55 protein-coding genes and 3 tRNA genes (2 of these 58 cut by a window edge) are annotated in these 56,381 nt (G+C 66.1%); 21 read left to right on the forward strand and 37 right to left on the reverse strand.

Annotated elements, in window-relative coordinates:
- Nucleotides 1–1,078, reverse strand: partial view of an anthranilate synthase component I family protein gene (locus AB0O89_RS06080; RefSeq protein ID WP_363495119.1) — the 5' portion only. 245 nt of this gene lie to the left of the window's left edge; only the first 1,078 of its 1,323 coding nucleotides appear in the window; its start codon is at nt 1,076–1,078; the stop codon falls past the left edge of the window.
- A 42-nt stretch (nt 1,079–1,120) separates the two neighbouring features.
- Here AB0O89_RS06080 and AB0O89_RS06085 point away from each other — a divergent pair, with 42 nt between their 5' ends.
- Genes AB0O89_RS06085 through AB0O89_RS06095 form a run of 3 tightly spaced genes read left to right on the forward strand, consistent with a single transcriptional unit; the run spans nt 1,121 to nt 3,599 of the window.
- The gene (locus AB0O89_RS06085; protein WP_300590453.1) at nt 1,121–1,822 is read left to right on the forward strand and encodes a DedA family protein; all 702 of its coding nucleotides are present in this window, start codon (nt 1,121–1,123) and stop codon (nt 1,820–1,822) included.
- Between the two features lie 4 nt (nt 1,823–1,826).
- A complete protein-coding gene (locus AB0O89_RS06090; RefSeq protein ID WP_300590452.1) occupies nt 1,827–2,864 on the forward strand; it encodes a phosphatase domain-containing protein in 1,038 nt (345 codons plus the stop codon).
- A gap of 9 nt (nt 2,865–2,873) precedes the next feature.
- Nucleotides 2,874–3,599 carry an SOS response-associated peptidase gene (locus AB0O89_RS06095; protein ID WP_363495122.1) on the forward strand — a complete coding sequence of 242 codons (726 nt, stop codon included), beginning with the start codon at nt 2,874–2,876 and terminating at the stop codon, nt 3,597–3,599.
- A gap of 9 nt (nt 3,600–3,608) precedes the next feature.
- Here the strand turns inward: AB0O89_RS06095 and AB0O89_RS06100 are convergent, their stop codons facing one another.
- A complete protein-coding gene (locus AB0O89_RS06100; protein WP_363495124.1) occupies nt 3,609–4,886 on the reverse strand; it encodes a glycoside hydrolase family 3 N-terminal domain-containing protein in 1,278 nt (425 codons plus the stop codon).
- Between the two features lie 42 nt (nt 4,887–4,928).
- Here AB0O89_RS06100 and AB0O89_RS06105 point away from each other — a divergent pair, with 42 nt between their 5' ends.
- Entirely contained in the window at nt 4,929–6,221 is a 1,293-nt protein-coding gene (locus tag AB0O89_RS06105; RefSeq protein WP_363495126.1) for a M15 family metallopeptidase, read from the forward strand.
- Nucleotides 6,222–6,284: 63 nt separating this feature from the next.
- Entirely contained in the window at nt 6,285–6,971 is a 687-nt protein-coding gene (locus AB0O89_RS06110) for a hypothetical protein (protein WP_363495128.1), read from the forward strand.
- Between the two features lie 65 nt (nt 6,972–7,036).
- On the opposite strand, the gene AB0O89_RS06115 is transcribed toward AB0O89_RS06110, so the two are convergent.
- The 10 genes from AB0O89_RS06115 to rplU form a co-directional block, all read right to left on the reverse strand.
- Nucleotides 7,037–7,112, reverse strand: a tRNA-Ala gene (locus tag AB0O89_RS06115).
- Between the two features lie 76 nt (nt 7,113–7,188).
- Nucleotides 7,189–7,566, reverse strand: a complete 378-nt coding sequence (gene rsfS / locus AB0O89_RS06120) for a ribosome silencing factor (protein ID WP_363495130.1) — start codon at nt 7,564–7,566, stop codon at nt 7,189–7,191.
- 46 nt (nt 7,567–7,612) lie between these two features.
- Complete coding sequence (locus AB0O89_RS06125) at nt 7,613–8,656, reverse strand: hypothetical protein (protein ID WP_363495132.1); 1,044 nt, start codon at nt 8,654–8,656, stop codon at nt 7,613–7,615.
- On the reverse strand, nt 8,653–9,252 hold the full coding sequence (gene nadD / locus AB0O89_RS06130) for a nicotinate-nucleotide adenylyltransferase (protein WP_300594278.1): 600 nt from the start codon (nt 9,250–9,252) through the stop codon (nt 8,653–8,655). Before nadD ends, AB0O89_RS06125 begins: the two co-directional genes overlap by 4 nt.
- A 7-nt stretch (nt 9,253–9,259) precedes the next feature.
- On the reverse strand, nt 9,260–9,484 hold the full coding sequence (locus AB0O89_RS06135) for a hypothetical protein (protein ID WP_228178960.1): 225 nt from the start codon (nt 9,482–9,484) through the stop codon (nt 9,260–9,262).
- Nucleotides 9,485–9,535: 51 nt separating this feature from the next.
- Nucleotides 9,536–10,816: a glutamate-5-semialdehyde dehydrogenase gene (locus AB0O89_RS06140; RefSeq protein WP_363495134.1), complete on the reverse strand. Its 1,281-nt coding sequence runs from the start codon at nt 10,814–10,816 to the stop codon at nt 9,536–9,538.
- Between the two features lie 10 nt (nt 10,817–10,826).
- Nucleotides 10,827–11,654, reverse strand: coding sequence for a glutamate 5-kinase (gene proB, locus AB0O89_RS06145; RefSeq protein WP_363495137.1), 828 nt, complete (start codon nt 11,652–11,654; stop codon nt 10,827–10,829).
- The gene (gene obgE / locus AB0O89_RS06150) at nt 11,651–13,159 is read right to left on the reverse strand and encodes a GTPase ObgE (RefSeq protein ID WP_363495140.1); all 1,509 of its coding nucleotides are present in this window, start codon (nt 13,157–13,159) and stop codon (nt 11,651–11,653) included. The genes proB and obgE overlap by 4 nt, the downstream gene beginning before the upstream one ends.
- A 97-nt stretch (nt 13,160–13,256) precedes the next feature.
- Entirely contained in the window at nt 13,257–13,514 is a 258-nt protein-coding gene (gene rpmA / locus AB0O89_RS06155) for a 50S ribosomal protein L27 (protein WP_292709323.1), read from the reverse strand.
- A 21-nt stretch (nt 13,515–13,535) separates the two neighbouring features.
- Nucleotides 13,536–13,844, reverse strand: coding sequence for a 50S ribosomal protein L21 (gene rplU / locus AB0O89_RS06160; RefSeq protein ID WP_195691534.1), 309 nt, complete (start codon nt 13,842–13,844; stop codon nt 13,536–13,538).
- Between the two features lie 217 nt (nt 13,845–14,061).
- On the opposite strand from rplU, the gene AB0O89_RS06165 reads away from it, so the two are divergent.
- Complete coding sequence (locus AB0O89_RS06165; protein ID WP_363495144.1) at nt 14,062–14,337, forward strand: DUF4031 domain-containing protein; 276 nt, start codon at nt 14,062–14,064, stop codon at nt 14,335–14,337.
- A 9-nt stretch (nt 14,338–14,346) separates the two neighbouring features.
- Here AB0O89_RS06165 and AB0O89_RS06170 read toward each other — a convergent pair whose 3' ends face one another.
- Nucleotides 14,347–16,734: an Rne/Rng family ribonuclease gene (locus AB0O89_RS06170; RefSeq protein WP_363495345.1), complete on the reverse strand. Its 2,388-nt coding sequence runs from the start codon at nt 16,732–16,734 to the stop codon at nt 14,347–14,349.
- A gap of 267 nt (nt 16,735–17,001) precedes the next feature.
- On the opposite strand from AB0O89_RS06170, the gene AB0O89_RS06175 reads away from it, so the two are divergent.
- The gene (locus AB0O89_RS06175) at nt 17,002–17,610 is read left to right on the forward strand and encodes a vitamin K epoxide reductase family protein (RefSeq protein ID WP_363495147.1); all 609 of its coding nucleotides are present in this window, start codon (nt 17,002–17,004) and stop codon (nt 17,608–17,610) included.
- Between the two features lie 53 nt (nt 17,611–17,663).
- Nucleotides 17,664–18,074, forward strand: coding sequence for a hypothetical protein (locus tag AB0O89_RS06180; protein WP_363495150.1), 411 nt, complete (start codon nt 17,664–17,666; stop codon nt 18,072–18,074).
- 38 nt (nt 18,075–18,112) lie between these two features.
- Here AB0O89_RS06180 and ndk read toward each other — a convergent pair whose 3' ends face one another.
- From ndk to ileS, 4 genes are read right to left on the reverse strand one after another with little or no spacing between them, the layout of a single operon-like run.
- Complete coding sequence (gene ndk, locus AB0O89_RS06185; protein WP_228178224.1) at nt 18,113–18,529, reverse strand: nucleoside-diphosphate kinase; 417 nt, start codon at nt 18,527–18,529, stop codon at nt 18,113–18,115.
- Nucleotides 18,530–18,531: 2 nt separating this feature from the next.
- Nucleotides 18,532–18,948: a DUF4233 domain-containing protein gene (locus tag AB0O89_RS06190; protein WP_363495153.1), complete on the reverse strand. Its 417-nt coding sequence runs from the start codon at nt 18,946–18,948 to the stop codon at nt 18,532–18,534.
- On the reverse strand, nt 18,945–20,297 hold the full coding sequence (locus AB0O89_RS06195; protein WP_363495156.1) for a folylpolyglutamate synthase/dihydrofolate synthase family protein: 1,353 nt from the start codon (nt 20,295–20,297) through the stop codon (nt 18,945–18,947). The genes AB0O89_RS06190 and AB0O89_RS06195 overlap by 4 nt, the downstream gene beginning before the upstream one ends.
- Nucleotides 20,294–23,680 carry an isoleucine--tRNA ligase gene (ileS, locus tag AB0O89_RS06200; RefSeq protein WP_363495159.1) on the reverse strand — a complete coding sequence of 1,129 codons (3,387 nt, stop codon included), beginning with the start codon at nt 23,678–23,680 and terminating at the stop codon, nt 20,294–20,296. The genes AB0O89_RS06195 and ileS overlap by 4 nt, the downstream gene beginning before the upstream one ends.
- Nucleotides 23,681–23,912: 232 nt before the next feature.
- Here ileS and AB0O89_RS06205 point away from each other — a divergent pair, with 232 nt between their 5' ends.
- The 4 genes from AB0O89_RS06205 (at nt 23,913) to AB0O89_RS06220 (ending at nt 28,168) form a co-directional block, all read left to right on the forward strand.
- On the forward strand, nt 23,913–24,575 hold the full coding sequence (locus AB0O89_RS06205; protein WP_363495162.1) for a pentapeptide repeat-containing protein: 663 nt from the start codon (nt 23,913–23,915) through the stop codon (nt 24,573–24,575).
- Entirely contained in the window at nt 24,572–25,135 is a 564-nt protein-coding gene (locus tag AB0O89_RS06210) for a GNAT family N-acetyltransferase (protein ID WP_363495165.1), read from the forward strand. The genes AB0O89_RS06205 and AB0O89_RS06210 overlap by 4 nt, the downstream gene beginning before the upstream one ends.
- 212 nt (nt 25,136–25,347) lie before the next feature.
- Nucleotides 25,348–27,915, forward strand: coding sequence for a valine--tRNA ligase (gene valS / locus AB0O89_RS06215; protein ID WP_363495168.1), 2,568 nt, complete (start codon nt 25,348–25,350; stop codon nt 27,913–27,915).
- Between the two features lies 1 nt (nt 27,916).
- A complete protein-coding gene (locus tag AB0O89_RS06220) occupies nt 27,917–28,168 on the forward strand; it encodes a hypothetical protein (protein ID WP_363495171.1) in 252 nt (83 codons plus the stop codon).
- 7 nt (nt 28,169–28,175) lie between these two features.
- Here the strand turns inward: AB0O89_RS06220 and AB0O89_RS06225 are convergent, their stop codons facing one another.
- From AB0O89_RS06225 to AB0O89_RS06235, 3 genes are read right to left on the reverse strand one after another with little or no spacing between them, the layout of a single operon-like run.
- Nucleotides 28,176–29,471 carry an MFS transporter gene (locus AB0O89_RS06225; RefSeq protein WP_363495174.1) on the reverse strand — a complete coding sequence of 432 codons (1,296 nt, stop codon included), beginning with the start codon at nt 29,469–29,471 and terminating at the stop codon, nt 28,176–28,178.
- Nucleotides 29,468–29,692 carry a hypothetical protein gene (locus AB0O89_RS06230; protein ID WP_363495177.1) on the reverse strand — a complete coding sequence of 75 codons (225 nt, stop codon included), beginning with the start codon at nt 29,690–29,692 and terminating at the stop codon, nt 29,468–29,470. Before AB0O89_RS06230 ends, AB0O89_RS06225 begins: the two co-directional genes overlap by 4 nt.
- Complete coding sequence (locus AB0O89_RS06235; protein ID WP_363495180.1) at nt 29,689–30,303, reverse strand: helix-turn-helix domain-containing protein; 615 nt, start codon at nt 30,301–30,303, stop codon at nt 29,689–29,691. The genes AB0O89_RS06230 and AB0O89_RS06235 overlap by 4 nt, the downstream gene beginning before the upstream one ends.
- Nucleotides 30,304–30,394: 91 nt before the next feature.
- On the opposite strand from AB0O89_RS06235, the gene AB0O89_RS06240 reads away from it, so the two are divergent.
- Nucleotides 30,395–32,455, forward strand: a complete 2,061-nt coding sequence (locus AB0O89_RS06240; protein ID WP_363495183.1) for a M3 family metallopeptidase — start codon at nt 30,395–30,397, stop codon at nt 32,453–32,455.
- A gap of 27 nt (nt 32,456–32,482) precedes the next feature.
- Here AB0O89_RS06240 and AB0O89_RS06245 read toward each other — a convergent pair whose 3' ends face one another.
- The 7 genes from AB0O89_RS06245 to AB0O89_RS06275 all read right to left on the reverse strand — a co-directional run bounded on the left by AB0O89_RS06245 (nt 32,483) and on the right by AB0O89_RS06275 (nt 38,021).
- Nucleotides 32,483–33,040 (reverse strand): dihydrofolate reductase family protein, encoded by a 558-nt coding sequence (locus AB0O89_RS06245; protein WP_363495186.1) that lies wholly within the window; start codon nt 33,038–33,040, stop codon nt 32,483–32,485.
- A gap of 58 nt (nt 33,041–33,098) precedes the next feature.
- Nucleotides 33,099–34,367: an ATP-dependent Clp protease ATP-binding subunit ClpX gene (gene clpX / locus AB0O89_RS06250; protein ID WP_300594370.1), complete on the reverse strand. Its 1,269-nt coding sequence runs from the start codon at nt 34,365–34,367 to the stop codon at nt 33,099–33,101.
- 146 nt (nt 34,368–34,513) lie between these two features.
- Nucleotides 34,514–35,191, reverse strand: a complete 678-nt coding sequence (locus tag AB0O89_RS06255; protein WP_300594367.1) for an ATP-dependent Clp protease proteolytic subunit — start codon at nt 35,189–35,191, stop codon at nt 34,514–34,516.
- Nucleotides 35,192–35,223: 32 nt separating this feature from the next.
- Nucleotides 35,224–35,811, reverse strand: a complete 588-nt coding sequence (locus AB0O89_RS06260; protein ID WP_363495190.1) for an ATP-dependent Clp protease proteolytic subunit — start codon at nt 35,809–35,811, stop codon at nt 35,224–35,226.
- A gap of 33 nt (nt 35,812–35,844) precedes the next feature.
- Nucleotides 35,845–36,378 (reverse strand): tetratricopeptide repeat protein, encoded by a 534-nt coding sequence (locus AB0O89_RS06265; RefSeq protein WP_363495193.1) that lies wholly within the window; start codon nt 36,376–36,378, stop codon nt 35,845–35,847.
- Nucleotides 36,379–36,446: 68 nt separating this feature from the next.
- Nucleotides 36,447–37,877 carry a trigger factor gene (gene tig, locus AB0O89_RS06270; protein ID WP_363495196.1) on the reverse strand — a complete coding sequence of 477 codons (1,431 nt, stop codon included), beginning with the start codon at nt 37,875–37,877 and terminating at the stop codon, nt 36,447–36,449.
- Nucleotides 37,878–37,947: 70 nt separating this feature from the next.
- Nucleotides 37,948–38,021, reverse strand: a tRNA-Pro gene (locus AB0O89_RS06275).
- Between the two features lie 242 nt (nt 38,022–38,263).
- Here AB0O89_RS06275 and AB0O89_RS06280 point away from each other — a divergent pair.
- Nucleotides 38,264–38,337: transfer RNA gene (locus tag AB0O89_RS06280), tRNA-Gly, on the forward strand.
- Between the two features lie 425 nt (nt 38,338–38,762).
- Here AB0O89_RS06280 and AB0O89_RS06285 read toward each other — a convergent pair.
- The 6 genes from AB0O89_RS06285 to AB0O89_RS06310 form a co-directional block, all read right to left on the reverse strand.
- Complete coding sequence (locus AB0O89_RS06285) at nt 38,763–39,809, reverse strand: DMT family transporter (RefSeq protein ID WP_363495199.1); 1,047 nt, start codon at nt 39,807–39,809, stop codon at nt 38,763–38,765.
- 118 nt (nt 39,810–39,927) lie between these two features.
- The gene (locus AB0O89_RS06290) at nt 39,928–40,467 is read right to left on the reverse strand and encodes a gamma carbonic anhydrase family protein (protein ID WP_363495202.1); all 540 of its coding nucleotides are present in this window, start codon (nt 40,465–40,467) and stop codon (nt 39,928–39,930) included.
- Nucleotides 40,468–40,500: 33 nt separating this feature from the next.
- A complete protein-coding gene (locus AB0O89_RS06295; RefSeq protein WP_363495205.1) occupies nt 40,501–41,994 on the reverse strand; it encodes an amidohydrolase family protein in 1,494 nt (497 codons plus the stop codon).
- Complete coding sequence (locus AB0O89_RS06300) at nt 41,991–42,620, reverse strand: FMN-binding negative transcriptional regulator (protein WP_363495208.1); 630 nt, start codon at nt 42,618–42,620, stop codon at nt 41,991–41,993. The genes AB0O89_RS06295 and AB0O89_RS06300 overlap by 4 nt, the downstream gene beginning before the upstream one ends.
- A 30-nt stretch (nt 42,621–42,650) precedes the next feature.
- A complete protein-coding gene (locus AB0O89_RS06305) occupies nt 42,651–43,649 on the reverse strand; it encodes a DNA-formamidopyrimidine glycosylase family protein (protein WP_363495211.1) in 999 nt (332 codons plus the stop codon).
- Complete coding sequence (locus AB0O89_RS06310) at nt 43,649–44,179, reverse strand: ribose-5-phosphate isomerase (RefSeq protein ID WP_363495214.1); 531 nt, start codon at nt 44,177–44,179, stop codon at nt 43,649–43,651. Before AB0O89_RS06310 ends, AB0O89_RS06305 begins: the two co-directional genes overlap by 1 nt.
- Before the next feature lie 67 nt (nt 44,180–44,246).
- On the opposite strand from AB0O89_RS06310, the gene AB0O89_RS06315 reads away from it, so the two are divergent.
- From AB0O89_RS06315 to AB0O89_RS06340, 6 genes are all read left to right on the forward strand, one after another.
- Nucleotides 44,247–44,615, forward strand: a complete 369-nt coding sequence (locus AB0O89_RS06315; RefSeq protein WP_300590372.1) for a metalloregulator ArsR/SmtB family transcription factor — start codon at nt 44,247–44,249, stop codon at nt 44,613–44,615.
- Nucleotides 44,612–46,285 (forward strand): SulP family inorganic anion transporter, encoded by a 1,674-nt coding sequence (locus tag AB0O89_RS06320; RefSeq protein WP_363495218.1) that lies wholly within the window; start codon nt 44,612–44,614, stop codon nt 46,283–46,285. The genes AB0O89_RS06315 and AB0O89_RS06320 overlap by 4 nt, the downstream gene beginning before the upstream one ends.
- 81 nt (nt 46,286–46,366) lie before the next feature.
- The gene (gene pepN / locus AB0O89_RS06325; RefSeq protein ID WP_363495221.1) at nt 46,367–48,910 is read left to right on the forward strand and encodes an aminopeptidase N; all 2,544 of its coding nucleotides are present in this window, start codon (nt 46,367–46,369) and stop codon (nt 48,908–48,910) included.
- A 70-nt stretch (nt 48,911–48,980) separates the two neighbouring features.
- Nucleotides 48,981–50,063 (forward strand): mechanosensitive ion channel domain-containing protein, encoded by a 1,083-nt coding sequence (locus AB0O89_RS06330; protein WP_363495224.1) that lies wholly within the window; start codon nt 48,981–48,983, stop codon nt 50,061–50,063.
- Nucleotides 50,060–50,509, forward strand: coding sequence for a globin (locus AB0O89_RS06335; protein WP_363495227.1), 450 nt, complete (start codon nt 50,060–50,062; stop codon nt 50,507–50,509). Before AB0O89_RS06330 ends, AB0O89_RS06335 begins: the two co-directional genes overlap by 4 nt.
- Before the next feature lie 37 nt (nt 50,510–50,546).
- Entirely contained in the window at nt 50,547–52,214 is a 1,668-nt protein-coding gene (locus AB0O89_RS06340; RefSeq protein ID WP_363495230.1) for an FAD-binding dehydrogenase, read from the forward strand.
- Nucleotides 52,215–52,234: 20 nt separating this feature from the next.
- Here the strand turns inward: AB0O89_RS06340 and AB0O89_RS06345 are convergent, their stop codons facing one another.
- Both AB0O89_RS06345 and AB0O89_RS06350 read right to left on the reverse strand, forming a co-directional pair.
- Nucleotides 52,235–53,800 (reverse strand): APC family permease, encoded by a 1,566-nt coding sequence (locus AB0O89_RS06345; RefSeq protein ID WP_363495233.1) that lies wholly within the window; start codon nt 53,798–53,800, stop codon nt 52,235–52,237.
- 56 nt (nt 53,801–53,856) lie between these two features.
- A complete protein-coding gene (locus tag AB0O89_RS06350) occupies nt 53,857–54,522 on the reverse strand; it encodes a hypothetical protein (protein ID WP_363495236.1) in 666 nt (221 codons plus the stop codon).
- Nucleotides 54,523–54,589: 67 nt separating this feature from the next.
- Between AB0O89_RS06350 and AB0O89_RS06355 the strand changes: the two genes are divergently transcribed.
- On the forward strand, nt 54,590–55,501 hold the full coding sequence (locus AB0O89_RS06355; RefSeq protein WP_363495239.1) for an acyl-CoA thioesterase II: 912 nt from the start codon (nt 54,590–54,592) through the stop codon (nt 55,499–55,501).
- A 5-nt stretch (nt 55,502–55,506) separates the two neighbouring features.
- On the opposite strand, the gene AB0O89_RS06360 is transcribed toward AB0O89_RS06355, so the two are convergent.
- Both AB0O89_RS06360 and ettA read right to left on the reverse strand, forming a co-directional pair.
- Complete coding sequence (locus AB0O89_RS06360; RefSeq protein ID WP_363495348.1) at nt 55,507–56,019, reverse strand: thioesterase family protein; 513 nt, start codon at nt 56,017–56,019, stop codon at nt 55,507–55,509.
- A gap of 7 nt (nt 56,020–56,026) precedes the next feature.
- A protein-coding gene (gene ettA / locus AB0O89_RS06365; protein WP_363495242.1) for an energy-dependent translational throttle protein EttA crosses the window boundary here: on the reverse strand, nt 56,027–56,381 show its final stretch. 1,325 nt of this gene lie beyond the right edge of the window; the window shows 355 of its 1,680 coding nt (coding positions 1,326–1,680); the start codon falls outside the window, past its right edge — the gene reads right to left on this strand; its stop codon occupies nt 56,027–56,029.

Consider the following 56,381-nt stretch of genomic DNA (forward strand, 5'->3'; position numbering starts at 1 on the left):
GCGCACCCTCGAGTCGGTGCAGGATCGACATCGCCGAGAGCTTCGGCGCGCCCGTCATGCTGCCGGCAGGAAATGTCGCGCCGAGAAGCTCGCCCACCTCGAGTCCGGGGAGGAGGTCGCCCGCAACCGTGCTCACGAGTTGATGCACGGCTGGATAGGACTCGACGTCGAAGAGTCGCTCGACAGTGACGGTGCCGGTCTGGCAGATGCGCGAGAGGTCGTTGCGCATCAAATCGACGATCATGACGTTCTCGGCCCGCTCTTTGACATCCGTGCGCAGATCTTCGGCGAGTTCGGCATCGACTTCCGCGTCAGCCGAGCGGGGACGGGTTCCCTTGATCGGGAGAGTCCGGATGCGGCCGCGGTCGACCTCGAGAAACTGCTCGGGACTCGCGCTCAGGAGCGCTCGGTCCGCGATCCGCACGAAGCCGCCGTGGTGAGCGCTGACGCCACGTCGCAGGCGCCGGTAGGCAGCGAGAGCATCGTCGACGCCTTCCACCTCGAATCGCGTCGTGAGACACAGCTGGTACGCGTTGCCCAGGCGGATCTGCTCGCGGCACTGCTCGATCAGGGCCGCGTAGGTTGTCGCGTCGTGTCGTGCCGACGAGACGACCGGCGTCGGCTGCGGAATCTCACCCGGATGCTGGAGGTCCAGGAGTTCGGCAGCGAGCTCTCCAGCGCCACCCGCCGCAAACACTGTCGCGATGGATGCCGCATGGTCGAACTCGACGACAACGCGCACCTGCATCCATCGGGCGTCGCCGCCCGAGTCCGGGAACGACGGCGCCCCCGCCCGCCGCGCACCGGCGTCGTAGTCGAACCAGCCAACCCATGCCCCGGGCCGCGGGCCACGCTCATCCGAGCGCGAGTCGTCCTCGGCAGCACTCCCCCGCAAGACCACCCGCTCGACAGCATCCGAAGCGACGGGCTCACCGATGCCGACCCAGCTCCGCCCGGAGGTCGCGCCGGGGCCGGCATCCAGCCAGAACGCGTTTTCGTACCGATGCGCCCATCCGCAGAAGACCTGCTCGGGTTCACGCCACGCCGCTAGCTGAACGTTCGACGGCGGCGTGGTCACGCCTCACAGGCTAAACGCTGTCGGCGGCTCTACGCTTCAAGGATGAACGAGTGGCTCACGTGGCTGCTGGATACGGTGCAAGCAGTCGATCCGGTCGTGCGCACCCTCGTCGCAGGTCTTGCCATCATGCTCGAGACCAGTGTCCTGGTCGGACTCGTGGTTCCCGGCGACACGATTGTGATCATCGCCGGCACCGCTGTCGGCAGCCCCTGGGAGGGGGTGGCACTGGGGGTCGCGGTCGTGATCGGCGCGCTTATCGGCGAAAGCATCGGTTTCTGGCTGGGACGATTCCTCGGCCCGCGCATCCGATACTCACGCCTCGGTGCCCGCATCGGTGAGCGTTCGTGGATCAGGGCCGAGCTGTACGTCAACCGGCGTGGCGGGATCGCGATCTTCCTGAGCCGATTCCTGCCGGTCTTGCATTCCCTGGTGCCGTTGACCGTCGGGATGACCGGCTTCGCGTACCGGCGGTTCCTCGCGTGGACAGCGCCTGCCTGCATCCTGTGGGCGACGATCTACGTCTCGGTTGCGTCGGCCGCAGCGGGAACCTACCGCGACCTCGCCGACAGCGCCCACTACGCCGGATACATCTTCGTCGCCGCTATCGCGCTGTTCATCCTGGCGATCTACCTAGGCAAGAAGGTGCTGCACCGCATCGAGCGGCGGCACATGGATGCCGATGACGAGCGCACTCCGTCGGAAGATGCCCCACGAAACCCGAGCCTCGATGGCATGACAGACTGAACGGGTGCCCGGACCGGAGGAAACCCCCGCGCCCCCCAAGATCCTGTGGCTCGCACGACTTGAGCGACGCTTTCACACCTGGCGGGAGCGACGCGCCCGCGCGCGCGGCCTCAAGCCCACGGTGACCCCGTTTGCGGGGTATGGCGGCGATGGCTGGATCCGGGTTCTTGGACGCGTGTTGATCGTCCCGCCACGTAAGCCGCGCGGCGGCGGGGAGTACGCATCAGTGCGCGGATGGCGGAGCTTCCTCGCCGTTCCGGTCGGCTTCGCTCGTGTGGACGTCACCGTAGCCGGCCAGACGCATACCGTGAACGCGGACCGCGGCGGTGTCGTGGATGTCGTGCTGGATGCCGCCCTGTCGCCCGGGTGGCAGACGTTCACGATGACCGTTGAAGGCAGCGCCCCCGTTGAATCACGCGTTTTCGTCGTCGCACCGGATGCGCGCTTCGGCATTGTCTCGGATGTCGACGACACCGTCATGGTGACAGCGCTCCCGCGTCCGCTGCTGGCGGCGTGGAACTCGTTTGTCGTCGACGAACACGCCAGGCAGCCGGTGCCCGGGATGGCTGTGCTTCTCGAGCGGCTTGCGCGCGAGAATCCGGGCTGTCCTGTCGTGTACTTGTCGACAGGGGCATGGAACGTCGCACCGACGCTGGTGCGGTTCATGCGACGCCACCTTTTCCCGCCCGGAGCGCTCCTGCTCACCGACTGGGGTCCCACCCATGACCGCTGGTTCCGCAGCGGACGAGCCCACAAAGAGCACAGTCTGCAACGCCTCGCCGAGGAGTTCCCCGACATCCGCTGGTTGCTCGTGGGTGATGACGGTCAGCACGACGACGCGATCTACACGGCCTTCGCCAGCGAGAACCCCGGACACGTGGCGGCTGTCGCGATCCGCCGCCTCTCCCCTGCTGAGGCCGTGCTCGCTGGCGGCCGAACCGCAGTGAACGACCACTCGGCAGCCGAAGTGCCGTGGGTGACGGCATCCGATGGCGCGGGCCTGCTCGACCGACTCCAGGCCGCTGGGGTATCCCCCGCGTAGTCTTGCCGCATGTGCGGACGGTTCGTCGTGGCAAGTGTTGGAACCGAGCTCGTGGGGATGCTTCGCGTCGACCTCGTCGGCGATGACCTGCCCGGACCGTCGTTCAATGTCGCGCCGACCGACAGGGCTGCGATCGTGCTCGATTCCGCGAAGACCGAACCCCCGGTACGGCGGCTGGAAGGCGCACGCTGGGGCCTGGTCCCCGGCTGGGCGAAAGACCTCTCGATCGGGGCACGAGCCTTCAACGCTCGCTCCGAGGAGCTCGAAGACAAGCCGATGTTCCGCGCCGCACTCGAGAAGCGGCGCGCGATCGTCCCCGTGACCGGCTACTACGAATGGCATCGCACGGATGCCGGCAAGACGCCGTATTTCATCCATCCTGCCGACGACGAACCTCTGCTCTTCGCCGGGCTCTATGAATGGTGGAAAGACCCGTCGAAGCCCGAGGATGCTGACCACCGGTGGGTGCTCTCGTTCACGATCCTCACGCGTGCGTCCTCCGGTGGACTCGGATCGCTCCACGACAGGATGCCTGTCTTCATGGATCCCGATCACGCTGACGCCTGGCTCGACCCCACTCTCGACTACCCGCGAGACATCCTGGATGCCGCCGTCGACGCTGCCGAGATGGTTGCCGACACCCTGGAGGTGTATCCGGTCAGCTCAGACGTCGGGAACGTCCGGAACAACTCACCCGCGCTGATCGAGCCCGTGCCAGGACCGCCGCTCCCCTGACGAGCGGGATCAGGCCGCAGGCGCGCAGGACGAGCAGGGCACGAGACCGCGACCGGCACCTGCAGTCTGCAGCCGCAGCGTCATTACTCGCACCGCGGCTTGGTCGAGGCGCTCCGCGGGAAGGGCGCCGGACTCAACGGCGGCGACGATGCCCGCCGTCAGCTCTGCCGCGGTCTGAGAGTTCGTTCCCAACACCGACAGCAGCATGTCGTTGCCCGCGGCGAGGGCAGCGACGGCGTTGGAAACGGGATCCTGGTATTCGCGGAGGCCCGACGCTTCGAGCATCCCGAGGTCATCGGTGATCGCGACGCCGTCGAAGCCGAGCTCCTCCCGCGCGATGCGGTGCCACTCGCTCGACAGGGTCGCGGGCTTCTCGTCGATCGATGTGTACGCGAGGTGCCCGAACATGAGTAGCGGAGCACCGGCCTCGATGCCAGCCGCGAAGGGGACGGCATCCGTTTGACGCCACTGGTCGTAGGTCTCTGTCGTTGACGGGATGCCGCGGTGCGAGTCGCCCGGGGCAGCGCCATGGCCCGGAAAATGCTTGAGGGTCGACAGGGCCTCGGGTTCCTCGCCGACCACCGCAGCAGCAACGTGTGAGGCACCATTCTCGGGCGTTGTCCCGAGCGCCCGGCGGTAGATGAACATGCTCGTGTCGTCGGTGATGTCGGCAACGATGCCGAAGTTCACCGAGATGCCCGCGCGCTGGACGAGTGCACCTCTTCCGGCGAAAGCGAGTTCGGTAGCCTCCGGCGGCTCATTCTTGAGTGTGATCGACGACGGAAAATCGTCCCACGGAAGGCGAGACACGTCGCCGCCCTCCTGGTCGATGCCCAGCAGCGGCGGAACCGCCGGGTCTACCGTGAGGGCCGCAGTGATCTCGCGCAACCGGTCTTCGGATCCCGGGATGTTCGCACCCATGAGGATGAAACCGCCGACGCCAGTACTCGACATGTAGTCGCGAAGCACGCCGGGGTCGGTTGTCGAGATGTGCCCCATGATCACGCTCGCGGCGCGCTCGCTGAGACTCATCGCCGCAACGGCCGCGGTGGCTCGAGCGGCGACGCTCTCGGCTGTGCCGGCGACGACGACAACATCACCTGCCGGCGCTTGCGTGGCACCGGAGGGCGAGCTCGTGGCGTCCGCCGCCGGTGCGAGGACGAGAGCTCCCAGCACGAAGCAGGCCACGGCTGCTGCCGCGATCCCCGCGTGCGTCACGGGCGTGAGCATGCGCGCGTCTTCTCCGCGGCGTACCGCATGGAATCGATGGCGACCTGCCGAACTCACGTGTTCACGCTACCCGTTCTCGCGCGCACTACCCTTGTCTGCATGGGGGCAAGCCGCAAAGACCGCGCGATCGCGCGCCGGACGTTCCTCGGGTTCGCGGCGGTGTTCACGACGGCCGGCGTCGTCGGGACGATCACGACCGACAACGCCAAGGCCCGCACCGCGTTCGATGACGCACTCACTGCGTGGGTAGTCTCCGGAGCTGCGGTCGACCACTCTGCCGCTGCGTTCAGCGCGGCCCAGACGGATGCCATCGCTGCGGCAGCTGAGGCGTCGACGGTTATCGAGGTCACCGACCCCGAGATGCTGCAGGATTCTGCGACCCTCGACACGCTGCGGGCGTCGTTGGATGCATTAGTTGCGGCGGGGCTGCTGACAATCGCCTCGCCGGGTGAGGTGACGGCTACGACAACCGCGCCCGACCCGCGCTCGACACCAGACGTACCCGAGGGCCGAGAGGCGCAGCTCGCGCAGGCACAATCGCTCACCGAGGATGCGGCCCACCTGACGGAGACTGCCGACACATCTGAGCAGTCGACCTCGGAGCTTGAAGCCGCCACCACCGCGGCGTTGGCCGACATCGACGCCGTCGTTGCGTCGGCAGCAGCTCACGGCGCAGCGGTCGAGGTGCCGAGTCTTGCCTCGCAGGAGACCAAGGATGCGTACGCTGCCGCGGTCGCCGCGCTCGGCGACTCCGCGGCTGGTAGCGCGTCGCAGCGGATCGGCGCGTACCAGCAATCATGGACCGCGGTCCAGGACTCGCAAGCCGCAGCTGAGGCTGCGCAGGCGCGGGGCAACAGCGGCGGTGGAGACGACGACGTCCAACCGACGTATATCAACGGCATCCTCATCGCCAACAAGACTTATCGCCTGCCCAGCTGGTACGGGAACGGACTGACTGGCGACACACTCGCCGCGTTCGAGCGGATGCGTGCCGAAGCTGCATCGCTCGGGTACAACCTCTGGATTGCGAGCGGGTTCCGCTCCTATGCGACACAGGTCAAGGTCTACAACAGCTACGCCTCCCGCGACGGTACGGCTGCTGCCGACCGGTACTCAGCGCGGCCCGGGCACAGTGAGCACCAGTCGGGCCTCGCGTTTGATCTGAACACCATCACGGAAGCGTTCGGATACACGCCCGAGGGCCAATGGGTCGCCGCAAACGCGCACCGGTTCGGTTTCATCGTGCGCTACCCGCAGGGTAAAGAGGGGGTGACCGGATACATCTGGGAGCCCTGGCACCTGCGCTACCTCGGCGTCGACACCGCTACGGCGGTGTACAACAGCGGGCTGTCGCTCGAGGAGTATTTGGGCATTACCTCGGTCTACAGCTGAGCAGGATTTCCACCGCACCGAGGGTGACATCGGCAACCTCGACGAGGCAGTACGATCTCGCTCATGCCCGAATCTTCCGACGCAGCATCGTCGCGCCGACACTCATTCTTTGAGGACCTCCAGCTCCTCATCGTCATCCTTCTTGGTGTGGTCTCTGTTGCCACCGCATACGTCTCGTTTGAGGCCGCCCTGTACGGCGGTCAGCAGGCAGCGGCGTACTCACGCGGCGGAGCGGCCCAGACCGAGGCGGAGTCCATCTACCTGGAGGCGAATCAGCAGTACGTGCAGGATGCCGAGACCCTCACGCGCCTCTCGGAGTATCAGATCGAGATGGATGGCGCCGACCCGGACGTCGCCGCCGCGGCATCCGAGAAATACGACCAGCTGTATTTCACGAGCGTCTCGGAAGACCTCGACGCCGCCATCGCGTGGGCCCAGGCCGAAAACGAGGCAGACCCGACCACTTACACCGACCCGCAGGCTTCGGAGGACTACCAGGACGCCCTGTTCGGCGCGTGGTCTGACGCGGATGCCGCGGCAAAGGCCCTGCTCGCTGAGGGTGACGAGGCTAATCAGTACAGCGATCGACTGACACTCAACACAGTGTTGATGGCAATCGCGCTCTTCCTTCTCGGTATCGCCGCAGTGATCCGAAACCGTCGCGCCCAGTGGATTCTCATCGGCGTGAGCAGCGCCATCTTCCTGCTTGCCCTCGGACTGACGGTGATCGTCCCCTTCACCTGGTTCTAGCGCAGGCGCGTAGACCTCTCCGCAGGAACGAAGAAGGGCGCCCACATGGGGCGCCCTTCTTCGTTTGGTGGACCTGAGGGGACTCGAACCCCTGACCCCCTGCATGCCATGCAGGTGCGCTACCAGCTGCGCCACAGGCCCGGATGTCGCCCCGAGAGGCAACTAGAACAGATTACTACATCGGCGGGCAGCAGCCGAACCGGTGCAGCATCCGTCCTCAGTCGCTTACCGCCCGCGCGGGGCGATCGATGGGCACAACCGGGCAGTCCTTCCAGAGCCGTTCCAGGCCGTAGAACGCCCGCTCCTGCTCGTGGAACACGTGCACGACCAGATCGCCGAAATCCAGAAGAATCCACCGGGACTCCTGGCGACCCTCGCGACGAAGACGCTTGTGCCCGGCCTCGAGCAGCTTTTCTTCGATCTCGTCAGCGATCGCCGCGACATTCCGTTCGCTGCGACCGGTCGCGAGCAAAAAGATGTCGACAAGAGGGAGCGGCTCCGAGACATCCAGCGCGACGAGATCTTCGGCACCCGTGGCCTCCGCCGCCGCAGCCGCAATCGCAAGCATCTGCTTCGATACATCCGTAGCCGTCACGCGCGCGCTCCCGCACTCGCGAGACGCGACCAACGCCGGCGGCGCGTCACGAGAACACGCCTGTCGCGAAAGCGAGAATCAGCACGCCGACCAGAGCCAGCGCGAGCACGCCCGCGGTGATGGCGAGAGTGAGCATGAGCCGCGACCCCTTCTCGGGCGCGGGGGGCTTGATGATCTCGGCTGTCGTCTTGACGGTGCTGACCGCCGCACTGGCAGCAATCGGCGTCGGTGATGAGTGCTGCGGGAGCTCTCCGTCAGCATACGTTGCGTCGATATCGAGCCCCTCGGATGCACCCGGCATCTGACCCGTCGTCGCAAAAAGGTCGGGAAGAGCCAAGCTGCCGGTGACAAGCACCTCCCCCGTCGCGTTCACCGGCGCCGTGATGCCTTGTGGCGGGGAATCTGTCATGATCAGCGCGCTGCCGGTGCCGGTCGCGCCCGCGCTCGGACGGGAGATGAGCTGGTCGAAACTCGGGCGCGGGTCGGGTTCGGTGGCCATGCCCGCAAGAAGTGCAGAACCAAGCTGCGGACTCACCGTGCCGCGTTCTACGGGCTCGTCAGAGGCCAGGCCGGCAGCGGCCTGCGAGATCGCATGCTCCTCCGGCGACGCCGGCGGAACCGAAATGAACGGCGCCCTGTGGTCACCGTCAGTACCGCTCACGGTTAAGGCGTCCGTGTTCCCCGTGCGTTCCCGCACACGTCGGCGTGTCAGCGGCGCCCCGTCGGCTGCGACCGTCGGACCGGTCGGGCTCGAACCCGGGAGCTCGTCAGCCGATGAAGATGCGTCAGCTGCCGCGGACGTGAAATCATCCGAGGAGTCGGCCGGCGCGGCGGGCTCGGCCGCGTTGTCCGTGCCACCACCCGCCGATGCCTGCTCGGCGGAGTCAGCCGAGACGGGCGCCTGCTCGGCATCCTGGTTAGCGTCAGTGTCGGCCGACGTCTGAACCGGCGCTGGAGTGGGCGAAGCGTTCTCTGACGGGGGCATGATCGGTGTGCCCTCGGGCGTCAGGATCGGGGTTGCGCCCGTGCTGCGGAGCTCCCGAAGCTGCCGACGCGTCAACGGCTGGTTCGGTTGCTGCTCATTCGTCATTCGTTGCTCCGATACAGATGGTGCTTCGCAATGTATTGGACGACTCCGTCAGGAACGAGGTACCACACGGGGTGTCCCCCACGAACCCGTTCCCGACAGTCCGTCGACGAGATCGCCAGCGCAGGGATCTCCAATTGGCTGACGTCCTCGACGGGAAGCCCGTCGGTGTTGAGAACGTGCCCGGGTCGAGAGACGGCGACAAAATGCGCCAACTCCCACAGTTCATCATGATTTCTCCAGCTGAGGATCTGCGCTATGGCGTCCGCGCCGGTAATGAAGTACAAATCCGCGTCGGGATTGAGTCGCTGAACGTCGCGCAGGGTGTCGATCGTGTAGGTCGGGCCGTCGCGATCGATGTCCACGCGGCTCACCGAGAAGCCGGGATTGGATGCCGTTGCAATCACCGTCATCAAATACCGGTGTTCAGACTCCGTGACCTCGTTCTTCTTCTGCCACGGCCGTCCGGTAGGGACGAAGACGACCTCGTCGAGTCCGAAAGAGTCGGCTACTTCGCTTGCCGCGACCAGGTGACCATGATGGATGGGGTCGAACGTCCCGCCCATCACCCCGATTCGGCGTGCTCGTGCTGCCGACATCGGATGCCTAGTGGCCGTGCCCCGATCGCTGCAGCTCAGCCGCGTGGGTCTTCGCGTACGCCTCTGCCTTGTGCGCGTGGCGGTTGGCGACGTTGCGGTATGACGCAGTCACGAGCGCCAGAAGTCCGAAGACGGCCAGGGCGATGATCCCGAAGATGACGGTCTCCAATGCCACGTTGCCGTGGTGCTCCGACTCTTCTGCGGCGAAGGCGAGAAGCGAGACGAGGGTCATTGAAACTCCGTTCGTGGCTGCGGCGACAAGTGCGCCTACCCAGCTTAGCTCTCAGCCACGCACCTGACCGGCACCGCGCACCAGCCACTTCGTGCTGGTGAGCTCAGGCAGGCCCATAGGCCCCCGCGCGTGGAGCTTCTGGGTCGAGATCCCGACCTCGGCACCGAAGCCGAACTCGCCGCCATCCGTGAAGCGCGTCGAAGAGTTGACCATCACCACCGCAGAATCGACCTCCGCGAGGAATCGCTCAGCCGCAGCAGGATCCTCGGTGATGATCGATTCGGTGTGCTGCGACGAATACGTGCGGATGTGCTCGAGCGCGGCATCCAGATCGTCGACGACACGGATGGCGACATCGAGGCTCAGGTACTCGGTTGCCCAGTCGTCGGGTGTGGCGGGGATGACGCCCTCGGCGCGAGCCGACACGTCGGCGTCACCATGCACGGTCACGCCAGCGGCCTGGAGCGCGCCGACAAGATCCGGCACGAGGCGGTCAGCGGCGCCACGGTGAACCAGCACCGTCTCGACGGCGTTACACACGCTCGGCCGTTGCGCCTTGGCGTTGACGACGATATCCAGTGCCCAGTCAGCTCGCGCGCTCTCGTCGAGAACGATGTGAACAAGACCAGCCCCGGTCTCGATCACGGGCACGGTCGACTCGGTGACAACCGTCTCGATGAGTTGGGCGCTCCCCCGGGGCACGAGCACATCGATCAGCCCACGAGCCTGCATCATCGCCCGTGCGCCATCACGACCGAAGTCATCCACGGTCTGGATCGCCTCGGCATCAACACCGACGCTCTCGAGGGCCGACCGCATGCTCGCGATGAGTGCCCGGTTGCTGTTCTCGGCGGCAGAGCCGCCGCGCAAGACCACGGCGTTGCCAGACCGCAGCGCAAGCGCAGCGATGTCGACAGTGACGTTGGGGCGCGCTTCGTAGATGGATCCGACCACACCGAACGGCACCGCTACCTTGGTGAGCGACAGGCCGTTCTCGAGCCGACGCTCCTCGAGCACTCGACCCACCGGATCCGGAAGCTCAGCGACCTCGCGCACCGCTGCCGCAAGTGCCGCGACCCGGGCGGCATCCAGCCTGAGCCGATCCTGGAGTGCCTCGGAAAGCCCGGTTTCACGACCCCGGTCCAGATCTGCCGTGTTCGCATCGATGATCAGATCAGTGTCGGCTTCCAGACGCGCAGCAACGGCGCGCAGCATGTCGCTCTTGCGCTGCGCGGAGAGCAGACCCACCGTGCGCGCAGCGCTCTTGGCGTGTTGCATCCGTTCCCGAGCGCCGGTGACGGCATCCGTCGGTGACATCAGCGTGGTTGACATGAGAGCCAGCCTACCGATCGACAGCGATGGGGCCGGTGAGAGCCGACGCCACCGGGTGCGGATTGGGCGCAAACCAGGTGCCGATGTTCCCGCCGCGCAGAGCCTCGTCAACACGGTCGGCGCTGGTGACGAGAACGCCAACCCCGGCACCGGCAGCCAGCCGCGCCGCGGAGACCTTCGTGGCAGCGCCCCCGGTCCCGACGCTGTTGACGACCACGGACCCGAACTGGAAGCCGTGCAGGTCATCACCGGGCTCCACGCGATCAATGGGGGTGGCGCCAGGCTCGTCCGGCGGCCGCGTGTAGAGAGCTTCGATGTCACTGAGAAGCACCAGCGCATCTGCTCCCACGAGTTGGGCCACCAGCGCAGCAAGTCGGTCATTGTCACCGAAGCGGATCTCGTGCGTCGCGACAGTGTCGTTCTCGTTGACGATCGGAAGGATCCGAAGTCCCAACAGTCGCTCCATGGCTCGCCGGGCGTTCGAGCGGTGGGTCGCGTTCTCGAGATCGCCGGCAGTGAGCAAGACCTGGCCGGCAAGGATGCCGAACCTGTCGAGGCTCGTCTGATACCGCCACATGAGCACGTTCTGACCCACCGCAGCCGAGGCCTGCTGGGTCGCCAAGTCATCGGGGCGGCCGTCGAGCTTCAGAAGCGGAAGAGCTGTCGCGATCGCTCCCGAAGAGACGAGAACGACTTCGGTGCCGCGCTCGTGGGCTGCGGCGATCGCCGCGACGATTGCGTCGATGCGCCAGGCATGTTCACCGCTGATCGACGATGATCCGACCTTGACGACAACTCGTCTGCAGCCGAAGAGACCTTCGCGCTCGGTCACAGTCACTGCTCGTCGTCCTCCGCCTCGCTCCGTGCTGCCAGCCGCTCAGCCTCGAGTTCCTCTCGCGCCTCGGCCTTCGCATCCATCCGCTCGTGGTAGCGCTCACGACGTTGCGCGGTCGTGCGGCGCGAGTTCTGGTCGAGCCGGGGATCCGTGCCGCGCGGTGCCGTCATCAGCTCTGCAACCGAGCTCAGCGACGGCTGCCAGTCGAAGATCACTCCGTCGTCCCCGCCGATGACGACGGTCGCACCCGGTGTGGCTCCGAGGCGGTACAGCTCGTCTTCGACACCGAGCTTCTCGAGCCGGTCGGCAAGATATCCGACCGCTTCGTCGTTCTGGAAGTCGGTCTGCTGGACCCACCGAAGGGGTTTGGCACCCAGAATGCGATAGATCGGGCCGTACGTGCCACCCTCGACGCGAACCGAGAAGTCCTGCTCAGCACCACGCGGGCGGATGACGACACGTTCGGGCTTCGGTGTGTCGGCCTGCGCGGCCCGATGCTCGGCGACGATGGACGCCAGCGCGAAGCTCAGTTCGCGCAGGCCGGACCTGCTCACCGTCGAGATCTCGAAGACGCGGTATCCGCGTCCTTCAAGCTCCGGACGGACCAGATCAGCGAGATCCCGAGCCTCGGGCACATCGACCTTGTTCAGAGCGATGACCTGGGGGCGCTCGAGCAACGGCAGTTGCCCCTCAGGAACCGGGTAGGCGGCAAGCTCCGCGAGGATCACATCGAGATCTGTGAGCGGATCGCGGCCCGGATCGAGCGTCGCGCAGTCCAAGACGTGAACGAGTGCCGTGCAGCGCTCGACGTGTCTAAGGAACTCCAGACCTAACCCGCGACCACTGCTTGCCCCCTCGATCAGTCCAGGGACATCCGCGACGGTGAAGCGCACGTCACCGGCTTCGACGACACCGAGGTTCGGGTGGAGGGTTGTGAAGGGATAATCCGCGATCTTCGGGCGTGCGGCTGAGATGGCGGCGATCAGACTGGACTTTCCCGCGGACGGAAAACCTACCAGTGCAACATCGGCCACCGTCTTCAGCTCGAGGACGACATCGCCTTCCCAGCCGGGTGTGCCGAGGAGCGCGAAACCGGGCGCCTTGCGCTTCGGCGAGGCGAGCGAGGCATTGCCGAGACCGCCGAGACCACCCGGTGCCACCACATAACGCATACCGGGTTCGATGAGATCGACAAGTACCTCGCCGGACGGGTCTTTCACGACGGTACCCAGAGGAACCGGAAGTTCGATCGACTCCCCGGCAGCACCCGACCGGTTGTCGCCCATTCCAAATCCGCCGTTGCCGCCGGACCGGTGCGGCGAATGATGGTATGACAGCAGGGTCGTCACCTGCGGGTCGGCAACGAGCACGATGTCGCCGCCGTGACCACCGTTACCTCCGTCGGGGCCGGCGAGTGGCTTGAACTTCTCGCGGCGTACCGACACGCATCCGTTTCCGCCCTTGCCCGCACGAAGGTGCAGGGTGACGCGGTCGACGAAAGTGACCATGCGCTTTCTCCTGTCTTCGGATGGTTATCAGGGCCGGATGACGGGAAGGGGCGAGCCGAAGCCCGCCCCTTCCGAAAACTGATGTGTCAGCTGCAGATCACTCTGCGGCGGCCACCACGTTGACGACCTTGCGGCCGCCCTTGGTGCCGAACTCGACAGCGCCGGCCGAGAGGGCGAAGAGCGTGTCGTCTCCGCCGCGACCAACGTTCGCGCCGGGGTGGAAGTGTGTGCCGCGCTGACGAACGAGGATCTCGCCCGCGCTCACGACCTGGCCGCCGAAACGCTTCACGCCCAGTCGTTGGGCATTGGAGTCACGACCGTTACGGGTAGAGCTTGCGCCCTTTTTGTGTGCCATTACTGCGCCTCTTCCTGGGTCTTACTTGATGCCGGTGACCTTGACGCGCGTGAGGTCCTGGCGGTGCCCCTGGCGCTTCTTGTAGCCGGTCTTGTTCTTGAACTTCTGGATGACGATCTTCGGGCCGCGCTCTTCGCCGAGAACCTCGGCGGTCACGCTCACCTTGGAAAGCTTCGCAGCGTCGGTCGTGACGGTGTCGCCGTCCACGAGCAGCACTGCCGGAAGCTCGACCTTGTCGCCGACCTTGGCGGCGAGACGGTCGAGAACGACGATCGTGCCGACCGAGACCTTCTCCTGGCGGCCGCCGGCGCGCACTACTGCGTAAACCACTTCACACCTGTTTCTTCTGGGAGCACAGCGCTCCGGTCTGTCTGAGGGGCCATCCGTGGGGATGACCGCTGCGGTGCGGAACCGAGGCCCTGACGTGCCGCCGTCCGGAACGCGGCACACGACGCACCAAAGGAATACTTTACCTGATGCGACACCGTAGTAGCAAAGCGACGCGCACCATCGCCGCGCCGCGCTGACCTCCGCCTATGATCGGCGCGTGACGATTCTGATCGACGACCCGCGCTGGCCGGCGCACGGCAGACTGTGGTCACACCTGATCAGCGATAGTGACCTCGCCGAGCTTCACGAGTTCGCCGAGCGGAACGACATCCCCCGCCGCGGTTTCGACCGTGACCACTACGACGTGCCCGCCGAGGCCCACGAGAGGCTCGTGGCGGCCGGGGCGAAGCCCGTCGACGGCCACACCCTCGTTCGCGCCCTCATCGCGTCAGGGCTGCGTGTGACGGCACGAGAGCGCCGCCACGGCGCCTAGCGACGACCGTCAGGACTCGTCGTCTGAGCCCGTCGGCGTCGCAGACACGGGGGTGCCCGTCAGCGCGGCAGTCGTCACGCGACGCCGACCCCGTCCCTGGCCCGGTGCCTTCGGCTCGGGAAGGGCGTTGAGCACCGAATCGAGGAGCAGTTCCTTCTCGGACTTGGGCTTCTCGGTTTCTGCCTTCTTCTTGCGGCGCTTGGGCTTCTCGGGTGCCGGCTCACTCGCTTCCTGCACCGCCGCCACAACGACCTCTTCAACGGTCGCCGCGTCGACCGGGGCGTGAATCGTGGATGCCGCGATCTGCGCGAGGGCTGACTTCACCCCCTCGGTGATCACATGCGTGCCGTTGCCCGCCTGAGAAGGCGACGACGAGGAGGAAGAACCGTTGCCGGAGGCCGCACCTCGGCTCCGGCGCGGCGAACCGTTGCCGGAAGCCGCGGTGCGGTGCTTCACGACGGGATCGTGGTGCACGATGACCCCGCGTCCAGCGCAAACCTCACAGGGCTCGCTGAAGGTCTCGAGCAGGCCGAGCCCGAGCTTCTTTCGGGTCATCTGAACAAGGCCGAGGGATGTGACCTCAGCCACCTGGTGCTTCGTCCGATCCCGGCTCAGACATTCCACCAGGCGACGCAGCACGAGGTCACGGTTCGATTCGAGCACCATGTCGATGAAGTCGACAACGATGATTCCACCGATGTCGCGCAGTCTCAGCTGACGAACGATCTCCTCAGCGGCCTCGAGGTTGTTCTTCGTCACTGTCTCTTCGAGGTTGCCGCCGGAGCCAACGAACTTTCCGGTGTTGACGTCGATGACCGTCATCGCCTCTGTGCGGTCGATCACGAGCGATCCGCCCGAGGGGAGCCACACCTTTCGATCCAGCGCCTTCTCGATCTGCTCCGTGATCCGGAATTCGTCGAACGGATCAGCGTCACCGTCGTACTCCGAGACGCGCTCGAGCAGGTCGGGCGCAACACCCTCGAGGTAGCGCGAGATGGTGTGCAGCGCATCCTCACCCTGAATGAGCATCCGAGAGAAGTCCTCGTTGAAGACGTCGCGGACGATCTTCACCAGCAGGTCAGGTTCGGAGTGCAGCAGCGCCGGAGCACCCGTGGTCTCAACCTGACGGTTGATGTGTTCCCACTGTGCGGTCAGACGCTGAACATCGCGCGTCAGCTGGTCTTCGGTCGCGCCCTCAGCTGCGGTGCGCACGATGACGCCGGATGACTCGGGCAGGACTTCCTTGAGGATCTTCTTGAGTCGCGCGCGCTCGGTGTCGGGGAGTTTGCGTGAGATACCGTTCATCGCGCCGCCGGGCACATACACGAGGTAGCGGCCGGGCAGGGAGATCTGGCTCGTGAGACGGGCTCCCTTGTGTCCGACGGGATCCTTCGTCACCTGAACGAGAACCTTGTCACCGGACTTCAGCGCAAGCTCGATGCGACGCGGCTGGTTGCCGGTCTCGACAGAATCCCAGTCCACCTCGCCGGAGTAGAGAACGGCGTTGCGGCCCCGACCGATGTCGACGAAGGCGGCTTCCATGCTCGGAAGCACGTTCTGCACGCGGCCAAGATAGACGTTGCCGATCAGGGAGGCATCTTGGCTGCGCGCGACATAGTGCTCCACGAGCACGTTGTCTTCGAGCACCCCGATCTGGACCCGCCCGTTCTTCGAGCGCACCACCATCACCCGATCCACGGCTTCGCGGCGCGCGAGGAACTCGGCCTCGGTCACGACGGTGCGGCGACGCCCCGCTTCGCGGCCGTCACGGCGACGCTGCTTCTTCGCTTCGAGCCGAGTCGACCCCTTGATCCGCTGGGGCTCGGTGATCACCTCGGCAGGACGCTGGCGCGACCCGCTCGACCTGTTCTCTTCGCGAGGCTCTCCCCCACCACGGCGACGGTTGCGACGCCGGGACGATCCGGAGGGCTCGGAGTCGTCGGTCTCGTCCTCAGGAAGTGCGGGAAGAGGCGTGACCTCAGGCGCATAGAACATCAGCGCGGTCGAAACCGCAGACACGAAGTTCTCGGGCAGCAGCCCGAGGCTCACAGCGGTGGGCGGACCCGTCGGCTCCTCGGTCGCCTCAGCCTCGTTGGTGCTCTCGGGTTCGACGGACTCGGGCTGCTGCGCAACGCCCTCCTCCACAGACTCGGATTCAGCAACGCCCTGCGCGTCGACGGAGTCGATCTGCTCGGTGGCAGGTGGAGCATCCTCGACCTCGGCATCCGACGCTGCGGGCTGCTCCGCGGCGACCTCCGCAGACGTAGATTCGACCGCTGGCTCTGCAGCGACCGCCTGCTCCTCGACCTCGGCGGTGACGAGGGCTTGGATCAGGTCGTCCCGCACGCCTTCCGTGTCGGCTTCGGTCGTGTTCTGTACATCGTTCTCATCGCCCATGTCGGCGTACTCCTTGTCGAGCGACCCCGCGCGTCGCCCGACGACATCTCCGCGACCGGCAGGTCGCTCATCAACTCGGTGTGCAGCAGGCTCGAAGCTCACGCTGCGACGGGCAGCCATTGCCCGGAAGTCTGTGACGACATGTTCCGCGGCGCGGCCGCGGACTCGTCCCGGCAATTATCGCACTATCGGCGCACAAACACTCCATTGGTTCGAAGACCCGCGCTTTCAGGCGACTCCTAAGCAGACGGATGCCAGAATCGACGCATGCCCGCAGCATCCGCACGTCGACCCGTCGGCCTCGCCATCTGGCTCATCATCGCCGGCATCGTCGGGTGGTACGCCGCCTTCAGTCTGACGGTCGAACGGTTCCATCTGCTCGCAGACCCGAACGCGACGGCGTCGTGCGACTTCAGCATCCTGGTGCAGTGCACGGCAAACCTGCAGTCGTGGCAGGGAAGCGTCTTCGGCTTCCCGAACCCCATCCTGGGGCTCAGCGGCTGGGTCGCGCCGATCGTCGTCGGTGCCGCACTGCTGGCCGGCGCGCGCTTTGCCCGGTGGTTCTGGCTCCTGTTCTGGGCGGGGATGCTCTTCGCGTTCGGGTTCGTGATCTGGCTCATCAGCCAGAGCCTGTTCGTACTCGGAACCCTGTGCCCGTGGTGCATGGTGACCTGGAGCGTAACCATTCCCACGTTCTACGCGGTCACCGTTCATGCCATGCGCTCGGGTGCCTTCGGGGCATCGCCCGGCCTGCTCCGGTTCTCGCAAGGACTCATGCGGTGGGTGCCACTGGCAACCATCGTCAGTTACGGCATCATCGTCATCGTCGCGCAGCTGGCGCCCACGCGCGCGCTCACCAACATCTTCGGCCTGTAAGCCTCGCTGCAATCCCTGGACGGGTTGAGGCTCACACGATTAGCGTGTGGCCCATGAATCGGTGCCTGCGGATCGTCGCGACGGTGACCCTCCTGGTGCTAGCAGGCTCGGCGCTCACAGCATGTATCGCAGAGCCGTCACGAGTCTGCGTGCCGACGCTGGCCGTTGATCCCGACAACCCGCGTCCAGGCAGAATCGTGGCCGTCTCGACGACGAATGCCTGCCCGCTGCCGGGCGGCGCGGAGTTGACCGTTCGAATCCACCCCGCCGGCGAGACGATTCCCCTCGCGCAAGCGCGGGTCACGCCAGACCCCGACGGGTCGTTTTCGGTGTCGATCACTGTGCCGCCGACGATCCGCCCGGGACAAGCCATAGCGTCGATTTCGAACTACTGGGACATCGCGACGTGTCCTGAGGGTGCGTCGTGCGCCGCTGCCGAGGTGGAGTTCACCGTCGCGCGGTAGCTATGATCTCGCAGGCCAGACCTGGCACCGCGGCGTTGTCAGCCGAACCAGATCTCCAACTCGCGCGCGGCCGATTCAGGGCTGTCTGAGCCGTGGACGAGGTTCTGCTGGACGGCGAGCCCCCAGTCGCGGCCGAAGTCGCCGCGAATCGTTCCCGGCGCTGCCGTCGTGGGGTCGGTCGTGCCAGCGAGGGACCGGAAACCTTCGATGACCCGGTTGCCGGCAAGACGGATGGCGACCGACGGACCGGACATCATGAACTCGAGAAGCGGCTCGTAGAAGGGCTTGCCGGCGTGCTCGGCGTAGTGCTTCTCGAGTCGGTCGCGGTCCGGCTCGACCAGACGGATGTCGACGAGGGCGTATCCCTTCGCCTCGATGCGCGCGAGGATCGAGCCAGTCAGGCCCCTCGCAACACCGTCGGGCTTCACCAGAACGAGGGTCTCTTCGGTCGACATCGTTATTCTCCGTTCGAGGGTTCGGGGGGTGCCGCGCGTCGGGCGTTGCGAGCATCGAGGGATGCCCCTTTGATCGTTGCATACGCCCACATGCCACCGAAAATGATCGCCACAATAACGAGTGCGGGCACGAGAAAGCCCCCCAGCAGGACGACGACCTGCAGAGCCCAGCCCACTGCGATCGCCCAGGAGTGACGCAGAAGTCCGGCGGTGATGACCATCAACAGCGCCAGAATGGAGCCCCCGACGATACCCCACCAGGGCTCGATCCCCTCGGGCAGCACGCGAAGGCCATAGACGACGAGGCCGCCCAGAAAGACGATGATCGACTCGAAGCCGAGAACGACCGATCCGAGGGATTCCCGGGCACCGCGGGCGCGGCGTGGGCGCGGGGAGGCCGCGGGCCCGTCCGCGCTCACGCTCCGGACCCCGCTTTCCACTCGTTGTCTGCCGAGAGCGTGATCGCTTCGCCCGCGAGAACAACCGACCCGGTGATGATGACAGCGCGGCGCGGCGCCGAGCTCGCCCAAGTCCTCGCGGCCTCGGCAGCCGACTCGAGCTCAGGAAAGACGGCGGCGGGGAGCTCCCGCGCCTCGAGCAGGTCGGCCAGAGCGTCGGCATCCGTTGCCCGATCGGAATCGGGTGCCGTGACGAAGAACGCTGTCGCGACCTCGCTCAACGCCGACACGATGCCGTCGGCATCCTTGTCAGAGAGCACGCCGATGACCAGTGCCCACTCGTCGAAGTCGAACGATTCGCCGAGGGCCTGGGCGAGAGCTCGCGCGCCGTGCGGATTGTGTGCAGCATCGACGAGCACCGTCGGCTCCGTGCCGATCAGCTGGAGCCTTCCCGGTGACGTGACGCTGGACAGCCCTTCCACCAGCACGTCGGCGGCAATGGGCTGCCGGCCGCCCCCGATGAGCGCTTCAACGGCGGCGATCGCCAGCGCAGCATTGAAGCCCTGGTGCGATCCATACAGCGGCAGGTAGAGGTCGGCGTACTCGGCGGCCAGCCCGCGGACCGAAATCAGCTGGCCGCCGACGGCCAGAGCAGACTGCTGCAGCGCGAACTGGTCACCCTCGATCGCGAACGTCGCGTCTCGTCTTCCGGCCTGTCCGCGCAGCACCGCCTCAGCCGGCGGAGCTTGCCGGGCTGATACGACAGCCGCGCCCTCCTTGATGATGCCTGCCTTCACGGTGGCGATCTGCTCGATCGTGTCGCCGAGGCGCGCGGCGTGGTCGAGATCAATAGGGCCGAAGACGGCGACATCGCCATCGGCGGTGTTGGTCGAGTCCCACAGTCCCCCCATGCCGACCTCAAGAACCAGCACATCGACGGGCGCGTCGGCGCACACGACGAAGGCCAGCACCGTCAGCAGCTCGAAGAAGGTCAGTTCCGCATCGCCGGATGCCGTGAGTTCGGCATCCACGAGGTCGATGAACGGGGCGATCTCGTCCCAGGCTGCAACGAGGGCCTCATCGCTCACGGGCTCGCCGTCGATGAGGATGCGCTCGGTGAATCGCTCGAGATGCGGGCTGGTGAACAGGCCCGTGCGAAGGCCGTGAGCGCGGATAAGGCTCTCGATGATGCGGCTCGTCGAGGTCTTGCCGTTCGTGCCGGTTACGTGCACGACCCGGTACGTGCGCTGCGGGTTGTCGAGATAGTCCAGCAGCTTCTGCGTCCGCTCGATCCGCGGCTGCACCCACTGCTCGCCCTGTCGACTCAGCAGGATCTCGTAGACGGCGTCTGCGCGCTCTCGCTCGTTCATGCGGCTCCTCCAGCCCTGCCAACGATCACGCGGAATCCACCGGCGTTCGCATAGGTACCCGCTGAGACGCGCTCCGTGTGCTCGATCTCACCCACGGCGGACCAGCTCTTGAGCAAGGTCTGCTCGCCGGGTCCATAGATGGCGTAGGCCACAGCAAGCGTCTCCCCCGCGACGTCAGCAGCATCGAACCCAGCGACCACCGCGGTCGCGTCACTCTCAGATTCAAACTCCACCTCGAGACGGATGCGGTCGCTCACGTCGAACCCGGCGGCCTTACGTGTGTCCTGCACGGCACGGATGACGTCGCGCGCCAGCCCTTCGGCCTCCAGTTCCGGCGTCGTGGTCGTGTCGAGCAGGACGAACCCGCCTGCGCCCAGCAGCGCGATCGCCGTGCCTTCGGCAACTCCCCCTGCTTCGAGCGTGAGTTCGTATTCGCCGGGCTCGAGGGCGATGCCATCGACGACGACCACGCCATCCTCTTCGTACCAGAGGCCTGCTTTTGCCCCGGCGATGACGTGCTGCACCTGCTTGCCCAGGCGCGGACCGGCCGCGCGCGCGTTGACGGCGAGTCGCTGGCTGATGCCGTAGGACTCGGCAAGACCATCGGTGAGTTCGACGAGGTCAACGCTCTTGACGTTGAGTTCATCGCGCAGGATTCCCTCGAACTGGCCGAGGGATGCGGCATCAGTGACCGCCACCGTCAAGCGCGAGAGTGGCAGGCGCACGCGCTTGCCCTCCTTCTTGCGCAGAGCGTTGGCGACGCTGGAGACCTCGCGGACGGCATCCATAGCCGTGCGGATGTCGGTCGCGGGCGCGAAGGATGCCGCATCCGGCCAGTCCTGCAGATGCACGCTGCGACCGCCCGTGAGCCCCTGCCAGACACGCTCGGCGACAAGCGGGATCAGCGGCGCTGCGACGCGAGTGAGCGTCTCGAGCACGGTGTAGAGCGTGTCGAACGCCTCGCGGGTTCGTGGGTCGTCGGTGACGCCCTCCCAGAACCGGTCGCGCGAACGGCGGATGTACCAGTTCGTGAGGGCCTCGCCGAAGTCGCGGAGCTTCTCAGCCGCGCTCGTGGAGTCGAGCACCTCGAGGTCGGCCGCGACACCGGCGACCAGGTCGCCCAGCAGAGCCAGGATGTATCGGTCGAGCACATCGGTCGAGTCGGTGCGCCAGGACGCCTCGTAGCCGGCTCCATCGGGACCGGATGCCGCGTTGGCGTAGGTCGCGAAGAAGTACCACGCGTTCCACAGCGGCAAGAGAAACTCGCGAACCCCAGCACGGATGCCTTCTTCGGTGACGACGAGGTTGCCGCCGCGCAACACCGAGCTCGACATGAGGAACCACCGCATCGCGTCGGATCCGTCGCGGTCGAACACTTCCGACACGTCGGGATAGTTGCGCAGCGACTTCGACATCTTCTGGCCATCGGATCCCAGCACGATGCCGTGGCACGAGACTCCCGTAAAGGCCGGCCGGTCGAAGAGGGCACCCGAGAGCACGTGCATCACATAGAACCAGCCACGGGTCTGCCCGATGTACTCGACGATGAAGTCGGCGGGCGCGTGCTCGTCGAACCACTCGTGATTCTCAAACGGGTAGTGCACCTGCGCGTAGGGCATCGAGCCCGAGTCGAACCAGACATCGAAGACGTCCTCGATGCGACGCATCGTGGACTGACCGGTGGGGTCATCGGGGTTCGGCCTCGTGAGGTCATCGATGTAGGGACGGTGCAGGTCAACCTCGCCTGCCTCGTTGCGCGGCAGCGTTCCGAAATCGCGCTCGAGCTCTTCGAGCGATCCGTATGCGTCGACGCGCGGGTACTCGGGGTTGTCGCTCTTCCAGACCGGGATCGGCGACCCCCAGTAGCGGTTGCGGCTGATCGACCAGTCGCGCGCACCCTCGAGCCACTTGCCGAACTGCCCGTGCTTGACGTTCTCGGGAGCCCACGTGATCTGCTCGTTGAGTTCGATCAGGCGGTCCTTGATCTCGGTGACGCGCACGAACCAGCTCGAGACTGCCTTGTAGATCAGGGGGTTCCGGCAGCGCCAGCAGTGCGGGTACGAGTGCTCGTAGCTGGCCTCGCGCAGCAACCGGCCGCCGTCGCGCAGCAGGCGGATAAGGGGACGATTGGCATCCATCCACAGCTGCCCGGCAACATCCGTCACCTGCGGCAGGAACTTGCCCCCCTCGTCGAGCGAGAGGATCGTCGGGATGCCGGCGGCTTCTGAAACTCGCTGGTCGTCCTCACCGTAGGCCGGGGCCTGGTGAACGATGCCGGTGCCGTCGCTGGTCGTGACGTAGTCGTCGACGAGGATCTGCCACGCGTTCTGGGTGCCCCAGGTCTCGGCATCCGCGTAGTAGTCGAAGAGGCGGTCGTAGGAGACTCCGGCAAGCTCCGACCCCAGGATGCTGCGCGAAACCGCTGCCCGCGCATCCTCGACGCTCTCGTACCCGAGGTCCTTCGCGTAACCGGCGAGCAGGTCTTCGGCGAGAACGTACTCGTGCGCGGTCGCCTCGACAGCGTCATCCGCCTCCCCACCGGGCGTGCGGTGAACATCTGCCGCGCCATTCGGGCCACCGGGGACGACGACATAACGGATATCGGGGCCGACAGCGAGCGCGAGGTTCGTCGGCAGGGTCCAGGGAGTCGTCGTCCAGGCGAGCGCCCGGACCGCGGTGAGCCCCAGGGCCTCGGCCTTCGCGCCGACCAGCGGGAAGGTCACCGTGACCGACGGATCCTGGCGCATCTTGTAGACGTCGTCGTCCATGCGCAGCTCGTGGCTCGACAGCGGCGTCTCGTCGCGCCAGCAGTAGGGCAGCACGCGGTAGCCCTCGTAGGCGAGCCCCTTGTCGTAGAGGCTCTTGAACGCCCAGAGCACCGACTCCATGTATCCGGTGTCGAGGGTCTTGTAGCCGCGCTCGAAGTCGACCCAGCGCGCCTGGCGAGTGACGTAGTCCTCCCACTCGTGGGTGTACGTCAGCACCGACTCACGAGCCTTCGCGTTGAACGCGGCGATGCCCATCTGCTCGATCTCGGCCTTCTCGGTGATGCCGAGCTGCTTCATCGCCTCGAGCTCGGCCGGAAGGCCGTGCGTGTCCCATCCGAACACGCGATCGACCTTCTTGCCGCGCATGGTCTGGAACCGCGGGAAGAGGTCCTTCGCGTACCCGGTGAGCAGGTGCCCGTAGTGCGGGAGTCCGTTCGCGAACGGCGGGCCGTCGTAGAACACCCACTCCTCGGCACCGTCGCGCTGCTCGATCGACGCGCGGAAGGTATCGTCCTGCTTCCAGAAGGCGAGTACGTCACGTTCGATCGCGGGAAAGCGCGGGCTCGGCGAAACGTCGGCAGCGGGTCCGAAGGCGGAGGGGCGGGGATAGCTCATGTCATCTCGCAAGGGTCACGGACTGTTGCGCCGGGACGATCCTCGCGGACCGCGGTACCACCCTGCGTGCTCTTCCGGTCTGCGTCCGGCCGAGCCCCTCTCACTGCGGCTATGACGGGCCTGACCCGCTCGGTTCTACTGGGCCCCTTGCGGGACGGTTCTTCCGAGAGCTCCCCGGTGATGGCCGGATCGGTGCTGATTGCTCAATTCTAGCGGCGCCTAGGGTGGATGCGTGCCTCGCTCGCGATCCGATGAACCGCTGCCTCCGCGCGTCACCGGCCCCGATCTGCCGCGGGTGCTCGAGGCAGCCGACACGCTGGACCACCACGACGACGTTCTCGGCGCGCGGCTCGCCCCGCTTCACGGCGACGTAGATGCCTCTTTCGGTCAAATCGCCGAGTGCGCCATCCCGGATGCCGACCTCGGTGTCTTCACGCTGACGAGCGCATCCCTGCGCGATGTGCTGATCAGTGGTATCCGTGCGACCCGTCTGATCGCGCCGGGCAGCGCGTGGCGCACTGTCACGATCGACGGCGGACGGCTCGCAACTCTCGAGCTCAGCGGCGCAGAGCTCGACAGCGTCGAGTTCCGCGGTTTGCGAATCAATTACGCGAACCTCGCTCTCACGACGCTGAGCGACGTTCGGTTCGTGGACTGCCGGTTCGGCTCACTCGACCTCCCCGAGGCATCCCTCGATCGTGTGCAGTTCTCCGGATGTCACGCCGACGAGGTCGATTCTCGAAGCCTGCGCAGCAAGAACCTCGATCTCCGTGGTCTCGAGGCGTTCTCGTTCACAGACCCTGCTGGGCTCAGCGGTGCGACGCTCTCGCCTCGCCAGATCGAGCAGCACGCGCACGCGTTCGCGGCCGCTCTCGGCATCCGGAGCGTCGAATGACGAAGCCGACGGAAGCCTTCGCCGGGATGCACACCCCACGGCTGCGGCTGCGGCCGCTCACTCTCGAGGACGGGCCAGCCCTGCACCGCGTCCTCGGCGACGAGATCGCGATGGCTGCCTACGAGCATGGCTTCTCACCCGACGAGACCACGGACTGGATCACGAGGCAGCTCGCGCGCTACGAACGCGACGGCTTCGGACTCTGGGCCATGGTGGATGCCGGCACCGGCGAGGTCATCGGCGACTGTGGACTCACGATCCAGGCCGTGGGCGAAGCGCAGGTCGTCGAGGTCGGCTACCACCTGCTTCGGGAGCGTTGGGGCCACGGATACGCGACCGAGGCGGCATCCGCGTGCCTCGACTGGGGCTTCACTCACCTCAACGTCCCCGAGATCTACGCGAGAGTGCGCGATACCAACATCGCGTCGATGAATGTCGCCATTCGACTCGGGATGACGGTGCGCGCGCGCTTCACCATCCGCTACCGCGACATCGACATGCCGCACCTGGCATTCGCGATCACCCGCGAGGACTGGCACTCTCGGCATCCGTCGCCCTGACCCCGCTGCTTATCCGGAGCCCCAACAGTCACGAGAATCCGATCCGGCGCCCTGACCGCGGCACCCGAGCAGATTCTCGGCGCCGGAACGAATTGTCGCGCGGTCGGGGGGCGCGCTCACCGGCACGACAGTGTTCGCGCCGGTAGAATCAAGGCGTATCCCACACTCAGGCACGCTCACACAGTGCCGCACATATCGCCCAAGGAGTCCCCATGGCCGCAGTTCCCGAAAAGCCCGCCCTCGAGGGTCTCGAACAGAAGTGGGATGCCGCGTGGACGGATGCCGGCACGTACGGCTTCGATCGGGCCCGCGCCGCAGAAGTGGGCCGGGCCGGGGTCTACTCCGTCGATACTCCCCCGCCCACGGCATCCGGGTCGCTCCACATCGGCCACGTGTTCAGCTACACCCACACCGACGTGAAGGTGCGCTTCGAACGGATGCGGGGCAAGACCGTCTTCTACCCGATGGGCTGGGATGACAACGGCCTGCCCACCGAGCGGCGCGTGCAGAACTACTACGGCGTGCGCTGCGACCCCTCGCTCCCCTACGAACCGGACTTCACTCCCCCGTACGAGGGCGGCGACAACAAGAGCAGCAAGGCCGCCGACCAGGTGCCGATCAGCCGCCGCAACTTCATCGAGCTGTGCGAGAAGCTCACTGTCGAAGACGAGAAGCACTTCGAAGACCTGTGGCGGATGCTGGGACTCTCGGTCGACTGGACCCAGACCTACCGCACGATCTCGGACGAGACGATGCGCACGAGCCAGCTCGCGTTCCTACGCAACCTCGAACGTGGCGAGGCGTACCAGTCGCTCGCGCCGACCCTGTGGGACATCGACTTCCGCTCGGCGATCGCGCAGGCAGAGCTCGAAGACCGCGAGCAGCCCGCGGCCTATCACCGGCTCGCCTTCCACAAGACTGACGGCAGCGGAGACATCCACATCGAGACCACGCGTCCCGAACTGCTCGCGGCCTGCGTGGCCCTCGTTGCCCACCCCGACGACGAGCGCTACCAGCCCGCGTTCGGCACGACGGTGCGGACGCCGCTGTTCGATGTCGAGGTGCCCGTGCTGCCGCATCCGCTCGCGCAGCCCGACAAGGGCTCGGGCATCGCGATGATCTGTACGTTCGGTGATGTCACCGACATCATCTGGTGGCGCGAGCTCGACCTCCCCAACCGCACGATCATCGGCATGGACGGACGCATCATCGCCGACGCTCCGGATGTCATCACGACGGATGCCGCGCGTGCTGCCTACGCGGAGCTTGCCGGCAAGACCGTCTTCAGCGCCAAGAAGCGCGTCGTCGAGCTGCTGCAGGGGTCGGGCGAGTTGATCGGTGACCCCAAGCCCTTCACCCACCCCGTCAAGTTCTTCGAGAAGGGCGACCGCCCCCTCGAGATCGTTTCGACCCGCCAGTGGTACATCCGCAACGGCGCCCGCGACGAGGCGCTGCGCGAGAAGCTCATCGCCCTCGGCAAAGAACTGTCGTGGCATCCGGACTTCATGCGTGTTCGCTACGAGAACTGGGTCGGCGGCCTCACCGGCGACTGGCTCGTATCGCGTCAGCGATTCTTCGGCGTGCCGATCCCGGTCTGGTACGGCCTCGACGAGAACGGTGAGCGCGACTACGAGCGCGTTCTGCTCCCGGCGCACGATCAGCTTCCCGTCGACCCCACGACTGACGTTCCCCCGGGCTACACCGAGGACCAGCGCGGCGTGCCCGGCGGATTCGAGGGCGAGCGCGACATCTTCGACACCTGGGCCACTTCATCCCTCACCCCGCAGTTGGCGGGCGGCTGGGAACGCGACCCCGAGCTGTGGGACCTCGTCGCCCCCTTCGACCTGCGTCCGCAGGGTCAGGACATCATCCGTACCTGGCTGTTCTCCACGATGTTGCGTAGCGCGCTCGAGGACGGCCGCGCGCCGTGGACGGATGCCGCGATCTCGGGCTTCATCGTGGACCCCGACCGCAAGAAGATGTCCAAGTCCAAGGGCAACGTGGTGACGCCGGCCGACATCCTGGAACAGCACGGGTCGGATGCCGTGCGCTACTGGGCGGCATCGAGCCGCTTGGGCACGGATGCCGCGTTCGACCCGCAGAACCCGACGCAGATCAAAATCGGCCGGCGCCTGGCGATCAAGATCCTCAACGCGGCAAAGTTCGTCCTCTCCTTCCCCGTCCCGGAGGGCGCGCAGATCACTCATGCGCTGGATGCCTCGATGCTCGCGACGCTCGATGGCGTCGTGCGCGATGCGACGGCAGCACTGGATGCCTACGACCACGCGCGCGCGCTTGAGCTGACCGAGTCCTTCTTCTGGACCTTCTGCGACGACTACCTCGAGCTGGTCAAGGAGCGCGCTTACGACCAGACGGACGTCGGCCAGGCATCCGCCGCTCTTGCCCTGCGCATCGCGCTGTCGACGCAGCTGCGCCTGCTGGCGCCCATCGTTTCCTTCGCTACAGAGGAAGCCTGGTCGTGGTTCGAGGAGGGGTCGATTCACACGGCAGCATGGCCCGAGCCGCTCGGCATCGAGGGCGACCCCGCCGTGCTGACCGCTGTCGGCGAGGCGCTCATCGGCATCCGTCGCGCGAAGACCGAGGCGAAGGCATCGCAGAAGACGCCGGTCACCTCGATCACGCTCGGTGCGCCCGCGGCGACGGTGGAGCGACTCAAGCTGGCAGAGGGCGATCTGAAAGCCGTGGGTCGCATCGAGACCATCACGTACACGGATGCCGACAGCACTGCCGTCGCAGCCATCGAACTCGGAGAGGTGTGACATGCAGCTCGGAACCCGGTGGGCCCTGGGCACAGTGCCACCGCAGGCTGTTCCCGAGGTCCTGCGCGCCCAGATCGCGGCTGTCGAAGACCTGATCTCTGCCGGGCAGCTCGCTCAGGAGCCGACACCGCGCTGGACGCTCACGTGGCTCGAGGGTCGACCCATCGCTGAACTCGACACCGGCGTGATCGTGACTCTGGACTCCGACGGCGAAGCGGTCGTGCACCACGACTCCGACGACGAGTTCGCCTGAGCGGAGATCACTCCTCGTTCGGTGACACGCGGCTCGCTGCCAGAAGAAGTCGCGCGGCCGCGAGAGCGGCGATGATCGTCACCGCTGCAGCGATCAGATAGGGAAGGCGAAGGTCCACGCGCGCGACCAGACCGCCGAGCATCGTGGCGATCGGGAACAGACCCCATGTGAGACTGCGGATGATCCCGAGCACCCGCCCGAAAATATCGCCGGGAATGATCATCTGCCGCAGCGCTCCCCAGGGGACGTTCCACAGCGACACGGCGAACGCCATTCCGGCGTAAGCCACGATCGCGCTGACCACCTCGGGGGCGATCCCCACGAGCGCGAGGCACACCCCCGCACCCAGATTCGCGCCGAGCATGACAGCGCCACGTCCGAAGCGGCGCACAAGTGCGGGGGCGACCAGCGAGCCCAGCAGCGCGCCGGCGCCGATTCCTGCGGTGACGAAGCCGATCGCCGCAGGCGCCACGCCCTGTGTCTCGAGGAAGTAGAGAATGGTCGGCGCCTGCGCGAAGGCGAAGGCACCGCCGAGGATCGAGGTGAACACCACGAGAGCGCGCAGATAGCGGTGGCGCCAGAGGTACAGCGCCGCATCCTTGGTGGAAACGCGATGCGGGTCAGATGCGGGAAGTCGCTCCCCAGGCGCCGCCACCTTGTCGGACGCAAACTCTGCTTCCGCGGGCGATCCCCGGAGCGCATAGGCAGCAGAAACCGGCAGCATGAGCGCTAGTGCTATCGGGACCAGATACCCGATCGAGCCAACCCAGAGCGGGAGCACGAGCGAGATCGCGAACAGCACACCCGCGATGGGCTGGGCAACGAAACTGTCGATCGTGATCTGTGCAGCCTGAATGCGGCTGTTCGCACGGTCCAGCCCCGGCCTGCCGACCAGCGAGGGGATCACGGCATTGGTCGCGTTGTCGAACAGGGTTTCGCCGATGCCGAAAACCACAGTCGCGACGAGCAGATGCCACAGCTCAAGATGACCGGCCGCGGTCAGAGCGGCAAGGGCCACCGCAACGGCGCCGCGCAGCACGTTGGCCGAGGCCATGACCCGGCGTCGATCGAACCGGTCGACGATCATGCCAGCGGGAAGCCCGAAGAACAGCCAGGGAACGAAGGCCAGCGCTCCCACTGCGGCAATGGCGACCGGGTCCCGCGTCAGGGTCGTTGCGATGAGCGGGACGGCCGTGCGTCCGACCCCGTCAGCGAGGTTACTGAATGCCGCAGCGGTCCAGAGCTTCCCGAAGTCCCGGCCGAGCGGAATCTGACGCCGGACGGGGCTCGAGGCGACAGTCATCGCGGCAGGATGCCGACATGCGCGCCGGCGCAGGCATCCGCACGCCCCTCGGCGTACGCGCTTAGTGCAGCGTGCCGGATCGGACGGGTCGATGCCCGCCGTCGAACCCGCACTTCGATGTCTCGTTCCAGTGCTCGCAGAACGACTAGCGCCGCCCGCTCGATCGCGCTCGGTTGCACCTGGTCGCAGCGGGCCGCCGCCACAGTGCTGATGGTGGTCATGATTGCTCCGGGTCTGTCAGGGGGAACACGTCGGTTCGGATGGTGAACGGTCGCACTCCCTCGCCTTGCTGTTCGCGGTAGCGCGCGACGTACGAGTCGATGACGGCCTCGAGTTCATGGCCGAGCTCCTCGAACTGCGCATCCGTCAGTCGAACGGTGGCGGTGCTGAGCATCGCCGTCCACTCGTCGGGATCCTTGCGGATCTGGCGCGCGATGAACTCCTCGAGCTGCCTGTTGCGGCGCCGATAGAACTCACTGATCACAACCTGGCTCGCGGCGCGGCCCGCAGGACTTCTGACGGCTGTCTGGCCGGTCATCGACACCGCGCCCTTGGGGCGTTCCCACCAGCGCTCGCGTCCCGTGCCTCGATCGGGAACCTCGCGAATGAGGTCGTGTTTGGCGAGCGCACGCAGGTGATAGCTCGTCGCCCCGGACGACTCCCCCAGCTGCTCCGCCAGCGAACTGGCCGTCTGCGGCCCGAACTGACTGAGGATGTCGTAGATCTCGACACGAAGCGGATGCGCAAGCGCGCGCAGTGCGCCGACATCCAGCTCACGCGCCTCACCGATGCGCGGGGGCACATCACCCGCGTCGTCTGGCGATCTGTTCACACCTCCACGATAGGACCGCAAAGCCTTCTTTGCAAGTATTCGTTTGCAAAGGTTGGTTTGCGGTACGGATCCGAGGAGATAGGTTGGGTCCATGACCGACGTCGACATGTCGAACCCTCTTCTTGCCGCAAGCTCGCTCCCCTACCGACTCCCGGACTACCGGGCAATCCGACCAGAGCACTACCTGCCGGCGTTCACCGAGGCGTTCGCCGCGCATCGACGTGAGATCGACGCGATCGTCAATGTCGCCGCCGCCCCGACTTTCGAGAACACGCTGGTGCCCCTCGAGCGCAGCGGCGAGCTGCTCCACGATGTGGCATCTGCCTTCTACACGGTGTCGTCCGCTGACGCGACGCCAGAGATCCAAGAGATCGAAGAAGCGCTGGCCCCCTTGATGGCAGCGCACACGGATGCCGTGCAGTTGAACGCTGAGCTCTATCGACGCATAGCGAGCGTGCATTCCCAGCTGGATGATCTCGGGCTCGCGCCCGAGGATCGCTACCTTGTCGAGCGCCACTACCGCGAGATGACCCACGCAGGCGCAGGCCTCGACGAAGCCCAGAAGGCGCGCCTCACGGAAATCAACGGTCGCCTCTCAACACTCACCACAACGTTCGAGAAGAATCTGCTCAACGACACAAATGATCTCGCCGTCGTGTTCGACGACGTCACCGAGCTCGATGGACTCGCCGACGGCGAGATCTCTGCCGCTGCCCGCGCCGCTGCCGACCGCGGCATCGCGGGCGCCTGGCTCGTCTCTCTCACCCTCTTCACCGGACACCCGTATCTGGGATCGCTCCGCAACCGCGACTCGCGGGCGCGCATCATGGCGGCATCCCGGGCTCGGGGCACACGTGACAACGGAAACGACAACCGCCCTGTTCTTCGCGAGATCGTGCAGCTGCGAGCCGAGCGCGCCGAGCTTCTGGGCTACCGCTCGCACGCGGACTACGTCACGTCGGATGAGACAGCGGCAAACCCGGAAGCTGTGCGTGACCTACTCTTCCGTCTTGCCGCACCCGCTGCCCGGAACGCGCGCACCGAGCAGGCTGCCCTTCAAGCGATGGCGGATGCCGAACCCGAGCCGTTCACGATCGAAGCGCACGACTGGGCATACTTCACCGAGAAGGTCCGCGCAGCCGAGTACGATATCGACGCCGCGGCGCTCCGCCCCTGGTTCGAGGCTGAGCGCGTGCTCCATGACGGCGTCTTTCGCGCGGCTACGGAGCTCTACGGCATCACCTTCACCGAACGCCCCGATCTTCCCGGGTACCACCCCGATGTGCGGGTGTTCGAGGTGTTCAACGCCGATGGGTCGGCGCTCGGGCTCTACCTGCTCGACCTCTACACCCGGGATTCGAAGCGCGGCGGGGCGTGGATGAACTCCATCGTGTCCCAATCACGCCTGCGCGGCACGGCGCCGGTCGTGGTGAACAATCTCAACGTCGTGAAGCCTGAGACCGGAACTCCGACCCTGCTGACCCTCGATGAAGTGACGACCTTCTTCCACGAATTCGGACACGCGCTGCACGGACTGTTTGCGACAGTCACGTACCCGCACTTCGCCGGCACCAACGTGTTCCGCGACTTCGTCGAGTTCCCGAGCCAAGTCAACGAGATGTGGATCTTCTGGCCCGAGATCCTGGCAGCCTATGCGCGCCACATTGACACCGACGAGCCGCTTCCGGCCCAGGTCGTGGAGCGGCTGAACGCATCTGAGAGCTTCAACCAGGGGTTCGCGACGAGCGAGTACCTCGCGGCATCCTGGCTCGATCAGGCGTGGCACTCACTCTCGGCAGCCGACGCAGCGAGCGACCGTGATGTCGCAGAGTTCGAAGCATCCGCCCTCGCCGACATCGGGCTCAATAGCCCCGCAGTCCCGACGCGGTACTCATCCACGTATTTCGCCCACATCTTCTCCGGTGGCTACAGCGCCGGGTACTACTCGTACATCTGGAGCGAAGTACTGGATGCCGACACCGTTGAATGGTTCCGTGAGAACGGCGGTCTCACTCGGGCGAACGGCGACCGATTCCGTGCCCGGCTCCTCGGCGTCGGAGGGTCGAAGGATCCCCTCGAGGCGTTCCGGGACTTCCGCGGCCGGGATGCGGAGATCGCTCCTCTGCTGCGTCGCCGAGGCCTCAATACCTAACGCCCGCGGCGAGCATCCCGCGAAGGCCTAGGAGGGCGTAACGAGAAACCGCAGGCGCGCGAACTGCCCCACCTGGCGAGCTTCGACGAGGCGGAGTCGATCCGACTCAACCCGACGCGGAAATAGCGGCGCACCGCCGGTCAGAGCGACGGGCGCGATCGATATGGCGATCTCGTCGAGCGCGTCGGCGTCGTAGAACTGTGCGGCAAGGTCCCCGCCGCCGACGATCCAGACGTCTGACTCGCCTGCCGCGTCGCGGATCTCGCTCAACACGGCCGACACGGGTCCTGACACAAACGTCACGTTTGCGCCCTCTGGCACGGGGAGGTTCCTCGTCGTGAAGACGAACGTGCGCCGAGTGCCGAACAGCTCCTGCCACTTCTCAGGGTGATCGACGAGGTCAGACTCGCGCAGGAGCCACTCGTACGTGGATGAGCCCTCGACGATGAGCGCATCAGTGGGCGGCAGGAGCTCCGGATCGGGCTCCGTGCCGCCGGGCACGTCGAAGAGCCACTGCAAGGAGTGGTCGGAGTCAGCGATCCAGCCGGTAAGGCTGGTCGCGGTGTCGTAGATGAATCTCGTCACGCTGCGACGCTACTCGGGAGTCCCGACATCCCTCAGCGGGCGGGACGTGGCCGCCAGCTCAGGCGGACTTACGAGCCTGCCGCAGCACGAGGGTTGGGGCTGCGCCGTCCTCGACGGCGGCGCGCGTGACGATGACCTTGTCCACGTTCTCGGCCGACGGAATCTCGAACATGATCGGACCCAACACGTCTTCGAGGATCGCGCGCAATCCACGGGCGCCGGTCTTTCGAGCGACAGCGAGGTCTGCGATCGCGACCAGCGCCTCGTCGTCGAACTCGAGGCCGACTCCGTCGATCTCGAACATACGCTGGTACTGCTTGACGAGAGCGTTCTTGGGAGCCGTAAGGATTTCAATAAGGGCCTCACGGTCAAGCGGCGACACGGATGCGACAACGGGAAGCCGCCCGATGAACTCGGGGATCAGGCCGAACTTGTGCAGATCCTCGGGCTGAACCTCGCTGAACAAACTGAGGTCGTCGCCCTTGTTGTGAAGGGGTGCCCCGAAGCCCACCCCGTGCTTGCCAACGCGCGACGAGATGATGTCTTCCAGCCCGGCGAACGCGCCAGCAACGATGAACAACACATTCGTGGTGTCGATCTGGATGAACTCCTGGTGCGGATGCTTGCGACCACCCTGCGGCGGCACCGATGCGACGGTTCCCTCGAGGATCTTCAAGAGAGCCTGTTGCACGCCCTCGCCCGAGACATCCCGCGTGATGGAGGGGTTCTCGGCCTTGCGGGCGATCTTGTCGACCTCGTCGATGTAGATGATGCCGGTCTCAGCGCGCTTGGTGTCGAAGTCGGCCGCTTGCAGGAGCTTCAGGAGGATGTTCTCGACGTCCTCACCGACGTAGCCAGCCTCGGTCAGTGCGGTCGCATCAGCAACCGCGAACGGCACGTTCAAGCGCTTCGCAAGCGTCTGGGCGAGGTAGGTCTTTCCGCAGCCCGTCGGGCCCAGAAGAAGGATGTTGCTCTTGGCGATCTCAATGTCTTCAGCGCGCTGCTCGGCAGGCTGCAACGTCGAGTGGGCACGGACACGCTTGTAGTGGTTGTAGACAGCAACCGACAGCGCGCGCTTGGCAGGCTCCTGGCCGACGACGTACTCCTCGAGGAACGCGAAGATCTCGCGCGGCTTGGGCAGATCGAAGTCGGCGACAACGCCATCACCGGACTCTGCCATGCGCTCTTCGATGATCTCGTTGCAGAGTTCGACGCACTCGTCGCAGATGTACACGCCGGGTCCGGCGATGAGTTGCTGCACCTGCTTTTGGCTCTTACCGCAGAAAGAGCACTTGAACAGATCAGCGCTCTCACCGATGCGTGCCATCAGGGGGTCCTCCTCGTTCCGGGCGGCTGTGGTCCGAGCCTAACCGAGGCCGGCGACATCCGGTGGGATTGCGCGCAGCTCGTGCCGACAGGGCCGGACCCCGGCATCCGCGTCGTATGACGGATGCCGGGGCCCGGTTTCTGGTCTTACTTTGCGGGCAACGCAGGCTGACGCTTGCGCGTCGTGAGCACCTGGTCGACCAGCCCGTAGGTGACTGCCTCTTCCGCGGAGAGGATCTTGTCGCGGTCGATGTCGCGGTTGACCTCTTGAGCGCTGCGGTGGGAGTGCTTCGCGAGCGTCGCTTCGAGCCACGTACGCATACGGAGGATCTCCGCCGCCTGGATCTCGATGTCTGACGCCTGCCCGTGACCGGCCTCACCCATGGCGGGCTGGTGGATGAGGATGCGAGCGTTGGGCAGTGCGAGGCGCTTGCCAGGAGCCCCCGCCGCGAGCAGCACCGCAGCAGCCGAGGCTGCCTGGCCGAGGACCACGGTCTGGATCTGGGGCGAGACGTACTGCATCGTGTCGTAGATCGCCGTCATCGCGGTGAAGGATCCACCGGGCGAGTTGATGTACATGATGATGTCGCGGTCAGGATCCTGCGACTCGAGCACCAGCAGCTGCGCCATGACGTCGTCTGCCGAGGCGTCGTCCACCTGGACACCCAGGAAGATGACGCGGTCCTCGAAGAGCTTGTTGTAGGGGTCCTGACGCTTGTAGCCGTAGGCGGTGCGTTCCTCGAACTGAGGGAGGACGTAGCGGCTACTGGGCATCTGCAGCGCTGAGGGCGAGGCCTGCGGGAGGCGGAGGTTCGGGGTGTTCATGCGTTTACTCTCTTCTTCGCTCGCGCCGCTGGTTACTTCGTGTCGGTTCCGCCGCCGCCTGCAACATCGGCGGCGTGCTCACGAATGTGGTCGACGAACCCGTACTCGAGCGCCTCGTCGGCGGTGAACCAGCGGTCGCGGTCGCCGTCCTCGTTGATCTGCTCGACGGACTTTCCGGTTTGCGCGGCAGTGATCTCGGCGAGGCGGTTCTTCATCGAGGTGATCAGCTGCGCCTGCGTCTGGATGTCGCTCGCGGTGCCACCGAAACCACCGTGCGGCTGGTGCAGCAGCACACGCGCGTTCGGCGTGATGTAGCGCTTGCCCTTGGTCCCGCTGGTCAACAGCAGCTGGCCCATCGAGGCGGCCATGCCGATACCGACGGTGACGATGTCGTTGGGCACGAACTGCATCGTGTCGTAGATCGCCATACCCGCCGTGATCGAGCCACCGGGCGAGTTGATGTAGAGGTAGATGTCCTTCTGCGAGTCCTCCGCAGCAAGAAGCAGAATCTTCGCGCAGATCTCGTTCGCGTTCTCGTCGCGCACCTCCGACCCCAGCCAGATGATGCGGTCTCTCAGCAGCCTGTCGAAGACGCTCGTCGCGACCAGTGGTTCAGCCATGTGTGCTCCCGTGTTCGTTGCGTGACATCGAATCTACCGGCGGGGTTCGGGCGACCCGCTCGTGTTCGCCGTAGGCAGATCGTGCGGCGCGGTGAGCTCCCGGGCGTACGCCTCGACCGAGCGGCGATAACGGGTGAGGTGCGGTGCGAGGGCCGCCAAGGCGACGGATGCCGCGGCATCCGGCTGACCTGCCGAAACGAGCGTGAGGGCATAGAACGCGGCTACCTCGTCTCGGAGCTCCACCGCGGCACCGCGCTCGTACTCGGGCCGGAGCAGGTCCAGAGCCTCCTCGACACGGCCAAGGTTGCGCAGCGTGCTCGCGAGCTGGATGACAGCCTGCGGGAGTTCGGGGCCCGAAAGGCCCGCGGCAATCGCTGCGCGGTACAGGGACTCTGCCTCGCGCTCCAACCCGGCGGCATCCCGTGCGCCTGCGCGTTCGAACAACGCACGCGGATCGTCCCCAGCCCGCTCGGCGGCAATCGCATCGATGAGCACAATCCGCTCGTCGTCGGTGAGGGAATCATCCGCCCACACGGCGGCCACCCGCTCATCCCAGGTTTGCACCATCTCTCCCTTGCTACGCCGAGGGGCGGATGCTGCGTGCTGCAGCATCCGCCCCTCGTAACCTTCTGGTCTTACTCGGCGTCGGCCTTCTTCGAGGTGCGCGGTGCGCGCTTCTTCGGCGCCGGCTTCTCTTCGGCCTCGACGATCTCGTCGGCGTCGGCTGCGGCATCCGCGATGTCCTGCGCCTCCTCGACGACCTCTTCCTCAGCCTCTGCCTCGTCTTCACCGAGAATAAGGTGCGCGGACAGGTCTACGGCAGCGCCGGTCGTGTCGACGATCTTCACGTCGCGCAGTGCGTGGACGAGCGCCTTGCTGCGTGCAACCTCGCCGACCATCGCCGGGAGCTGGTTGCCCTGCTGGATCGCGTTCACGAAGTCCTGCGGCGACATACCGTACTGTGCAGCCGACTGGATGAGGTACTGCGTGAGCTCATCCTGCGAAACCTTGACGTCGTAGGTCTCGGTGAGCTTGTCGAGGATCATCTGCGTGCGGAACTGCTTCTCGGATGCCTCGGTGACCTCGGCGCGGTGCTCATCGTCTTCCAGACGTCCCTCACCCTCGAGGTGCTGGTGCACCTCGTCTTCGATGAGGCCGGCCGGCACGGGGATCTCGACCTGCTCGATCAGCATGTCGACGAGCTTGTCGCGCGCTGCTGAGGTCTGCCGCAGGCCGGACTGCTGCGAAGCGGTGGAACGCAGGCTTTCGCGCAGCTCCGCGATGGTGTCGAACTCGCTGGCGATCTGCGCGAAGTCGTCGTCTGCCTCGGGCAGCTCGCGCTCCTTGACGCTGGTCACGGTGACCGCAATCTCGGCCTCTTCACCGGCGTGGTCGCCACCGACGAGCTTCGAACGGAACGTCGTGTCTTCACCGGCGGTGAGCGACTCGATGGCCTCGTCGATGCCTTCGAGCAGCTCGCCCGAACCAACCTCGTACGACACGCCCTCTGCGCGGTCGATCTCGGAACCGTCGATGGTGGCGACGAGGTTGAGCTCGACGAAGTCACCCGAGGTAGCGGGGCGGTCGACGGTGATGAGCGTGCCGAAGCGGCCACGAAGCTTGTCGAGTTCGGCATCCACCGCAGCGTCGTCGACCTCGACTGCCTCGATCTCCACGGTGAGACTGTCAAGGGCGGGGAGGGTGACCTCGGGGCGAACATCGACCTCGATCTCGACCTTCAGGTCGCCCGAGAAGTCCTTCTCGTTGGGCCATTCGGTGATGTCGGCGCTCGGGCGTCCGATGACGCGCAGCTCCTGCGCCTCCACTGCCTCGCGGTAGAAGCGGTCGAGCCCATCGTTGACGGCGTGCTCGAGAACCGCCCCGCGGCCGATGCGCTGGTCGATGATCGGCGCGGGCACCTTGCCCTTGCGGAAGCCGGGGATCTGGACATCCTTCGCGATGTGCTCGTACGCGTGCGCGATACTCGGCTTGAGTTCTTCGGGGGTGATCGAGAGCAGCAGCTTGACGCGGGTCGGGCTGAGCTTCTCGACAGTGCTGGTGACCATGCCTGTGTTGTTCTCCTCGTGCTGCACCGCACTGAAGCGCGGTGGAAGGTCTGGGTGTAAGGCCGTGACGTCGGGGCGACAGGATTTGAACCTGCGACTTCCCGCTCCCAAAGCGGGCGCTCTACCAAGCTGAGCTACGCCCCGGGCGGGATCTCACGCGCTGTGCGACAGACGGCCCACAGAAGTCTAGCTGACGCGCGGGCCAGCGTTGCGGGGTGCCGTCGATCTCCCGGGCGTAGGACCTCTCCCCTTGGTAGGGCGATTCGCCTGGCATCCGTCCTGCGTCGGCGATTCCTCCTACTTTCCGGAGGTGCCTCGGGGGTGCGGGTGCGGGGACACGTCGCGGTGCCCTATAGACTGTCGGATGCTGCGGCTCCGGCCGTTGCGGGGGCGTAGCTCAATGGTAGAGTCCCAGTCTTCCAAACTGGTTGTGCGGGTTCGATTCCCGTCGCCCCCTCCAAATGGCCCGATGTGCCGCCGCAGGCGGTGCAGCGGGCCATTCGCGTGGGTGCCGTAGGGACCGATCCGCCACGGGTGGGCCCACGCCGCCGGAGGCTCCGCGCGCCGTGCAGCGGCGCGTGGAGTGGCGGTGGGGACGATTCCCGTCGCCCCCTCCATCGCTCTCACGTGCGGCCAAAGGCCATGCGGGAGAGCGATCGTGCGTTGTGCGGGAAGCGAACCCGCAGGGTTGGCCCACGCCGCCAGAGGCTCCGCGCGCGGCGCCGCCGCGTGTGGAGCGGCGGAGGGGACGACTCCCGTCGCCTGTTCCACACGCTTCGCCCCGAACTGCGGGGCGTAATGTCACCGCTTCGAGGCGTGCCATGCGCTTATGAACGAACGCGGCGCCGGTGGGCGCATCCGCCACCTTCCGGTGAGACGTAACGGCTAGTGCGAATGCCGATGATGCGCGTCGGGATAGTGCTCGTGGGTGTGCGTTAGCGCCTCATGCGCATGCTCGTGACGGTGCCACGCCCCTGCCAGCGCCATCGAGCCGTCGCGATGCTCGTGTTGGTGGTGTTCATCGTGAGTGTGCCAGTGGTCGTGGGTAGGTGCGTCATGCGTGTGCTCGCGCTCGTGCCGTTCTGTGAGGTGGACCCACACCCCGAAAGCCATCAGGACAGCGGCAATAGCGAGCGGCCATGTGACCGGTTCTCCGAGGAGAACGGCGATGATCGCGCCGAAGAACGGAGCAACCGAGAAGTAGGCGCCCGCCCGCGCCGTACCGATGTGACGCATTCCCACAATGAACAGAGCGAGGGAGACGCCGTATGCGAAGAGCCCGATGACCATTGCCCCCGCGACCACCCACGCATTCGGGAGCACCGCGCCGATCAGGAACGCGAGGACGAGGTTCACTGGCCCGGCAACTGCGCCCTTCACGGCCGCAAGCCACGTCGCATCGTTCAGCGCAACCTTTCGCGTGAGGTTATTGTCCAGCCCCCAACACAGGCACGCGCCGAGGATCGCAAGCGCGGGCCATGGCGATCCGAAGTTCGCCCCGCTGGGGATACTCAGCACCACCGCGCCAGCAACGATAGCCACCATGCCGAGAGCGATGCGCCGGTCGAAATTCTCGCGAAAGACGAGCCATGCCAGGACGGCAGTGAAGACGGCTTCCGCGTTGAGGAGCAGAGACGCACCGGAAGCGGGCATGTTCGCGAGCCCGACCATAAGGAGGACCGGCGCGATGAGGCCGCCGAAGAACACGGCGCCGATGAGGGGCAGGGCCTCACTGCGTTGGATGCGGACTCGCGGGGCGCGGCGAACGAGGCGCCATGTCATGAGTCCTAGCCCGGAGCCCGTGTAGAGGAGCCCGGCGAGGAGCCAAGGGCTCACGTCACCGAGGAGCATCTTCGCGAAGGGTGTTCCTGCACCGAACAGGATGGCGGATGCGAGGGCCGCTTGAACGCCGACGTGCTTCAGGCTCGTCATACACCCAGTATTGCCCGCGTGACCGAGGGCCAGGTTGCAGCAGCAAGGGGTCAGCAGCCCCGTCATTGGCGCGATACCGAGCCCGCGCGTGCCTCAGTGGGCCACACGCGCCCGAGCCCTACTCCCCCGTGGCCCGCGCCTCGCGGTGCGCGACGATGTGCTCGCGATAAACCTCGGCGTTGCGCAGGATGCCGCGCTTCTCCTCATCCGTGAGCTCACGGCGTACCTTCGCGGGAACCCCGGCGACCATCGACCCCGGCGGCACGATCGTCCCACCCAGCACGAGCGCTCCCCCGGCCACGAGGGATCCGGCACCGATGACGGCTCCGGAGAGAATCACGGATCCCATCCCGATGAGGCATCCGTCTTCGACGGTGCAGCCGTGGACCACAGCGTTGTGACCGACCGAGACGTTCTCACCGATCACGACGGGGCTGTCGGCATCCACATGCACCGAAACGTTGTCTTGCAGGTTCGACCCGGCGCCGACCGTGATCGAGGCGCTGTCGCCGCGAAGCACAGCGTTGTACCAGACGCTCGAGTCGGGTCCGAGACGCACGTCGCCGATCACGCGCGCGCCTGTCGCAAGAAAAGCAGACCCGTCGATCTGAGGGGTCAGCCCGGCGATGGAAAGAACGGATGCAACGTCGGAACTCATGCCTCGACAGTAGGGCAGCGGCACGTGACGGAGCTAGGCGAGATGCGTCACACGGCCACCGAGCAGGGTCGCGCGAACGTCCATCGATCGCAGTCCCGATTCGGATGCGGTCATAGGGTCTTCCCCGCACAGGACCAGGTCTGCGACGGCACCCGGTTCGATGCGACCGGGAGCCGTGGATCCGCCGTGCGTCGACGCAGCCAGCGCGACACGTGCGTCAACGGCCTGCTCGACCTGCCACGGTGACCGTCCGTCGCGAGTGCGATAGATCGCCGATGCCATCGCCGCCCACGGATCGAGCTGCGCTACCGGCGCATCAGAACCGAACAGCAGATTCGCTCCCGCGTCCACCAGCGCGCGCAAAGGGTACGGCCTGGCGATTTGGGCAGACCAGATCGTGTCGGAGAGGTCGCGGTCATCGAGCGCATGCTCCGGCTGGACGCTCGCCCCGACACCGAGACGAGCAAAACGCGGGATGTCGACGGCCGATACCAGCTGCGCATGCTCGATCGTTCCGGTCGCGCCGGTCGCTGCGAAGGCGTCAAGCGCATGGGTGTTCGCCAGATCACCGATGGCGTGAATCGCGCACGAGATTCCGTGAGCCGCAGCATCCGTCATGAGTGCGACCAGCTCCGCCGGCGGGATGGTCAGGACCCCGTGATTGTGCGGATCATCGGGATACGGATGCGAACACGCGGCCGTGCGGGTTCCCAGCGAGCCGTCAGTGATGACCTTCAGCGGCCCGACCGTGATCAGCTCGCTCAGCCGGTCACCGGTCTGCCACCCCGTGTCGACAAGCCGACCGAGCTGAGACGGATACGTTCCGAACTCGACGCGTAGCGCATCGAAGCCCGCCGCGACGCGGCGTGACCAGGCATCCGCGTTCCACGCCATGTCGAGGTCAACGATCCCGACGACCCCCCGGGATGCGGCGTGTCGTGCGAGGTCGGCGACTGCGTCGTCGGCGTCATCGGGGCTCGCAGCCGCCAGCCGACGAGTGATCTCAAAGGCCGGCTCCTCCCGAAGCATCCCCGATGCGTCCGGAGGCGTGATCTGCTCGCGCGCAAAGGCGGCAGAGTTCAGCCAGACGCTATGAAGGTCCGCGTTGATCAGATAGGTCGGTACAGCGCCGGTGGCCGCATCCAGCATCTCGAGCGTCGGTTCGTCAGGCCAGAAGGCATCACGAAAACCCGCACCGACACGGATGCCGCGACCGAGGAGCGGGGCGCTCGACATGATGTGCGCAGCATGCAGCGCTGATTCGGCGGCACCGAGCGGCTCACGCTGTCGGGTGAGAGCGGCGGACACCGTGTGCACGTGGTGGTCCCACAGACCCGGGATGAGCCACGCACCGTCTGCCTGCAACACCTCGCCGACAGGACGAACAGCACCGGTGGGGGCAAGATCGGCGATGCGGCCGCCTTCGATGAACACGTCGTACGCGCCGTCGACGGGCAAGAGCTCACTTCCCGGTCCCGTGATCCGCACGCCGACAATGGTCGACACCGTCGCGCCGAGGGCACTCATGCGCGGGCGTCGTTCGCGCGGCGCATCTCCGCGGCAAGCCGCGGGTTGTGATGCGGACCGTCTTCCTCGAGCTCACGGATGACGTGATCGACGAGCTCGACGGGACGATTCTGACTGAGCTTGCGCTTGGCCGTCACCGACGTCGGCGTGAGGCGAAATCCGACGGTGCCCCGCTCGAGTCGCTCGACGAAGTCGGCATCGTTCGGGCGCTCCCACAGCAGCCGGGGCTCGGGCATCGGGGACTCAAACCGCGCAACCAAGCGATCGAGCACGCGCAGGTTCTCCTCCGTTGACAGCAGCTCGGGTACGCCGCGCAGGTGGACTGTCACGAAGTTCCACGTGGGCACACTGGGGCGATCGCCGTACCAGCCGGGCGAGATGTACCCGTGCGGCCCCTGGAAGATGATCAACAGCTCACGTTCTCCGAGTCCCAGGATCAGGTCATCGGGCTTGCCGACGTGACCGACGACGGTGAGGTCGTCTTTCGTGTCATCCAGAAGCACTGCATAGTGCGAGGCGACGAGACCGTCATCCGTCGAACTGACCAGGGTCGCCCACGGATTCTGATCGACGACCCGCCGCAACTCGCCGACATCGGTCATGGCGAAGCTCGGATTCTGCCGCATGCGTTCAGCCTAAGACGGCTCGATCTGGCGTCACGCCTGGCACCGGGGGCACCAGTACAGCTTCCGTGACGCAGCCTCTTCGACGACGATTGCGGTGCCACAGACTCGGCACGGCAGCCCGGCGCGGTGGTAGACCCAGTGACGGTCGTCGCGGTGTGCCATGGCGCGGCGGTAGGCGTCGGCATCCAGGTCGTCCATCGTCATCATCTGGCCGGTCTCGACACCGATCCGCAGCAGTCGCGTCCAGTCGCGCCATAGCGACCTCACCGTCTCTTCCGGCACGTCACGCCCCGGAGTGTGCGGGTTCAATCGAGCACGGAACAAAAGCTCAGCTCGATAGACATTGCCAATGCCGCTGACGACCGACTGGTCCATCAGCAGCAGTCCGATCGGTGTCGGCGCCCGCCGCACCCGGGCGGTGAACCGCTCCTCCCCCTCGGCGAGGTCGTCGACGAGGGGATCCGGCCCGAGCTTAGCGATCGAGGCGGCAACCTCATCCGGCGTCTGCAGCTCACACGCTGTCGGTCCCCGCAGATCAGCGCACGTCTCATCGGTGAGCAACCGCAGCCGAACCTGACCGACCACTGGCGGCGGCCACTGACCTTCCTCGTCGGGCAGGCCTGTCGTCTGCTCCGACATCCGCACGTGAACCCGTGCTCGCCGGGGGGCCCCGATCGAGGTGAGCGAGTTCTCGCCCGCGGCATCCAGAATCGGCTCGTCGATCACCGTGCCGCGCTGGTTGGTCTGCCCCATCCGGCCGTTGGCCGCCGCGATCGTCGGGTCGGCGTCGATCACGCCCGCGAAGTCCCACGCGCCGTACATACCGAGGTGCACACGCAGCCACAGATCTCCATCGAAGCGCAGGAACATCTGCTTGCCGACGGCACGGGCCTCGAGCATCTCTCGTCCAGCGAGCGCAGCGGCACCCTCGGCGAAGCGGCCCTGCGGACTGGATGCGTCAACCACACGACCGACGAAGTTCCGCGCGAACTGTCGGGCGATCCGGTGAACGGAATGACCCTCGGGCATCAACCAGCTTCTGGGTCGAACGAGTCCGTCGCCGCGGTGTTCGCCACATCACGCGGGTCAGGCAGCAGGGACCCGTCGGCCTCGTACGCCGCGATCTGGCCGATCCGGCGTACGTGACGCTCCTCGTTCGAGAATGGCGTCTCGATGAACCGGTCGATAAAGGTCACGACCTCGTCGAAAGAGTGCTGGCGGGCTCCGATGGCGATGACGTTCGCATCGTTGTGCTGCCGGGCGAGTTCCGCGGTTGCGATGCTCCAGACGAGGGCGGCACGGATGCCACGCACCTTGTTGGCGGCGATCTGCTCACCGTTGCCCGATCCTCCGAACACGATCCCGAGAGCTTCGACTCCCGCGCTCTGATCGGCGACGACGCCAAGAGCGGCACGGATGCAAAATGATGGGTAGTCGTCGACGGCGTCGTACTCGATCGGACCGTGGTCGATGACCTCATGACCCTGCTCGGCCAGATGGTGCTGAAGTTGCGTGGAGAACTCCATGCCGGCGTGGTCGGTGGCGATATGGATGCGCATGGCTCCCATCCTAGGGAAGCGCCGGTGAGCGACGGGGACCGATATTGGCCGATATGATGTTTTCATCATGCCATTGAATGACGCCCAACGGCCGCTCTACGAAGTCAAGGCCAACCTGTTCAAGGGGCTCGCGCATCCGTTCCGCATCCGCATCCTTGAACTTTTGTCTTCGAGCCCAGAAGTGAGCGTGGCCGATCTGCAAGCTGAGACGGCGCTCGAGGCCTCGCACCTGTCGCAACATCTGGCGGTGCTCCGCCGCCATCGCCTCGTGCAGTCGGAGCGCCGAGGCAGCCACGTGTTCTACCGACTTGCTGATCCCCGCGTCGCCGACCTGCTCGCTGTCGCACGGGCGCTGCTCCTGAGCATGCTGGAAGCCGACAGTGCTCAGTTGGCCCACGTCGACACACTGCCCTCGTTCGGCACGGTAGCGCCATGAGCCGGGCAGGACGCTCGGCCCGGTCGCTCGCACGATCGGCGCGAGCGCTCTTGCCGAGCATCCAGGACTACCGCCGACTGCCACGCACGTGGCGGGGAGACCTCGTTGCCGGGGTCACCGTTGGAATCGTCGCGCTGCCACTCGCGCTCGGGTTCGGCGTGAGCTCCGGCCTCTCAGCTGAAGCGGGCCTGGTCACGGCGATCGTCGCGGGCATCCTGGCGGCGGTGTTCGGCGGGTCCAATGTTCAGGTTTCCGGGCCGACCGGAGCGATGGTCGTCGTTCTGGTTCCCATCGTCGCGACCCATGGTGCCGGTGCCGTGGTCGCTGTCACGGCGATCGCGGGCGTCATCGTTATCGCTGCCGGCGCTCTACGGCTCGGTCGCGCCGTTTCGTTCATCCCCTGGCCTGTCATAGAAGGGTTCACCCTGGGGATCGCAGTCATCATCTTCCTTCAACAGGTCCCGCTTCTCACGTCACCGCACGCCGTGCACGCCGGCGAACACTCGTCGAACGCGATCATCGCCGCCGTCCAATCGATCACAGATGCCGACTGGGCGTACGTTCCGTGGTCTCTGGGAGCCGCCGCGATCGTGGCCGTCATCATGCTGATTGCGCCCCGGATTCACCGCGCCCTTCCCGGTTCCCTGATCGGCATCGCCATCGTGACGGTGCTTGCCCTGATCGTCGCTACGCCGCTAGCGACGATCGGCGCCCTTCCCTCGAGCCTGCCGGCGCCATTCTTTCCCTCGCTCGACCCGGCTGTCATCGGTCAGCTGCTGCTACCCGCGCTGACAGTGGCGGCGCTTGCGGCCATCGAGTCGCTGCTTTCGGCTCGTGTTGCGGCGTCGCTTGCCGACACGGGACCCTATGACCCCGATCGCGAACTCGTCGGCCAGGGCATCGCCTCACTCGGTTCCGCACTTTTCGGGGGGATGCCTGCCACCGGCGCCATCGCGAGAACAGCGGTCAACGTGCGCTCGGGTGGGCGTACGCGCGTTGCCGCGATCACGCACGCGCTCGTCCTGCTGCTCGTTGTCCTCGTGATCTCCCAGCCCGTCGGCGCGATCCCGCTCGCTGCTCTCGCGGGGGTGCTGATGATGACAGCCGTGCGAATGGTGCATGCCTCGACGGTGCGAGCGATCATGACCTCGACTCGCGCGGATGCGATCGCCTTCGTCATCACCGCGCTCGTGACGGTGTCGTTCGATCTCATCGTTGCTGTCATCATCGGCGTTCTGTTCGCAGGAGTCATTGCGGTGCGCAGCCTCTCCCGCCAAACCGGCGTTCGCCGCGAAACCATCAACGGACCAGCTGTCGACGGGGATGAACGCATCGCGATCATCGCCATCGACGGGCCCCTCTTCTTCGCTTCCGCCGACCGCGTGTTCGAGCAGGTCGCGTCTCTCACCGATGTCTGGGTCGTCGTGCTCCGGATGTCTCAACTCGAGCTGGTGGATGCCACGGGTGCTCGGATGCTGGCCGACATCATCCAGTCGCTCGAGCGACGCGGCATCACGGTGTTGATCAAGGGGGTGCAGCCGCTTCACGACGGTCTGTTCCGGCGAGTCGGGGTCTTGGATTCCCTGCGCCACCAGAATCACCTCTTCGCTGACCTGCCCGCAGCGATAACCCACGCCCGCAGTCACATCGCGCGAGAACTCGCGGCGTAGGCTTGGGGGTTGTCGCGCCCACAACGCGCGAGGCCGTGTCGCGGCATCCCTGAACCCTCACACACTTGGGAGCATCCGAAAGTGCCTGGAGAAAACCTCACCCGCATCGAAGCGCAGGAACGTCGCGGCGTCCTTGACACGCAGTCCTATGAGGTCGAGCTCGATCTGACCACCGGCCCGGAGGTGTTCCGCTCCACCTCAACGGTGCGGTTCACCGCAACCGAAGGCGCGTCGACATTCATCGACCTGATCGCGCGGAGCGTCCACTCGATCACTCTCAACGGGCGCAGCATTCCGGCATCCGCGTTCGCGGAGTCCCGGATCGCGCTCGATGAGCTGGCCCTTGAGAACGAGCTCGTCGTCGTCGCCGACTGCGAGTACACGAACACCGGTGAGGGTCTGCACCGATTCGTCGACCCGGTCGACGGCGAGGTCTATCTCTACACGCAGTTCGAAGTGCCCGACTCCCGGCGGGTCTTCGCCGTGTTCGAGCAGCCCGATCTGAAGGCGACGTTCCAGTTCACGGTGACCGCTCCCGCGTCGTGGAAGGTGATCTCCAACTCCCCCACCCCCGACCCCGTACCCAGCGGCGAGGGCGTCGCAACGTGGGAGTTCGAGCCGACCCCACGCATCTCGTCCTACATCACTGCGCTGATCGCCGGCCCCTATGAGTCGACGTTCTCGGAGCTGACGAGCGCGTCGGGCCGCGTCATCCCGCTCGGGATCTTCGCCCGCAAGAGCCTGTGGCAGTACCTCGACGCCGACTACATCTTCGAGAAGACCCGAGAGGGCTTCGCCTACTACGAAGACAAGTTCGACTACCCGTATCCGTTCGCGAAGTACGACCAGCTGTTCGTCCCCGAGTTCAACGCCGGGGCCATGGAGAACGCGGGAGCCGTCACTTTCACCGAGGTCTACGTCTTCCGCAGCAAGGTGACGGATGCCGTCAAGGAGCGGCGCGTCGTCACGATCCTGCACGAGCTTGCCCACATGTGGTTCGGTGACCTCGTCACCATGAAGTGGTGGAACGATCTGTGGCTCAACGAGTCGTTCGCGGAGTGGGCCTCCACGATCGCAACGGCCGAGGCCACCGAGTGGACCGAGGCGTGGACGACCTTCAACGCGATGGAGAAGACCTGGGCCTACCGCCAGGACCAGCTCCCCTCGACGCACCCCGTCGTCGCGGAGATTCGCGACCTCGAAGACGTTCAGGTGAACTTCGACGGCATCACCTACGCCAAGGGCGGCTCGGTGCTCAAGCAGCTGGCCGCCTGGGTCGGGATCGACGAGTTCTTCGCCGGGGTGGGCGCCTACTTCCGTAAGCACGAATACGGCAACACGGAACTTCGCGACCTGCTGACCGAGCTGGAGACGACCAGCGGGCGCGAGCTGACCGAGTGGTCGAGGAAGTGGCTCGAGACCGCGGGCGTCAACACCCTCTCCCCCGCGATTGTCGAGGCCGCCGATGGCACGATCTCGGCGTTCAAGATCGTTCAGACCGCCCCTTCTGACTACCCGACCATCCGCCCCCACCGGCTCGGCGTCGGCTTCTACGACCTCCAGAACGGTGAGCTCGTGCGCACGCACTTCACGGAGTTGGATGTCGATGGCGACCTCACGGACGTTCCAGAGCTCGTCGGTCTCGCCCGGCCCGACCTGGTGCTCCTGAACGACCACGACCTCGCGTACGCGAAGATCCGTCTCGACGAGCGCTCCCTGCAGACGGCGATCGACCATCTCTCGAAGATCTCCGACCCGCTTGCCCGGTCGCTGGTCTGGGGCGCGGCGTGGGATCAGACGCGGGATGCCGAGGCCTCAGCATCCGACTACATCGACCTGGTCCTGGGGAACATCGGCTCCGAGACCGAGTCGACCACGGTGCGCACCACGCTCGCGCAGTTGCAGCTGGCGGCGAACTCCTACGTGAGCCCCGACAAGCGTGACGCGTCACGACAGAAGGTCGCCGACGGACTGTGGACGCTGGCTCAGGCCGCGGATGCCGGAAGCGACAGCCAACTGCAGTTCGTCACGGCGTTCGCAAGCTCAGCTGCGACCCCGGAACACTGGGAGACCGTGCGAGCCCTGCGCGCCGGCGAGATCAGCCTCGACGGGCTCACGATCGACACCGACCTGTCGTGGCAGCTACTCGTGTCGCTGGCTGCAGGCGGGGTCATCACCGAGGGCGTCATCGACGAGGCGCTGGCCGCAGATAACACGGCCAAGGGCGCTGAGTTCGCCGCGCAGGCCAAGGCTGCGCTGCCGACCCCCGAAGCGAAGAGTGCTGCATGGTCGTCGTTGGTCGATTCCGATCGCCTGCCCAACACGCTCGTGCGTGCCGCAGGTCTCGGCTTCACGCACCCTGCCGGTGTGCTGCTTCTCGATGAGTTCGTTGACCAGTACTTCGCGATGCTGCTTCCGGTCTGGGAATCACGTACGTACAAGATCGCTGAGTACCTTGTGCTCGGCCTGTACCCCGCGCCCTTGGCGAACGCCGCGCTTCGCGACGCGACGCGAACGTGGCTCACCGCCAACCCGGCAGCGCCGGCAGCACTGCGCCGACTCGTGGCAGAGAACCTCGCCGGGGTCGAGCGTGCCCTGGCCGTGCAGGAGCGCGACGCGCACTGAGCCCCACCCGCACGACCCGCGCCCCGAGTGATCCGGTATCACTCGGGGCGCGGGTCCTAGGATTCGACTGATGCACAGGTTCGAAACGGCACCCGCCCCGAGTACAAGCCTCTGGGACGACTTTGTGAAGCTGCTCGGTGAGATCGGCGGCACGCTTCTGCAGATCGCCATCGTCCTCGCGAGCGCCGTGGTGGTCGTCTGGGTGCTGCGCCTGATCATCCGACGAGTCGTTCGCCGGATCGTCGAAGGCGCCAAGTCCCGTGCTCGCGTCGATGACACACAGGCACTCGAGCGGTCGCCGCTGGCATCCGTTCGCTTGGTGCAGCGCACCCGCACGCTCGGGTCCATCATGCAGAACATCGTCAACGTGACCGTCGTCATCGTCGCGATCCTGCTGATCATCCTGATCCTCGCCGGCCCACAGGTGATGGGCTCGTTCACGCTGCTGAGCGCAGCCATCGGGGCAGGCCTCGGATTCGGCGCCCAGAACATCGTCAAGGATGTGCTCAACGGGATCTTCATCGTCGCCGAAGACCAGGTCGGCATCGGCGACGTCGCCGACCTCGGCCTTGCCACGGGTGTCGTCGAGTACGTCAGCGTGCGCATCACGCAGGTGCGTGACGTCAACGGAACGCTGTGGTTCGTGCGTAACGGCGAGATCACCCGCATCGGCAACATGTCTCAGGGGTGGTCACGCGCGATCATCGACCTTGCCGTGCCCGTCGACGCCGACGTGGACGAGGTCGAACAAGCGATGCTCGACGCCGCACGCGCCCTCGCGCAGGAGCCGAAGTGGCGCAGCCGCATCATCGAGGAACCCGAGGTCTGGGGACTGGAATCGGTGTCGGGCGACGCCCTCGTCATCCGGATCGTCATCAAGACGCGGGCCGGGGCGAAGGATGACGTCGCCCGCGAACTGCGCATGAGGCTCAAGCGCGCGATCGACAGCCTGGGTCTGACCCTGCCGCAGATGAACTCGATCATGCTGTCGGGTCTCGAGACTGCCGGCCGGGTGCGCGGGGCCAATCCACCCCGGACAAAGCCGACGCCGGTCGCGCATCCTGGGGTTCCGGATCGGCCCGTTTGGCGCGCCAAGCGAACGAGCAAGAAGACGGATGCCGACTCTGAAGCATCCGAGGAAGCAGAGAAGTGAGCACGCCCGAGCAGCAGTCCTTCTACGAGGCGGTGGGCGGACACGAGACGTTCGTGCGTATCGTCGACGGCTTCTACCGAGGGGTAGCGGATGACCCCGTCTTGCGTCCCATGTACCCCGAAGAGGACCTCGGGCCGGCTAAAGAGCGTCTGCTGATGTTCCTCGAGCAGTACTGGGGCGGGCCGACGACCTACAGCCAGCAGCGCGGGCACCCCCGCCTGCGGATGCGGCACGCACCGTTCCACGTCAATCCCGACGCGCGTGACAGATGGCTCGCACACATGCGCGCCGCCGTCGACGAGGCCGGGTTGTCGCCCCTGCACGAAGAACTCCTCTGGGACTACCTCAGTCGCGCCGCACATGCCATGGTGAACACGTTCGAACGAACCGAGATCGGGCCGGGGGCGGGCGGTCGCACAGACATTCCGCTGGCGTCAGAGAACTGACGCGCAGGACGACGGCATTTCACGACAAGGGAGTCGCATGACCGAAGCATCCGTTCACCGCACCGACGTCCTCGTGATCGGATGGGGGTTGGCTGGGCTTGTCGCCGCCGCAGAGGCTGTCGCGGCTGGCAAGCGCGTCACCGTCCTCGACCAGGAGCCGCGCACGAACCTCGGCGGGCAGGCATGGTGGTCGTTCGGCGGACTGTTCTTCGTCGATTCGCCCGAACAACGGCGGATGGGCATCCGCGACAGCCTCGAACTGGCACGACAGGACTGGTTCGGCACGGCGGGCTTCGACCGCCCCGAGGATGCCTGGCCCCGCCGCTGGGCCGAGGCCTACCTCGAGTTCGCCGCCGGCGAGAAGCGCAGTTGGCTCCGCGAGCGGGGGGTTGGCTTCTTCCCCGTCGTCGGGTGGGCAGAGCGTGGCGGCTACACCGCCGGAGGCCCCGGAAACTCGGTGCCCCGCTTCCACATCACGTGGGGAACCGGCCCCGGGCTTGTCGCACCCTTCCAGGCGGCACTCGAGGATGCCGAGCGTGACGGGATGCTGATCGTGCTCGCTCGCCACCGCGTGACCTCACTCACGGTGCGAGACGGTGCAGTGACGGGGGCTGCCGGCGATGTTCTCGCGCCCTCCAGCGCCGCCCGTGGTGTGGAAACCTCACGGGATGTCGTCGGAAGCTTCGAGATCGAGGCTGGCGCCACGATCGTCGCATCCGGAGGCATCGGCGGGAACCACGACCTGGTGCGCAGGTGGTGGCCCGAGCGACTGGGGACGGCCCCCGCAGACATGGTCACGGGTGTGCCCGCATACGTCGACGGCGCCATGCTCGACGTCACCGAGGCCGCGGGCGCAAACCTCATCAACCGCGACCGCATGTGGCACTACGTCGAGGGCATCCAGAACTGGGATCCGATCTGGCCGCTGCACGGCATCCGCATCCTGCCCGGTCCGTCCTCGATCTGGCTGGATGCCACGGGGGCGCGCCTCCCCGTGCCACTGTTTCCGGGCTTCGACACGCTCGGCACCCTCGCGCACCTTCGCGCGACCGGCCACGACCATTCCTGGTTCGTGTTGTCACAGCGGATCGTCGAGAAGGAATTCACACTTTCGGGCAGCGAGCAGAACCCCGACCTCACCGGCAAAGACGTGCGACTGTTGCTGCGCTCACGGCTCGGAAAGGGCGCTGCGGGACCCGTGCAAGCGTTCATCGACCACGGTGCCGACTTCGTCATCCGCGACGACCTCGACAGCCTCATCGAGGGCATGCGGGAGCTCCCCGGCGGCGACGCCTTGGATGCCGACCGTGTGCGCTTTGAGGTCGAGGCGCGCGACCGCGAGATGGACAACGACTTCACCAAGGATGCACAAGTGGCGATGCTGCGCTCGGCGCGCGCGTACCGCGGCGATCGGCTCGTGCGAACCGCCGCACCGCACCGCATCACCGACCCCGACGCCGGTCCGCTCATCGCCGTCAAGCTCCACGTGTTGACGCGCAAGTCGCTCGGCGGCATCGAGACTGACCTGTCCGGGCGGGTGCTCGGAGCCGGCGGCGAGCCGATCGAGGGTCTGTTTGCCGCGGGCGAGGCCAGCGGGTTCGGCGGCGGCGGCGTGCACGGCTATCGCGCGCTCGAAGGCACCTTCGTCGGAGGATGCCTGTTCTCGGGCCGCGCGGCTGGACGGGGCGCAGCAGCGGCCGTGTGACCGAGTCACGCGGCCTGACGTCAGGCCAGTCCGCCGTCCACCGAGCGACCGTACGCTGACGGCTCGTCGCGGACCATGACCGGCGTGTCGCGGTTGAGGCTCTCGCCGCGGAAGAACGACTTCGCGCGCGGGAAGAGGAACCACAGGAACATCAGCAGCACGCCGAAGGCGAGCGCGCCGACTCCCAGAACGAACGTGCCGCCGACGCCGAAGAGCACCGTGTACCCGTAGTCGACGTTGTACATGTCGATGGCCGACTGCACGAAGGCGTAAGTCAGCATCAGCGCACCGAGCAGCGGGAACAGGAACTTGTAGAAGAAGTTCCGCCGTGAGGTGAACAGTTCGCGACGGAAGTACCAGACGCACGCATAGCCAGTGATGCCGTAGTAGAACGCGATAGCGAGCCCGAGCGAGAGGATCGAGTCCTGCAGGATGTTGTCGCTGATGAGCGTCATCCCGACGTAGTACACGACCGCGACGATCCCCATGACCAGGGTCGAGAACGATGGCGTCTTGAAGCGCGGATGCACTGTCGCGAACCGCTTGGGGAGAGCGCGGTAGGCAGCCATCGCGAGGGTGCCACGAGCTGTCGGAAGGATCGTCGTCTGCGTCGACGAGATCGCCGAGACCATGACCGCGACGACCAGCACCCACCCGACCGGGCCGAGAAGGCCATCCTTGATCGCGATGAAGAAGTCGTCGGCGTTGGTCTCGTTTCCGAGGCCCGTCGGGCCGTCACCGAGTCCGGCGTACATCATCGCCGCGATCGTCACCGCGACGTAGGTGAACAGCAGGATAACTGTCGTGAGCAGTGCTGCGCGGCCCGGGATTCGCCGCGGATCCTTCGTTTCTTCGTTGAGCGCCAGCGTCGTGTCCCAGCCCCAGTAGATGAACAGCGCAAGCAGGATCGCCTGGACGAAGCCACTCCAGTCGCCGATCGCGAACGGGTTCAACCACGACCACTCGAACGGCGTCGGATCGGGTGCGCTGCCGGCGAAGAAGTGCCACAGCGCTGCGACGATGAAGATCGCGAGTGCGAGATACTGCAGGCCCAGCAGGATGTTCTGAACCCTTTCGCCGATCTCGACGCCTCGCCAGCTGATCCACGTCATCGCCACGATAAAGACGACACCGGTTGCCGTCACCAACACGGCGTTATCGGCCAAGAGCGCATCCTCGGGGCTGCCGACGATGCCGTCGATAAGCGCCCAGAAATAGATCCCGCTGATCTGCGCGAGATTCGCAAGGACGACCATCCCGGCCACAGCGACGCCCCAACCTCCCATCCATCCCACCCACGGGCCGAATGCTTTCGTTCCCCAGGTGAAGGTGGTGCCGCAATCCGGGATCTCACGGTTGAGTTCCCGGTATGCGTAGGCGATGAAGAGCATCGGCACGAACGCCAGCACGAAGATGATCGGTGCCTGCGCGCCCACCGCGATGACGATGAACCCGAGTGTTGCGACCAGCGAATACACGGGTGCGGTTGATGCCAGTCCGATGACGGTGGATCCCCACAGGCCCAGGGTGCCGGCGGCCAGCCCCTTTCCCTCGGGAGCCGTGAAGGTAATCGGTGCAGTCGCCATTCCGTCACCGTAGGGGTACGGCGAATTCGGGGTCAAGCATCCGTTGTCATCGACGCTTACCTGGCCGCTTGTGCCGCGCCCGATTCGCGCGAGTTTGCTGCGGATCCGCGCACCAGAACATGCCCGCGGCGAAGCGACAACCGCCGCCATGGTCCCGATTCGCGCAGTGGCACGCTCTCGGCATCCTGTCCCAGAAAGCCGAGCACCTTGGACACGAACCCGACCCCGCGCGGTATGCCTCCAAGGGCAGCATCCGGCGCTCCCCACACCGCTGCACGGATCTGACGCACGACATCCTCGCCCGCATTGGAGGGGACGGATGTCGCAACCTCCTCCATGCCGCGGTGGGCCGCCGCGACCAGATCGGTCGACGCGATCTCACCGGTTACCGTCCATCCCGACGCCGGTGGGGAGATACCGGCCCAGGCCGCGCGCAGGCCCGCGTCGGGCAGCTCGAGTGTGACGCCGTGCGCCCGCAATGATGCGCCGTCGACGACCAGGTCGCATTCGAGTTCCGGGTCGGCGGCCAGAACGCGAACGCCGAGAATGGTCGGTGAGGTGTCGAGGATGCCGCGCGGCGCAATCGGTGCGCAGGTCATGACGAGGATGCCGCTGCTTGCCCGCAACCGCACAGCACCGTCGCCGACGCGCGCTGCGCGGGAAGCGAAGGTCTGCGCGTCCACGGCGGTCTCGGCATCGGCGAGATTCAGGGGCGTCGGCATCCGACCTAAACTACCAAGCGGAACACGAGCCGCGTTCGCGGCCACACCAGCACCTCTGGGAGACCCGATGACCAACGACGCCCCGAACCATCATGGCGAGGTCGTGGAAGCTGATCCGGTCGCCTCGCTTCTGGCCGTTCTCACGCTTTCTTCCAACGGGGCACGAACGACCGAGGACATCTTCACCGGCGTTTCCCAATCCATGCCCCTCGGGCGGGTGTACGGCGGTCAGGTACTCGCGCAGTCGATCGTAGCGGCATCCCACACGCTGCCGCCCGGACGAGTCGTCCACTCGATGCACGGGTACTTTCTGCGCCCGGGTGACTCGTCGGCAGGAATCACCTTCGCGGTCGACCGAATTCACGACGGGCGATCGTTTTCGACCCGGCGAACGCAGGCATACCAGGACGGCGTACCGATCTTCTCGATGATCTCGTCCTTCCAGGATGAGGGTCCGGGCCTCGAACACGCGACGCCGATGCCCGCGGACATTCCACGCGCCGACGAACTCCCCGACCTCGAAGAACACCTGGTCGGTCTGCATCCGAGGAACAAGCGCATGTTCACCGACCGGCCGCTCGAGGTGCGCCATGTCCCCGGCCCGATCTATCTGCGCGTGGATGGCGAGCATGTTCCCCACCAAGCGGTGTGGGTCCGAACCCGGCGTTCCTTGCCAGACGACCCGGCGCTCCACCGCGCTGCACTGGCCTACCTGAGCGATATGACGATCCAGGAATCCGTGCTTCGCGCCCACGGCGTCGCTTGGTCGACACCGGGGTTGAAGGTCGCCAGTCTTGACCACGCCATGTGGTGGCACCGGTTCGCGCGAGTCGACGATTGGCTGCTCTACGTTCAGGAGTCCCCCAGCGCTCGCGGCGGCCGCGGGCTCTCCAACGGAAGGATCTATTCCTCCGACGGAACACTTGTCGCCAGCGTCGCGCAGGAGATCACGATCCGCGTACCTCGGGATCGAGACTGATCGGATCAGCGACGGTGGCCGTACCGCAGCGGCTCGGCGACGAACGGTGACCACGCATCGCGCTCAACGTCACTGAGACGCAAAGGCCTGCCCGTTTCGGCATCCACCTTGACGACGACTGTCGTCGCGCGCGCGTAGACCTGCTGACCGCTCTCGCCGGCAGTCTCGCGCGGGCTGCATACCTCGTAGCACACGTCGATGCTGGAGCCGCCGAGCCTGCCGAACCACAGCTGCACATCGAGCGGATGCCGCTGGTACGGAACCGGGAGCAGATACTCGATCTCCTGCCGGGCGATCAGCGTGAGGACGCCCGCGTGCAGACTCGAGTCCATGACGGCGGTCGGTGGTGCGATCTCGCCGGCGCCGGGCCGCCAGAACGCGCGAACCCGCGCCTCCTCAAGCAGCTTGAGCATCGACGTGTTGTTGACGTGATTGAACGCGTCGAGGTCGCCCCAGCGCAGGTGAATCGGCAGGTGGATCCGAGCTCCGCCGGCCTCCGGCGCATCCGTGTCCGTCATCGCAGAGTCAGTCACGGGTGAGCTTGCGGTAGGTGGAGCTGGCACGGTTCAGCGCATCCGGTCCCAGACGCTCGAGCTTGTTCTTCTCGTAGGCCTCGAAGTTGCCCTCGAACCAGTACCAGGCATCCGGCTTCTCGTCGGTGCCTTCGTACGCGAGGATGTGGGTCGCGATGCGATCGAGAAACCACCGGTCGTGGGTGATGACCACCGCGCAGCCCGGGAACTCGAGCAGAGCGTTCTCGAGAGACTGGAGTGTCTCGACATCGAGGTCGTTCGTCGGCTCGTCAAGCAGCAGGAGGTTTCCGCCCTCCTTGAGGGTGAGGGCCAAGTTGAGGCGGTTCCGCTCACCACCGGAGAGGACT

Source organism: Microbacterium sp. NPDC076895 (assembly GCF_040687115.1).
Taxonomy (GTDB): Bacteria; Actinomycetota; Actinomycetes; order Actinomycetales; family Microbacteriaceae; genus Microbacterium.

Coding starts and splice junctions, on each gene's coding strand:
- AB0O89_RS06085 (WP_300590453.1), top strand. CDS start 1,121: ATGAACGAGTGGCTCACGTGGCTGCTGGATACGGTGCAAGCAGTCGAT.
- AB0O89_RS06095 (WP_363495122.1), top strand. CDS start 2,874: ATGTGCGGACGGTTCGTCGTGGCAAGTGTTGGAACCGAGCTCGTGGGG.
- AB0O89_RS06105 (WP_363495126.1), top strand. CDS start 4,929: ATGGGGGCAAGCCGCAAAGACCGCGCGATCGCGCGCCGGACGTTCCTC.
- AB0O89_RS06110 (WP_363495128.1), top strand. CDS start 6,285: ATGCCCGAATCTTCCGACGCAGCATCGTCGCGCCGACACTCATTCTTT.
- AB0O89_RS06125 (WP_363495132.1), bottom strand. CDS start 8,656: ATGACGAATGAGCAGCAACCGAACCAGCCGTTGACGCGTCGGCAGCTT.
- nadD (WP_300594278.1), bottom strand. CDS start 9,252: ATGTCGGCAGCACGAGCACGCCGAATCGGGGTGATGGGCGGGACGTTC.
- AB0O89_RS06135 (WP_228178960.1), bottom strand. CDS start 9,484: ATGACCCTCGTCTCGCTTCTCGCCTTCGCCGCAGAAGAGTCGGAGCAC.
- AB0O89_RS06140 (WP_363495134.1), bottom strand. CDS start 10,816: ATGTCAACCACGCTGATGTCACCGACGGATGCCGTCACCGGCGCTCGG.
- obgE (WP_363495140.1), bottom strand. CDS start 13,159: ATGGTCACTTTCGTCGACCGCGTCACCCTGCACCTTCGTGCGGGCAAG.
- rpmA (WP_292709323.1), bottom strand. CDS start 13,514: ATGGCACACAAAAAGGGCGCAAGCTCTACCCGTAACGGTCGTGACTCC.
- AB0O89_RS06170 (WP_363495345.1), bottom strand. CDS start 16,734: ATGGGCGATGAGAACGATGTACAGAACACGACCGAAGCCGACACGGAA.
- AB0O89_RS06175 (WP_363495147.1), top strand. CDS start 17,002: ATGCCCGCAGCATCCGCACGTCGACCCGTCGGCCTCGCCATCTGGCTC.
- AB0O89_RS06180 (WP_363495150.1), top strand. CDS start 17,664: ATGAATCGGTGCCTGCGGATCGTCGCGACGGTGACCCTCCTGGTGCTA.
- ndk (WP_228178224.1), bottom strand. CDS start 18,529: ATGTCGACCGAAGAGACCCTCGTTCTGGTGAAGCCCGACGGTGTTGCG.
- AB0O89_RS06195 (WP_363495156.1), bottom strand. CDS start 20,297: ATGAACGAGCGAGAGCGCGCAGACGCCGTCTACGAGATCCTGCTGAGT.
- ileS (WP_363495159.1), bottom strand. CDS start 23,680: ATGAGCTATCCCCGCCCCTCCGCCTTCGGACCCGCTGCCGACGTTTCG.
- AB0O89_RS06210 (WP_363495165.1), top strand. CDS start 24,572: ATGACGAAGCCGACGGAAGCCTTCGCCGGGATGCACACCCCACGGCTG.
- valS (WP_363495168.1), top strand. CDS start 25,348: ATGGCCGCAGTTCCCGAAAAGCCCGCCCTCGAGGGTCTCGAACAGAAG.
- AB0O89_RS06220 (WP_363495171.1), top strand. CDS start 27,917: ATGCAGCTCGGAACCCGGTGGGCCCTGGGCACAGTGCCACCGCAGGCT.
- AB0O89_RS06225 (WP_363495174.1), bottom strand. CDS start 29,471: ATGACTGTCGCCTCGAGCCCCGTCCGGCGTCAGATTCCGCTCGGCCGG.
- AB0O89_RS06230 (WP_363495177.1), bottom strand. CDS start 29,692: ATGACCACCATCAGCACTGTGGCGGCGGCCCGCTGCGACCAGGTGCAA.
- AB0O89_RS06240 (WP_363495183.1), top strand. CDS start 30,395: ATGACCGACGTCGACATGTCGAACCCTCTTCTTGCCGCAAGCTCGCTC.
- clpX (WP_300594370.1), bottom strand. CDS start 34,367: ATGGCACGCATCGGTGAGAGCGCTGATCTGTTCAAGTGCTCTTTCTGC.
- AB0O89_RS06255 (WP_300594367.1), bottom strand. CDS start 35,191: ATGAACACCCCGAACCTCCGCCTCCCGCAGGCCTCGCCCTCAGCGCTG.
- AB0O89_RS06260 (WP_363495190.1), bottom strand. CDS start 35,811: ATGGCTGAACCACTGGTCGCGACGAGCGTCTTCGACAGGCTGCTGAGA.
- AB0O89_RS06265 (WP_363495193.1), bottom strand. CDS start 36,378: ATGGTGCAAACCTGGGATGAGCGGGTGGCCGCCGTGTGGGCGGATGAT.
- tig (WP_363495196.1), bottom strand. CDS start 37,877: ATGGTCACCAGCACTGTCGAGAAGCTCAGCCCGACCCGCGTCAAGCTG.
- AB0O89_RS06285 (WP_363495199.1), bottom strand. CDS start 39,809: ATGACGAGCCTGAAGCACGTCGGCGTTCAAGCGGCCCTCGCATCCGCC.
- AB0O89_RS06290 (WP_363495202.1), bottom strand. CDS start 40,467: ATGAGTTCCGACGTTGCATCCGTTCTTTCCATCGCCGGGCTGACCCCT.
- AB0O89_RS06295 (WP_363495205.1), bottom strand. CDS start 41,994: ATGAGTGCCCTCGGCGCGACGGTGTCGACCATTGTCGGCGTGCGGATC.
- AB0O89_RS06300 (WP_363495208.1), bottom strand. CDS start 42,620: ATGCGGCAGAATCCGAGCTTCGCCATGACCGATGTCGGCGAGTTGCGG.
- AB0O89_RS06305 (WP_363495211.1), bottom strand. CDS start 43,649: ATGCCCGAGGGTCATTCCGTTCACCGGATCGCCCGACAGTTCGCGCGG.
- AB0O89_RS06310 (WP_363495214.1), bottom strand. CDS start 44,179: ATGCGCATCCATATCGCCACCGACCACGCCGGCATGGAGTTCTCCACG.
- AB0O89_RS06315 (WP_300590372.1), top strand. CDS start 44,247: ATGCCATTGAATGACGCCCAACGGCCGCTCTACGAAGTCAAGGCCAAC.
- AB0O89_RS06320 (WP_363495218.1), top strand. CDS start 44,612: ATGAGCCGGGCAGGACGCTCGGCCCGGTCGCTCGCACGATCGGCGCGA.
- AB0O89_RS06330 (WP_363495224.1), top strand. CDS start 48,981: ATGCACAGGTTCGAAACGGCACCCGCCCCGAGTACAAGCCTCTGGGAC.
- AB0O89_RS06340 (WP_363495230.1), top strand. CDS start 50,547: ATGACCGAAGCATCCGTTCACCGCACCGACGTCCTCGTGATCGGATGG.
- AB0O89_RS06345 (WP_363495233.1), bottom strand. CDS start 53,800: ATGGCGACTGCACCGATTACCTTCACGGCTCCCGAGGGAAAGGGGCTG.
- AB0O89_RS06350 (WP_363495236.1), bottom strand. CDS start 54,522: ATGCCGACGCCCCTGAATCTCGCCGATGCCGAGACCGCCGTGGACGCG.
- AB0O89_RS06355 (WP_363495239.1), top strand. CDS start 54,590: ATGACCAACGACGCCCCGAACCATCATGGCGAGGTCGTGGAAGCTGAT.
- AB0O89_RS06360 (WP_363495348.1), bottom strand. CDS start 56,019: ATGACGGACACGGATGCGCCGGAGGCCGGCGGAGCTCGGATCCACCTG.